Source organism: Streptomyces sp. NPDC048436, assembly GCF_043200355.1.
In the GTDB taxonomy this organism is placed as follows: domain Bacteria; phylum Actinomycetota; class Actinomycetes; order Streptomycetales; family Streptomycetaceae; genus Streptomyces.
Genome location: NZ_JBICXP010000001.1, coordinates 581,669 through 636,143, shown reverse-complemented (window position 1 = coordinate 636,143; position 54,475 = coordinate 581,669). Strand labels below are relative to the sequence as shown.

Genomic DNA, 54,475 nt, shown 5'->3' with positions numbered 1-54,475 from the left:
CAGGCCTTTCAGCCCGCTGCCGGGCGTGCCCGAGCCTACGCCGCGGCCGTCGTCGGTGATCAGCAGCCGAGTCCGTTCGGCGGTGCCCGTCACCTCGATCTCGCAGCGGGTCGCCTCGGAGTGGCGTACGACGTTCGTGGCGGACTCCCTGACCACCCAGCCCAGGAGCGCCGCCGTCTGCGGGGCGAGCGGCGGCCCCGACTGACGTACGGCGGATTCGATGCCCGCCGCGTCCAGGAGATCGCGGGCCCGGTCGAGTTCGGTGGCGAGGCTGCCCTCGCGGTAGCCGGTGACCGCCTCGCGGATCTCGGTCAGGGCCTGGCGGCCGACGGACTCGATGTCGGCGACCTGGCCGAGCGCCGCGTCGAGGTCGCGCGGGGCCAGGCGGCGCGTCGCCTCCGCCTTGACGACGATCACCGAGAGGGTGTGGCCGAGCAGGTCGTGCAGGTCGCGGGAGAAGCGCAGGCGTTCCTTCTCGACGGCGCCGCGGGCCAGCTCCTCGCGGGTGGCGCGCAGTTCCCTGACTGTCTCGGACAGGGCGAGGATCGCCGCCGTCACCATGACGGAGATGAACGTGCCGTACGCGATGCCCACTGCGTCCCAGCCGTCCCGCACCCCGGCGACCACCGCCGCGGCGCTGCTCAGGGCGATCCCCGCGGGAGCGAGCCGCTTGCCCCGCAGGACGGCGCCGGTGGCGAGGCCGAGCAGCGGGAAGAACATCAGCCAGCTGCCGCCGTAGCCGATGGCGAGGGCGAAGGTGACCGCGGCCAGCACGAGCAGCAGCCACCTCGTGGAAGCCGCCTCCCGCGCCTTCTTGTCGAAGGCGCGGAACACCACGGAGATATAGAGGGAGTTGAAGGTCAGCAGGCCGAGGCCGCCGATCCAGGGGTTCTCGGTCTTGCCCTGGAGGATGTTGGAGAAGGAGCCCATGCCCATCAGGAGCCAGGGCAGCATCGCGAAGCCGCCCGGCGGACCCAGGTCCTCGGATTTGCTCCGCGTACAGGCCGGCCGGCGCGCGGCCCTCGCCCAGAAGTTCTTCACCGACATCGTCTCTCCTGTCACACCGCGGCGGGTGGCGGTTGGCTTTGACGGTACGGATTCACGACGGCCGTGCGGCAGAGGTGGTTGTACCGACCCGGCCGGTACAAATGTCACCGTCGTGATCGCCCGCAGGGCCGCTTCCCGTATCTGACGTGACGTCAGGAGCCTTCACAACTACCGGACGCTCGGCTATACATGGGTGCGCCGGACTGGAACGCGTTCTAGAACGGGCTCCACCGGCCCTGTTGCGACCTCGGTGCGACCGACGGTGCGGACGGCCGCACCGAGGTCTTCAGACCGGCCAAGGAGCTGCAAGCCCATGCCCATCGATGCCGCGAAGGCCGTAGCCGCGGAGCCCAGGTCAGTTGAGATCACCTGGGATCACAAGGACATCCAGCTCTACCACCTGGGCCTGGGCGCGGGCATCCCCGCCACCGACCCCGACGAGCTGCGCTACACCCTGGAGTCCAGGCTGCACGTCCTGCCCAGCTTCGCGACCGTCGCAGGCGCGGGCATGGGCGTCGTCGGCGGGCTCTCTGCCCCTGGCATCGAGGTGAACCTGGCGTCGGTCCTGCACGGCGGCCAGACCATCACGCTGCACCGCCCCATCCCGGTCAAGGGCGAAGCGGTCACGACCTCCAAGGTCGCCGCGGTGTACGACAAGGGCAAGGCCGCGATCCTCGTCCTGCGCTCCGAAGTGGCCGACGAAGACGGCCCGTTGTGGACCAGTGACTCCCAGATCTTCGTCCGCGGCGAAGGCGGCTTCGGCGGCGACCGCGGCCCCTCCACCCGCCTCCCGGCCCCCGAGGGTGAGCCCGACCGGACCGTCGAGCGCCCGGTCCGCGAGGAGCAGGCGCTGCTCTACCGCCTCTCCGGGGACTGGAACCCGCTGCACGCCGACCCCGAGTTCGCCAAGCTCGCGGGCTTCGAACGGCCGATCCTGCACGGCCTGTGCACGTACGGGATGACCCTGAAGGCCGTGGTCGACACAGTGCTCGGCGGCGACGTGTCGCGGGTGCGGAGCTACAGCACACGCTTCACCGGCGTCGTCTTCCCCGGGGAGACCCTGCGGATCCGGATGTGGCAATCCGACGACCGCGTCCAGGTGGCGGTGACGGCGGCCGAACGGGACGACGCGCCGGTCCTCGCCGACACGATCGTCGAACACGTCTGAGGGGCGGGCACGCCTGAAGCGCCGTACACGCCTGAATTTCGTACGAGAGGAGCCGCACCATGCGCGCAGCCGTACTGCACGAGATAGGCCAGGACAAGCTCGAAGTCCTCGACGACGTCGAGGCGGTGGGCTTCGGCCCCGGCAAGGTGAAGATCCGGGTGCGGGCCACCGGCCTGTGCCACTCCGACATCTCCGCGATGAACGGCGTACTGCCCCAGCCCGCGCCGTTCATCCCCGGCCACGAGGGCGCGGGCGAGATCATCGACGTCGGTGACGGCGTGAACGGGCTCAGCCAGGGCGACCGTGTCCTGGTGTGCTGGCTGCCCGCCTGCGGCGAGTGTCCGGCGTGCAAGCGCGGCCAGAGCCAGCTGTGCCTCGCCGGTTTCATGAACGCGGGCACCCCCAACTTCAAGCGCCCCGGCGGCGATGTCTTCGGCTTCGCGGGTACGGGGACCTTCACCGAGGAGGTCGTGGTCGACGCGGGCTGCGCCGTGCCGATCCCGGACGACGTGCCGTTCGACATCGCGGCGCTGATCGGCTGCGGCGTGACGACCGGGCTCGGCGCCGCCATCAACACCGCGGACGTACGCGCCGGTTCATCGGTCGCCGTGATCGGCTGCGGGGGAGTCGGCATCTCCGCGATCCAGGGCGCCCGGCTCAAGGGCGCCGCCCAGATCGTCGCCGTCGACCCGGTCGCGTCGCGGCGCGAGGCGGCGCTGAGGTTCGGGGCGACGGAGGCGGTCGCCCCCGACGAACTCGCCGACGCCAAGCAGCGGATCACCGCGGGCGAGGGCTTCGACTACGTCTTCGAGGTCGTCGGAAAGTCCGCCACCGCCCGCACCGCGTACGAGACGACACGACGCGGCGGCACGCTGGTCGTGGTCGGCGCGGGCGCGATGGACGACTTCCTGCAGCTCAACATGTTCGAGTTGTTCTTCGACGAGAAGAAGATCCTGCCGTCCATGTACGGCGGCGGCGACGTGCTCCAGTCCTACGAGCGGGCCATCGCGCTGTGGCGCGCGGGCCGCATCGACCTGGAGAGCCTGATCACCCACCGGGTGCCGCTCGCCGAGATCAACGAAGCGGTCGACCAGATGCGTACGGGCGTCGCGCTGCGTACGTGCATCGAGATCTGAGAGGACTTCGATCCCTGATGGCACAGCCATTGCCACGGCCACTGGAGGGTTTGGCCGCGATCGTGACAGGAGCGGGCCGCGGCCTCGGGCGAGCGGAGGCCCTCGAACTCGCCCGGCTCGGCGCGAGCGTCGTCGTCAACGACTTCGGGCAGCCGGGCCGCGACGGCTCGGGCGAGGCGTCGGCGACGCCCGCCGAGGAGGTCGCCGCCGAGATCCGGGCGGCGGGCGGGCAGGCGGTCGCGCACCTCGGCGATGTCGCGGACCACGAACAGGCGCGCGGGCTCGTCCAGTTGGCCGTCGACACGTACGGCAAGCTGGACATCCTGGTCAACAACGCGGGGATCCTGCGGGACCGGATGATCTTCTCGATGAGCGAGGGCGAATGGGACTCGGTCATCCACGTCCACCTCAAGGGCCACTTCAACACGACGCACTTCGCGTCGGTGCACTGGCGTGAGCGGTCCAAGGCGGCGGGCGCGCCGGTCTACGGCCGGATCGTCAATACCTCGTCCGAGGCGTTCCTCGCGGGCTCGGCGGGCCAGCCGAACTACGCGGCGGCCAAGGGCGGCATCGTCGGCCTGACGACATCGAGCGCGCTGGCCCTCGGCAAGTACGGCGTGACGGCGAACGTCATCTGCCCCCGGGCGCGGACACGGATGACGGAGGACGTCTTCGCCGGATACCAGGAGCCCGGGGCCGGGGAGCTGGACGCGCTCGCTCCCGAGCATGTGGCGCCGCTGGTCGGCTACTTGGCCTCGCCCGCGGCGGCCGGGGTCAACGGGCAGCTGCTCGTGGTCCACGGCGGCATGGTCGCGGTGGTGGAGCGGCCCAAGGTGGCGGCGAAGTTCGACACGGCGAAGGAGGTCTTCTCGTACGAGGAGCTGGACGAGGTCCTGTCGCCTTATTACGCGGGGCGACCGGATGGGGAGACGTTCGCGGCGGCGGAGGTTCTGGGTCTCAAGCGGGGTTGAATCTCGTCTGACGCAAACGCCGGACGGGCTGATTTTCAGCCTGTCCGGCGTTTGAGGACGAACTCGGCGGAGCCGGTGATTGACGCCGCCCAGGGCCAGGGGGCCCTACTCGTTGCCTCGCCGGCGATGCCGCCCCCGCGGCGCCCCGCCCTCGTCACGCTCGGCCACAGGCCCCCGGTGCCTCCCGGCACCGGAAGTACCCGCCGCCTCCCGCGGCTCGGGATTCCGCTCGGTTTCCGTATTGATCTCGGTCCTCATCAACACACTCACCCCGTAAGACGGTAAAGATCGTTCGGTACAGCCGGGCGAGTCTAACCAACGCCCCCGCGCCCCGTGAGAGGCGCCTGCTGCAACGGAACTGGCCGCGCGGCGCCCGCCGCGGGCGCCGCCTTTGGAGCCGGCAGTTCCGCCTCCGCGATCCCGCACGGCACCGCCCCCGTCACGTACGGAAGACGCAGTACACCCTCCCGCGTCCACCACCCTGCCCCGGCCAACCACCCCTCGGGAGCCGCCAGTTGGTGCAGGCGGCGCTCGGCGGGGCGCCACAGGCCGAGCCAGCTCCCCGCGTCCCCGTCGATCCGCAGCGCCACCGCGCAGCTCTCCGGCATCAGCGTCTGCCCGGGCTGGATGGCGAACGGCGTCGCCGTGCGGCCGGGCAGGCGCAGACACTCGGGGAAGCGCACCGGACGCGTACCGCCGAGGACCCCCCAGCCGATGCGTGGGTGGCCCGGCGCGTCCGAGCTGATCAGGAGCAGCCCGCTGTCGGCGTCCGCGAGCAGCACCCGGTCGTCGCTCTCGTCGGCGATCTGCAGAAGGGGCGACACCTCGCCGCGCCGCTCCAGGTCCACCGCCACCGACTTGACCCGGCCGTCCAACTCCCGGTCCAGGGCCAGCATCCGGCCCTCCCCGTCCAGCCAGACACCGCCCGAACACCGCCCGGGGATCTCGGCGACGTGCTCGGGCCCGAAGGCGCCGCCCGCCACCAGCCACAGGTCGGTGGAGTCCGCGCCCACCGCGATGGCGTACGCGTGGTGGAGGGCCGGTGACGGCGGAAGCAGGGTCAGCCGGGAGCCGCCGCACTCCACGGCGCCGAGCGGCACCTCGCCGGTATCCGGCCCCGTCGGGTACAGGAGCGCGAACGCGTGCCGCCGGTCGACGAGGCGGTGGATCAGGACGCGCCCGTCGGCCATCGGCAGCACCTCCGTGCCGGGCTCCTCCGGCTGGCTGCCGGGCAGCGGAACCGCGTACGGCTCGGGGGAGTCGAGGGTCCAGCGCTCGGGGAACCAGGAAGCGCCGTCGCAGGCGAGGCGGGCGGCGTACGCACCGTCGGCGGTGATCACCGGGGGTGAACCGGACGCCCCTGGAGACGTCGGCGCGGTCGCTGGAGACGTCGGCGCGGTCATGGGTTCGGGCTCAATCGTGGGCGCTGTCATCTAGGGGTACCTCCGGGCCACGAAGCTAGTTTTCGCACGCACTGCCGTGGCACCTGTGGCCGCCCACTTCACACAGAAGGGTGGCGATGTATCGATTTTCCTGAGGGGGTGGGGGTGCTTGTGCTGGGTGGGGAGGGCGCGCTTAAAGTAAGGCGAACCTAAGTAGTTGCGGGCCTGCGGAAGCGGCAGCCACGGCACGCCCCCTGGAGCATGGAGCACCGATGTCCCTGTCCGTACGACCCCGCCGCCACCGAGCCACCGCCGCGGTCGCCATCGCCCTGGCCGGCACGCTCTCCCTCACGGCCTGCGGGTCCGGCGGCGACGGCTCCGGCAAGGCGGATGACGGCAGCGGCAGCAAGGCCGTGGCCCAGGGCGGCGACGACTTCGCCAAGGCCGCCGAGCAGACCGCGAAGATGGGCACCAAGGCCGAGCCGGGCGAGTTCCCGCGCACCATCACGCACGCCCGCGGCACGACGGAGCTCAAGGCGCGGCCCAAGCGGGTCGTGGTCCTGGACGTCGGCGAACTCGACAACGTCGTCTCGCTCGGCGTCAAGCCCGTCGGCTACGCCCCCACCGAGGGCGACGACGGCGTACCCGGCTATCTGAAGAAGGACGCGGGCGACCCCAAGAACGTGGGCACGATCAACGCCCTCAACCTGGAAGCGATCGCGAACCTCAAGCCGGACCTGATCCTCGGCAGCGAACTGCGCGCCGCCAAGCTCTACCCGCAGCTCTCCAAGATCGCCCCGACCGTCTTCTCCATCCGCCCCGGCTTCACGTGGAAGGAGAACTACCTCCTGAACGCCGCCGCGCTCGACAGGACCGCGAAGGCGAAGACGGAACTCGCCGCGTACGAGGAGAAAGCGAGGTCCCTGGGCCGCGACCTCGGCGGCGACAAGCCGACGATCACGATGCTCCGCTACATGCCCGACCGCGTACGCCTCTACGCGAAGGCGTCCTTCATCGGCACGATCCTCGACGACGCAGGCCTGCCCCGCCCAAAGAACCAGCAGGTCAACGACCTCGCCACGGAGATCAGCACCGAGAAGATCGACGAGGCCGACGCCGACTGGATCTTCACCGGCGTCTACGGGGACGCGAAGAAGACGGGCCGCACCGAGGCCGAGAAGAACCCCCTGTGGAAGAAGCTCGACGCGGTCGAGGACGGCCGGGCCAAGGACGTCCCGGACGAGACCTGGTACCTGGGGCTCGGCGTGACGGCGGCCGACTCGGTCCTGGACGACCTCAAGGGCTTCCTCGTCAAGTGACCGGGCGGCAGTAGCGGTCCAGTAGCAGTACGTAAGCCAGGGCCGGTGGGGCACAGCGGGCAGGTAGCCTTTCCCCTGTGCCCCGTCTGTCTGAAGTCATCGCCGCCCTCGACGCCCTGTGGCCCGCCGAACTGGCCGAGAGCTGGGACGCGGTCGGCACGGTCTGCGGCGACCCCGAAGCGGAGGTCTCCCGCGTCCTCGTCGCCGTCGACCCCGTCCAGGACATCGTCGACGAAGCGGTCAAGCTCGGCGCCCAGCTCCTCCTCACGCACCACCCGCTCTACCTGCGCGGCACGACGACGGTCGCCGCGTCCACCTTCAAGGGCCGCGTCGTCCACGACCTCATCAAGAACGACGTCGCGCTGCACGTCGCGCACACCAACGCCGACCGCGCCGACCCCGGCGTGTCCGACGCCCTCGCGGGCGCGCTCGATCTCCGGATCGTCCGCCCCCTCGTACCGGACCCGGCCGACGCGCACGGCCGCCGCGGCCTCGGCCGGATCTGCGAACTCGAACACCCTCTGACGCTCACCGAACTCGCCGCCCGCGCGGCCGAGCGGCTGCCCGCCACCGCGCAGGGCATCCGGGTCGCGGGCGACCCCGACCAGCTGATCCGTACGATCGCGGTCAGCGGCGGCTCGGGCGACAGCCTCTTCGACGACGTACGCGCCTCGGGCGTCGACGCCTTCCTCACCGCCGACCTGCGCCACCACCCGGTGTCGGAGGCCCGCGCACAGACTCCGCTCGCGCTGCTCGACGCCGCGCACTGGGCCACCGAGTGGCCGTGGTGCGAGCTGGCCGCGGCGCAGCTCGATCAGATCTCCGACCGTCACGGATGGGGACTCCGCGTCCACGTCTCCAAGACGGTCACCGACCCCTGGACCGCCCACGCGGCCTCGCATACCGACTCAACAGGAGCCCCCAACTGAACGCCGCGCCCGCCGACCAGATCCGACTCCTCGACATCCAGGCATTCGACGTACGCCTCCAGCAGCTGGCGCACAAGAAGAACTCCCTGCCCGAGCACGCCGAGATCGAGTCGCTGAACAAGGACCTCACGCAGCTGCGCGACCTGCTCGTCGCCTCGACGACCGAGGAGAGCGACTGCGCCCGCGAGCAGACCAAGGCGGAGCAGGACGTCGACCAGGTGCGCCAGCGCGCCTCCCGCGACCAGCAGCGCCTCGACTCGGGCGCCGCCACGTCCCCCAAGGACCTGGAGAACCTCCAGCACGAGATCGCGTCCCTCGCCAAGCGCCAGGGCGACCTGGAGGACGTCGTCCTCGAAGTCATGGAGCGCCGCGAGTCCGCCCAGGAGCGGATCACGGAGCTGACGGAACGTGTCTCCTCCGTCCAGTCGAAGATCGACGACGCGACGGCCCGCCGTGACGCGGCCTTCGAGGAGCTCGACCGCGAGGGTGCCACGGCCACCAAGGAGCGCGAGGTCGTGGCGGGTTCGGTCCCGGCCGACCTGCTCAAGCTCTACACCAAGCTGCGCGACCAGCAGGGCGGCGTCGGCGCGGCCAAGCTCTACCAGCGGCGCTGCGAGGGCTGCCGCCTGGAGCTGAACATCACCGAGGTCAACGAGGTGAAGGCGGCGTCCCCGGACACGGTCCTGCGGTGCGAGAACTGCCGCCGCATCCTGGTCCGCACGTCCGAGTCCGGCCTCTAGGAGCCTTGCCCGTGCGGGAGTTCATCGTCGAGGCCGACGGCGGGTCGCGGGGCAACCCGGGGCCCGCGGGCTACGGCTCGGTCGTCATCGACGCGGCCACGGGGGAGACGCTGCGGGAGGCCGCCGAGTACATCGGCGTCGCGACGAACAACGTCGCCGAGTACAAGGGCCTGGTCGCCGGTCTGAAGGCCGCGTACGAACTGGACCCTGCCGCGTCCGTCCACGTCCGCATGGACTCCAAGCTCGTCGTCGAGCAGATGTCGGGCCGCTGGAAGATCAAGCATCCGGGCATGAAGCCGCTCGCCGCCGAGGCCGCGCGGGTCTTCCCGGCCACCCAGGTGACGTACGAGTGGATCCCCCGCGAGAAGAACAAGCACGCGGACCGGCTTGCCAACGAGGCGATGGACGCGGGTAAGCGGGGCGAGCGGTGGTCGCCGTCGGATTCGACGGCGGAGCTGGACGCGGGGGCCGCGCGGTCGGCTTCCTCGGAGCCCCCGGGGGACGCCGCCGCGGGCGCGGCCAAGGCGCGGGCCGCGCTGGCCGAGCGCTTGGCGCCGGAACCCGTTCCCGAGGCCGGGGCGGACGTGCGCGCCGCGGGCAACGTGGCAGCGCAGACCCCGCCCGTCGGCTGGGCGGCCCCCGCCGACCTCGGCGCTCCGGCGACCTTCGTGCTGCTGCGGCACGGCGAGACCGCGCTGACTCCCCAGAAGCGTTTCTCGGGCAGCGGCGGCACGGACCCGTCCCTCTCCGCCGTGGGCCGTGACCAGGCCGAGCGCGCGGCGGCTGCATTCGCGGCGCGGGGCACGATCCAGGCGATCGTCTCCTCGCCGCTGAAGCGCTGCCAGGAGACGGCGCAGGCGGTTGCCGCCCGCCTCGGCCTCGGCGTTCGGGTCGAGGAAGGGCTGCGCGAGACGGACTTCGGGGCCTGGGAGGGCCTCACCTTCGGCGAGGTGCGGGAGCGGCAGCCGCAGGAGCTGAACGCGTGGCTCGCCTCTCCGGACGCGGCGCCACCGGGCGGCGAGTCCTTCGCCGCGGTGGCTGACCGGGTATCGGCGGCGCGGGATCTGCTGGCCGCGGAGTACGCGGGCCGTACGGTCCTGCTCGTCACGCATGTCACGCCGATCAAGACGCTGGTGCGGCTGGCGCTTGGGGCTCCGCCGGAGTCACTGTTCCGGATGGAGCTGGCCGCGGCGTCGGTGTCGGCGGTGGCGTATTACGGGGACGGCAACGCGTCGGTGCGGCTGCTGAACGATACGTCGCACCTGCGGTAGGGCTTTGCCGGTTGAGCGGCGCGGTCCATCTGCGGGCGCTTCGTGGCTGGTCGCGCAGTTCCCCGCGCCCCTTCGGGCGCGGCGGTTTCAGCGGAGGGACGCCGCCTCGCGGGCCAGAGCCTCGATGCGGCCCCAGTCCTTCGCCGCGATCGCGTCCGCGGGAAGCATCCAACTGCCGCCCACGCAGCCGACGTTCTTCAGGGCGAGATACGACGGCGCGGACGCGAGGCCGATGCCGCCGGTCGGGCAGAAGCGGGCCTGCGGCAGGGGGGCGCCGAGCGACTTGAGGTAGGCGGTGCCGCCGGCGGCCTCCGCCGGGAAGAACTTCATCTCGTGCACCCCGCGTTCCAGGAGCGCCACGACCTCGGACGTCGTCGAGACACCCGGCAGGAACGGCACCCCGGACGCCTTCATGGCAGCGAGCAGCGTGTCGGTCCACCCCGGGCTGACCAGGAAGCGCGCCCCGGCATCGACGGATTCCGCGACCCCCTGGGCCGAGATGACCGTGCCCGCGCCGACCACGGCGTCCGGCACCTCCGCGGCGATGGCCCGGATCGCGTCGAGCGCGACGGGCGTACGCAGCGTCACCTCGATCGCGGGCAGCCCGCCCGCGACCAGGGCGCGCGCCAGCGGCACGGCGTCGGCGAGGTCCTCCACGACGACCACGGGGACGACAGGGGCGAGATCGAGCACGGAGGCGGAGGCCGCGGCGGAGGGGGAAGTCATGGATGCATCCTGCCCCGGCGTACGCAGCATGCGCAAAGGGCATTGCGCATGCTGCAACGCGAGGTCGGGTCGGTCAGTGGATCTCGCGCACGATCACGTCAAGGGCCCACGCCTTGCCCGCCTTCGCGGGAGCCTGTGCCTCCACCACGTGCCCGAGGTCCCGCAGGGCCTCGACGAGTGCTGCCGGATCCTTCGGCTGGGCACCGGTCTCCAGCAGGGACCGCACGATCCGCCCCTTCGTCGCCTTGTTGAAGTGCGAGACGACGGAGCGCTTCTCGACCCCGTCGACCAGCTGCGCGTGCAGCACCCGCACGGTGGCCGTCCGGTCCGCGACTTCGCCCTTGGGCTTCCACGCGGCTGCGTACGCCGATGACCGCAGGTCCAGTACGAGGCCGTCGCCCGCCGCTTCGGGCATCGCGGAGGCCATGGGCGTGCGCCAGTAGGCGCCGAGAGCGCCGAGGCCGGGCAGCTTCACGCCCATCGAGCAGCGGTAGGAGGGGATGCGGTCGGTGATGCCGACGGCGCCCCACAGCCCGGAGAAGACAAGGAGCGAGCGGGCCGCGCGGCGCTTGGCTGCGGCGTCCAGGGAGGCGAGGTCAAGGGCGTCGTACAGGACACCGGTGTAAATCTCCCCGGCGGGCCGCGCCCCGGCGGTACGGAGCTCGGTGTTCTTCGCGACCTCGCCCCGCAGACCCTCGCTGAGCCCGAGCACGTCACGGGCCTTCTCCTCGTCCGCCGCGCAGAGATCGACCAGCTCATCGAGAACGGCCTGCCGCGCGTCCGCGAGGGCAGGCAGGGAGAGCGACTCAGGCTTGAGGGGGGCGCCGCGGCCGGAGGGGGCCTTGCCTTCGGAGGGCGGCAGCAGCACGAGCATGGTTCTCCTTCAGAGGCAACGAAAAAGGGGGGATGCGGCCCTCCGCCAGGGTAATCGCCCAGGCGGCCGACCCCCGCCCACAGGAACACCGCCTCCGCCTCCGCCGCCCCTCAGCGGAAGCCGCCCCTCCCGCCCCCGCCCCGGTACCAAAGCGCTCTCCCGCCGTGCCGCCCCGTCCCCCGCGCCCTACGCTCGACCCATGCCCCGCCGCCATCTCCGCGTGACCGGCGCAGCCGAAGCTCCGTTGTGGGGCGTGCTGCGTGAGCTGCGTATGAAGTTGGATGTTCCCGAGGGGTTTCCCGGGGACGTTCTCGCCGATGCCGAGCGGGCCATCGCCGCTCCACGGCTTCCCGCGTATGACGCGACCGGCATCCCCTTCTTCACCATCGATCCGCCCACCTCCGTCGACCTCGACCAGGCCATGCATCTGTCACGGCGGGACGGCGGCGGCTACCGGGTGCGGTACGCCATCGCGGATGTCGCCGCGTACGTCACGCCGGGCGCACCGCTCGACACCGAGGCTCATCGACGCGTCACCACCCTCTACTTCCCGGACGAGAAGGTGCCCCTGCATCCCACCTCGCTCAGCGAGGGCGCGGCCAGCCTGCTGCCGGGGCAGGACTGCCCGGCCGTGCTCTGGACGATCGACCTCGACGCGGACGGGGGCTCCGTCTCCACCGACGTACGCCGTGCCCTCGTACGCAGCCGCGCGAAGCTCGACTACGACGGCGTGCAGCAGGCCATCGACGGCGGCACAGCCGAGGAGGCGCTCGCGCTGCTCGGCGACATCGGGCGGCTGCGCGAACAACTGGAGGTGGAGCGCGGCGGGATCTCGCTCAACGTGCCCGAGCAGGAGATCGTCGAACGGGACGGCGCGTACGTACTCGACTTCCGCGCCCCGCTGCCCGCCGACGGCTGGAACGCCCAGATCTCCCTGCTCACCGGGATGGCCGCCGCCGAGCTGATGATCCAGTCGGGGACGGGGATCCTGCGGACGCTGCCCAGCGCACCGGACGGCGCCGTAGGCCGCCTGCGCCGCACCGCGAAGGCCCTCAAGGTCGACTGGCCGCACCACGTCCCGTACGCGGAGCTCATCCGCTCCCTCGACCCGCACAAGCCGCACCACGCCGCGTTCCTCCAGGAGTGCACCACGCTCCTGCGGGGCGCGGGCTACACCGCGTTCAGCGGCGGCGAGGTCCCCGAACTCACCACGCACGCCGCCGTCGCCGCCCCCTACGCCCACTGCACGGCCCCGCTCCGCCGCCTCGTCGACCGTCACGCCTCCGAGCTGTGCCTGGCCGCGGCCGCCGGCACCGAGCCCCCGGAGTGGGTGCTCGCCGCGCTGCCGGAGCTGCCCAAGGAGATGGCGGACGGGACGCGGCGCGGCAACACCGTGGAGCGCGAGTGCGTGGACATCGTCGAGGCGGCGCTGCTCAAGGAGCGGGTCGGCGAGGTCTTCGACGCGGTGGTGGTGGATGTGCAAGAACGTGAACCGGCCGTCGGTACCGTCCAGTTGACCGACCCCGCGGTCGTCGCCCGCATCGATGGCGGCGAGACGAAGCTGCCGCTGGGGGAGCGGATGCGGGTGCGGCTCACCCAGGCGGACCCGGGGACGGCGAAGGTGCGGTTCGCGCCTGCGTGAGGGCGCCGTTCGGGCGTTCACACACGGCCGTTCACACACGGCATGGAAGCGGGGCGCGCGGGTGTTGCAGTCCTGACAGGGGCACCGGCAGCGAGGGGGCAGGTCATGGACGGCGATACGCAGGGCGGCCACCACGGCATACCGCACGGCAACCACCACCACGGAACGCCGCACGGCGGACGTGAGCACGCGGTCTGGACCCGCGCCCGTATGGGGCCGTGCGCCCCGCCCCTCGACCTCCTCACCGCCCGCTTCGACCAGCACCGGTACGCCCCGCACTACCACGAGGAATTCACCGTCGGGGTCTGCGTCGGCGGCTCCGAGGTCATCGACTACCGCGGTGGCCGCCTCGACGTGGGGCCAGGCACCATCGTCGTCCTCGCCCCGGGCGAGGTGCACACCGGCGGCCCCGGCCCACACGGCGGCTACGCCTACCGGGCCATGTACCCCGCCCCGTCCCTCCTCGCCGAGGGCACCGTGACCGCGCCGAACTTCCGCGACGCGGTGATGGACGACCCCGAGCTCGCCGCCGCCCTGCGGCTCGCGCACACCGAACTCAGCGCGGGCGCCGATCCGTTGGAGGCCGAGTCGCGTGTCCCCTGGCTGCTCACCGCCCTCGCCCGCAGACACGGCACCGCCCGGCTCCTGTGCGACACGGTCCCCGGCGCCGACCACATCGCCCGCGCCGTGCGCGAGCGCCTCGCCGACGAACTCCTCGCCCCGCCCTCCCTCGCCGAACTTGCCGCACCGCTCGGCCTGTCCCGCTACCAACTCCTGCGCGCTTTCCGTACGTCGACGGGGATGCCGCCCTACGCCTGGCTCGCCCAGCACCGCGTGAAGCGGGCCCGCGCGCTCCTGGAGGCGGGGCTGCGGCCGGCCGAGGCGGCGTCCCTCGTGGGCTTCGCCGACCAGGCGCACCTGACGCGGTGGTTCCGCCGGATTCTCGGGGTGACCCCGGCGGCGTACCGCAACAGCGTTCAAGCGGCGTACCGCAACAGCGTTCAAGACGTCACGCGTTGAACGAACCGACACTGCCCGCATGACTGCACGCGGCTGGTTCCTCTTCTCCCTCATGGGCGTCCTGTGGGGCATCCCCTATCTGATGATCAAGGTGGCGGTCGAAGACCTCTCGCCGACGATGGTGGTCTTCACCCGCTGCGCGCTCGGCGCCGCGCTGCTCCTGCCCTTCGCGATACGGCAAGGGGGAATGATCCGGGTCGTACGCGCCCACTGGAAGCCGATGCTCGCCTTCGCCTGCATCGAGATCCTGGGCCCGTGGTGGACCCTGACGGACGCCGAGCGCCGCCTCTCCAGCTCCACGGCGGGCCTGCTGATCGCCGCCGTACCGATCATCGGCGCCGTCCTGGCCCGCTTCTTCGGCGACACGGAGCGGCTCGGCGCGCGCCGCCTGACGGGGCTCGGGCTCGGCCTCGGGGGAGTGGCGGTCCTCACCGTCCCGCACCTCACCGGCGGCGACGCCTGGTCCCTGACGGAGGTACTGCTCACGGCACTCGGCTACGCGACCGCCCCGCTGATCGTGGCCCGCCACCTCAAGGCGGTCCCCACGCTCCAACTGATCGCCCCCTGCCTGACGCTCGCTGCCGCGGTCTACGCCGTACCGGCCGCGATGACCTGGCCCTCCGCCGTCCCGGACGCCCAGACGCTGGCGTCCCTGGCGGGCCTCGGCGTGATCTGCACGGCCCTGGCCTTCGTCGTCTTCCTGGAACTCATCCGGGAGGCGGGTCCGACCCGGGCGGTCGTCTTCACCTACGTGAACCCGGCGGTGGCGGTGGCGGCAGGCGTCGCCTTCCTCTCCGAACCTCTCACCGCGGGCATAGTGGCGGCCTTCACGCTCATCCTGGCGGGCTCGTTCCTGGCGACGGCGGGGTCCGCGGGGAAAGCGGCGGGCTCACGGCGGGTAGCATGGTCGACACGGCAGACGAGCCGGGCGGACGGCCGCGTGAAGCTCCCCTCACCAGGGGCTCTTCCCGAGGAACGTCCGGGCTCCACAGGGCAAGGTGGTGGCTAACGGCCACCCGGGGTGACCCGCGGGACAGTGCCACAGAAAACAGACCGCCGGGGGCTTCGGCCTTCGGTAAGGGTGAAACGGTGGTGTAAGAGACCACCAGCGCCTGAGGTGACTCAGGCGGCTAGGTAAACCCCACCTGGAGCAAGGTCAAGAGGGGTCCTGGAGACAGGACCCTGCGCGGACGACCGAGGGCTGCCCGCCCGAGTCCGCGGGTAGACCGCACGAGGCACGCAGCAATGCGGGCCCTAGATGGATGGCCGTCTCCCCGGCCGCCGCGAGGCGACCGGGCGACAGAACCCGGCGTACAGCCCGACTCGTCTGCCTTTACGGCCCTGACCTGGGGGTTTCCCTTGGTCAGGGCCGCAACGTGTTTCGGGGGGCAGTCTCGCGTGACCTGGGAGTTCCGGGGCTCTTCGGTCATCTCCGACGCGAGTGCACCGCGTACGCGGAGAGGACCACCACGAGGCTGCCCAGGCTCATCAGGAGCTGTGGCCGGGCGGACTCCAGGAAGAGCATCGAGACCAGGACCGCCAGGAGGGCGGCGATCGTCGCGTACGTCAGAAAGGGGAAACCCCACATCGTGAAGGTCAGCCTCGCGGGCTCCGTACGTGTGCGCAGACGCAGCTGCGAGACGGCGATGGTGAGGTACATGAACACCAGGACCGCGCCGGTGGAGTTCAGCAGGAAGCCGAAGACCTGCTCGGGCCACAGGGCCTGGGCGGCCACGGACAGGCATCCCATGCTGGTACCCAGGAGCACTGCGCGCACCGGTACCCCGCGCTGGTTCGTCCGGACCAGACGGCGCGGTGCGTCACCGTGGGCGCACAGGGCGAAGAGCATCCGGGACGAGGCGTAGAGGGTGGAGTTCAGGACCGAAAGGAGTGCGGTGAGGATGATGACGGTCATCACCGTGCCCGCGTACGGAATGCCCATCACCTCCATAGCGCCGACGTACGGGCTGTGTGCGGGGCGTACCTCCCGCCAGGGCACGATCGCCACCACCAGGAACACCGAGCAGAGGAAGAACAGGGCGATGCGCCAGACGACCTGGCGGGTCGCACGGGCCACCGCCCTGGCGGGGTCAGCGCTTTCGGCCGCGGCGATGGTGACGATCTCGGTGCCGCCGAAGGCGAACACCACCGCGACGGTGCCGGTGAGCACCGCGCCCGCGCCGTGCGGCAGGAAGTCCCCGGTGACCGCGGACAGATCGGCGCCGTCGCCACCGGGCCACCAGCCGAGTACGTAGGCGCCGCCCAGGGCCAGGAAGGTCAGGATGGCGCCCACCTTGACCACGGACAACCACAGCTCGGCATTGCCGAAGGAGCGGACGGAGACCAGATTGACCGTGGCCATCACCGCCAGGACGAGCAGGCTCAGGGTCCAGGCGGGTGCGGCGGGCAGCCAGCCGTGCAGGATGCGGCCGCCGGCGATCGCCTCGATGGCGACGATCGCCACGAAGGCGTACCAGTAGAGCCAGCCGATGGTGAATCCGGCCCAGTCGCCGAGGGCGAGGCGGGCGTAGTCGGCGAACGAGCCCGCCAGGGGACGGGCCACGACCATCTCGCCGAGCATCCGCATCACCATGAGGACAAGCAGTCCGGCCAGGGCGTAGGACAGGAGGGCGCCGGGACCGGCCGCCCGGATGGTCTCGGCGCTGCCGACGAACAGGCCGGTGCCGACGGCGCCGCCCATGGCCATCATGGTGAGGTGACGCTGCGTCAAGGCTGGTGGTGCGACGGGTGGTTCGGGTTGGGAGAGCGCCATCCCCGGTGTCCCCGGCGCGGGGTCACGCAGTGGCGTCGGCACGCGGCGCGTCCTCCTTCTGTCGGCCCGGGTGCAGCGTGCGGACCGGCGGGCGGCGGAAGTTCTGGGCCACGAGGATCATCAGGGCGATGCCCGCCGCGGCGGCGAACACCGCGGTGCGCAGGCCGTCGCTCAGCGCTTCACGGGCGGCGGTGCCCGTCTCGTCGCCGCTTCCTGTGGTCGCGTTGGCGAGGGCGACCAGGACGGCGAGGCCGACCGCGCTGCCGATCTGTTCGCCGGTGCTTGCGACTCCGGAGGCGATGCCCTGGTCCTGCTCGGCGACGCCGGTGGTGGCAGCCGCGTACATCGCCGTGTAGACGACGCCCTGGGCCACGCTGAGCACGGCGAGGCCGGGCACGATCGCGGCGAACGTCGCGTCGGGAGCCAGTGCCAGGGCGAACGCCGCGGTGCCGGCGGCGCCCACTGCGAGGGCCAGGGTGAGGGTCCCGCGCATCCCGAACCGGGTGACCAGACGACCGCCGAGCGCGGTGCCCACGAGCACCCCGGCGCAGGGCACGACGAACGCGAAGCCGGTGCGCAGCGCACTGAAGCCGTGCACGTCCTGCAGGTAGAGGGTGAGGAAATAGGCGAGCACGCCGAAGGTCGCCATGAACAGGAAGGTGGTGGCCGTGCCGGTGCTCAGATTGCGGTTGCCGAACAGGCGCAGCGGCATCAGCGGGTCACGGCCCCGGGCCTGGGTGAGGGCGAACACCACGAGCAGGAGCAGTCCGGCGCCCCCGCCCGCCCAGACCTCGGTGGCACCCCAGCCCGATTCCGGTCCCTGGACCAGCGCGAACACGAACAGGGTTGACCCGGCGGTCGCGGTGACCGCACCGACGATGTCGAACCGCCCCCGGACGGCCCGCACTTGATCGGCCGGGATCAGCGGGAAGGCGAGCAGGATCCCGCCGACGGCCAGCGGCACATTGACGTAGAAGACGGCCTCCCAGCCGAACCACTCGGTCAGTACGCCGCCGAGCAGCGAGCCGAGCACCATCCCGCAGCCCGCGGCACCGCCCCACACCGACAGGGCACGGTTGCGCTCGGGCCCCTCCGCGAAGGAGGTGGTGACGAGGGAGAGGGTGGCCGGGGTGAGGAAGGCGCCGCCGAGCCCTTGCCCGGCGCGGGCCGCTACCAGGACTTCGGGCGCGGTCGCCAGACCGCCGAGCAGCGAGGAGCCGGCGTACAGGACCAGACCGAGCACGAACATCCGACGGCGGCCGAACAGGTCAGAGGCCCGCCCGCCGAGCAGCAGGAAGCCGCCGAATGCCACCGTGTATCCGCTCACCACCCACTGCAGGGTGCCGGCGGAGAATCCCACCTCGGCGGCGATCTCGGGGAGCGCCACGAACACGATGTTGTAGTCGAGCCCGATGATGAGGTGGGCGAACGCCAACAGGGCGAGCCTGGGGCCCAGTCCAGTGGGTGGTGAGGAAGACATCAGGGTGAGGTTCCTTGCAGATTCAGGCGGCGGTGGGCCAGGCGGAGAAGCGGCGCATTCCGTACAGCAGCGGCGCGGTGTGTTCCGGGGACTGCTGCTCGACGCGGAAGATCTCACCGAAGATCACTTGGTGGTCGCCCATGGAAAGGGTCCGACTGACCCGGCAATCCGCGATGGAATGGGCGTCGTTGACGAGATGGGGACCGGCAAACGTGGTGGCGTTCTCCCATTCCACCCGGTCGAAACGATCCCGCTCTCCAGAGGCGAAGAGTTTCGCCGCACCCTGCCCGCCTTCATGCAGCAGATTGACGGCGAATGTACCGTTCGCCAGTACTTCGGAGAGCGTCCGGCTCTTGTTGTTGAGGCAGACCAGGAGAGTCGGCGGGTCCAGGGAAACGCTGCTGACCGAGGAGACCGTGAGACCCGAGGGTTCACCCTCGAATGCGCCGGTGGTCACGATGGCCACACCGGTCGGGAAAGTGGACATGAGGGAACGGAATTGTTCGGGTTCGACGGTGAGCGTCGAGATGCTGGTCATGGTGCGGCTTTCCGTGTGTGCGGTACGAGGGGCATACGAGGGGCAGGGGAAGCGCCGGTCACCACAGCAGCGTCTTCTGCGGAATGCGCCCGCCGAGCAGCAGCTCCCCGGCCGCCTTGAGGTTCTGCTCGCCCGCGTCGACATGGCGGCACATGGTGGTGACGTCACGCAGCCAGCGGTCCATGGGCGAGCGCTTGCGGTAGATCGCGGCCCCGCCGACCAGCGCGTAAAGGCGGGTGACGATGGCGTGGGCGGTGTGGAACGCCTTGTAGCGGGCGAGTGCCGTGGCGACGCGCTCGTCGGGGGTGGCCTCGCGGCCCGACTCCAGGCGGGCCCACTGCTGATCGAGGCCGGTGTAGACGAAGGCGCGGGCGGCGGCCAGGTCCGCCTCGCAGTCGGCGAGGGTGCCGGTCACCCGCTCCAGCTGGGACCAGGGGGTGCCGGAGGCCCGGTCGACACGGCCTGCTGCCAGGCCACGCACATGGTCGAGGGCGGCGCGGGCGAGGCCGAGCGGGACGCCGGGCATATTGCGCAGGATGGTGTCGGGAGCGGCGTGCAGCAGGCCGGGGCGGCGCGGCGTGTCGAAGCTGAACGAGTGCTCATCGGGCACGAACAGATCGGTCGTCGCGTAGTCGCGGCTCGCGGTGCCTGCGAGTCCGGTGGTGTACCAGGTGTCGTGGATCTCGAAGTCCTCGGGCCGCGCGATCATCACGCGCCACTGCACGGGGTCGCCGTCCGCGTCGGCCTCCGGTTCGCCGTCGCGATACACGCGGCAGCCGGCGAGCAGCAGGTCGCAGTGGCTGCTGCCGCTGCCGAACACCCAGTTGCCGCTGACGCGATAGCCGCCGGGCACGCGCTCGGCGCGGCCGGTCGGGTTCATGAATCCGGCGGTGATGGTGTCCAGGGACGGGAAGAGCTCGCGGGCCACGGCGTCGTCCAGATAGCCCGCGAAGATCCCGGAATCGGCGCCGATCATCGCGCACCAGGCGGCGGAGGCGTCGCCCGTCGCGAGAGCTTCGATGACCTCGGTCTGCTGGGCGGAGGTGAGTTCGGGGCCGCCCCAGGAGGCGGGCATGGTCATACGGAACACGCCGGTGCCGCGCAGGAGTTCCACCACGTCGGCGGGCAACTGGCGGGCTTCCTCGATATCTTCGGCACGCTCCCGCAGGACCGGTGCGGCGGCGCGGGCCCGGGTGAGGATTTCGTCGGCCGTGAGGTGTTTGCCGGCAGCGAGGTCGTTGTCGGTCGTGCGGTTGCTGTCGACAGTCATGAATGTCATGCCGAAAAAGCTATTCGGCACTGCGGTGCGCCAACATCCGGCCAGTGGTGACAATTCCTTGTACGCCACCGGTGGATTTTCCGCGACGGCTCAAGTATCCCGTGGGAGACATCGATTCAACCTGGGGATACATTAATATCCGGGCCGCGCGACCTGTGGTTACGATGCCCGGCATGCACCCATACCCACTTGAACCCACTGCCGCGGAAATGCACTCGATGGGGCAGGCCACGCTCGCCCTGGTCGAGGAATTCATCAACGGCTTGCCGGAATCCCCCGCAGCCGATCTCGAAGGCGCGGTCGAACTCGCCGACCGGCTCCGGGAAAGTGCTCCGGAAGCGGGGGCTCCCTTCTCTCAACTGCTCGACACCGTTGCCCTCGCCTCACAGAAAGCCATCAACAATTCGGGGCCCGGCTTCCTCGCGTACATACCCGGCGGCGGCCTCTACACCTCGGCCCTTGCGGATCTGCTCGCGGCCGGGTTCAACCGCTATGTGAATCTGGCCGGAATGGCCCCGGCGATCGCACAGATCGAGGCGACCGCGGTGCGCTGGCTCTGCGATCTCTTCGACTATCCGGCGGACGCCCGAGGGGTGTTGACGTCGGGTGGTTCGATGGCCAACTTCTCGGCGGTGGTGGCAGCGCGCAAGGCGAAGCTGGGCGAGGACTTCTCGCGTGGCGTCCTCTATACGTCGCAGCAGTCGCACGCCTCGTGCGCGAAGGCCGGATATCTGGCCGGGTTCCCGAAGGCGCGGGTGCGCCTGGTGCCGACGGACGACTCGCTGCGTATGGATGAGGCAGCGTTTGCCGCGATGGTCGCGGCCGACCGGGCGGCGGGGCTGCGGCCGTTCATGGTCACCGCGTCGGCGGGCACCACCAACACCGGGTCGGTCGATCCGATCGCCGCCATCGGGGAACTGGCCCGGGCCAACGACATGTGGCTGCACGTGGACGCGGCCTACGGCGGGCCGTTCCGGATGACGGAGTACGGCCGAAAGCTCTTCGCGGGGATCGAGCTCGCCGACTCCATCACCCTCGATCCGCACAAGGCGCTCTTCATCCCTTACGGGACCGGCGCGTTGATCGTGCGTGAGGGAGCACGGCTGCGCGACGCGCACCATGTCGCGGCCGACTATCTGCAGGACATGGAGGGCTTGGAGGAGCGCATCCCCAGCTTCTCGGAGTACTCGATGGAGCTGTCGCGGGACTTCCGCGGGCTGCGTCTGTGGCTGCCGATCAAGCTGCACGGCATGGCCGCGTTCCGGGACGCCCTGGAGGAGAAGCTGGAGCTGGCCCGCTATCTCCACGACGAGCTGCGGGCCATGCCCGGCTTCGAGGTGCCGCTCGAGCCCGACCTCACGGCCGTCGCCTTCCGCTACGTACCGGACGGCGGAGACGCCGACGCCTTCAACCAGCGGCTGCTGCAGCGCATCAACGACTCCAAGCGGGTTTTCCTGTCCAGCACCAACCTGGGCGAGCACTTCGTGATCCGGGCCTGTGTCGTCTCGCATCGCACCCATCGCGACCGCATCGAGGAAGCAGTACGGATCATCAGGGACGCAGCACGCGACCTGGCAGCGCACGGCTGACAGGTCCCGCGGGTGTGCGGCCCCGCGGTCGGCCGACCGGGGTGCGCGCGAGGCCCGACCCGATGGCGCTGATGGCGAGTTGGACCCGGTCGCGGGCGCCGAGCTTGGCCATGATGCGGCTGACGTAGGTCTTCGCGGTCAGTGGGCTGAGGCTGAGCCGCTCGGCTATCTCCTGATTGGTGAGCCCGTGCCCGACGAGCGCGAAGACCTCGCGCTCACGGTTGCTGAGCTCATCGAGCGCGGGGTCGGGGGCGCCGACCGACGGCTGCGCGGGCCGGACGCCCGGCTGGTTGCGGGCGAGATGGCTGTCGACGAGGCGCCGGGTGTGGCGCGGGTTGAGCCAGGACTGCCCGTCGGCGGTCGCACGGATCGCCTTCAGCAGGTCCTCGGGTTCGGTGTCGATGGGCAGGAATCCGCTGGCGCCCGCGGCGAGCGAGCGGAAGAGGTGCTCGTCGTCGTCATGGATGGTGAGCACCAGGACCCGCACCCCGGCAAGCCGCTGGTCGCCGGTGATCCGCGCGGTCGCCTCGACCCCGTCGATCCCCCGCAGATGGGTGTCCATCAGCACCACATCGGGCCGCGTCCGCAGAGCCGCCTCCACCACGCCGGTGCCGTCGGCGGCCGCGCCCACCACTGTCATGTCGGGGGCGGAGCCGACCAGCAGGCTGAAGCCCGCACGGGCTGCGGCATGGGCATCGGCGACCAGGACACGGACCACTATCGGTTCCCCCCCGACGGGTTGAATGTGTGCGGCTGCGGCTGAGCGCAGCCGCGATAGTACCCACATTCTGTCAAGGATTGTTAACTCATGAACCGATAGAACCAGATATTTGGCTACTCTCTACCGCGTTACACCTTGGATTCCTCGGGGAGCGCCGGAACGCCTCACACCGTGGGCTCCTCCGGGAGCAACTGCCGCAGCATGGCCTCGAACTCCCCGGCCGTGGGCGGCCGCTCCGCGAGGAGCCCCTGCAACAGCAGACCGTCATAGGCGTTGGCGAAGACCTTGATACGCAGCGGATCGCCGGTGAAGAGCCGGGCGAAGTCGCTCAGCACCTCGCTCCAGCGGCGGGTAGGCCCGCGCAGCTCCGGCCGACGCGAGGCGAGCAGACACAGTTCGAACTCGGCGAGCAGCCGCCCGCGGCCCGCCACCGTCTCGGCCATCAGGGCGGCGAGGGCGGCATGCTTGCCGCTGCCGCGACCGGGGGCCTCGGTCAGCTCGCGCAGCCGCTCGGCGTCCTCGTCCATGCACGTCGTCAGCGCCGCCGTCAGCAGGGCGTCGATGCTCTCGAAGTAGTACGTACTCGCGGTGGACGGCAGCTCCGCCTCGCGGGCCACGGTGCGATGGGTGACGCCGGAGGCACCGTCCCGCTCGATCACGCGCAAGGTGGCCTCGATCAGTGCGCGCCGCCGGCGTTCACCCTTGGCGCGGCGGCCGTCGGCGATCGGCTCGGTCGGCTGGTGCGGCTGGTGCGGCTCGGGCGGCTCGGGCGGCTGATTCAGGGTCCTTCTCCTGGCCTGGTCGCGGCGGTGGCTGCGGCTCCGGTCGTGGTCACCGCGACGATACCCGGCCGGTGGCGCCCCCTGTCGGGGCGGCAGGAGGCACCACCGGGAAGGTCAGCCGCCGACGGCGAGCTTCACCTCCTCGTCGCGTACGGCCGCCCGCTCGGTCTCCGCGCGCAGATGCCGGTAGGCGAGCAGCGTCGTCAGGAGGGCCAGAGCGCCCACCACCAGCGCCACGGTGAACCCCGCGCGCGTACCGAAGGAGTCGACCACTTGCCCGGAGGCGGCGGCGCCGAGCGCCACACCCACCTGCAGGCCCGCGATCATCCAGGTCATTCCCTCGGTGAGCTGGGCGGCGGGGGTGACCTTCTCGACGATGCCCATGATGGTGACCATGGTCGGTGCGAAGAAGACGCCCGCGAAGAACACGGCCACGGAGAGCGTCGCGATGCTGTTCACGACGAGGAACGGCAGCGTCGTCAGAGCCGTGCCGGTCACGCCGAGCACCAAGAGCCTGGGCAGTGGTGTGCTCAACTTCAGTGCGCCGAAAGTGAGTCCGGAGATCGCGGACCCGACGGCGTACACCGTGAACACGATGCCGGCGGCCTCCTTCTGCCCCTGGTCCTGCGCGAAGGCAAGCCCCATGGTGTCGATGGTGCCCGCGATGGCGCCGCCGAACATCAGGGTGAGGGCCAGCAGCGCGACGGCGCGGGCGCGGATCACGGACCGGCCGGTGGCGTCGGCCGCCGACTGCACGGGCGGTTCCGTGCGCTTCTGCGGGACGAAGAGCAGCACGCCCACGGTGAGCAGCACCATCGCCACCAGCGGCCCCGCTTCGGGGAAGAGTGTGGTGCCGAGCATCACGGCGATGGCGGGCCCGATGATGTACGTCAGCTCGTCGACGACCGATTCCAGGGAGTACGCGGCGTTCAGGCGCGGCGAGCCGCGGTACAGCTGGGTCCAGCGGGCCCTGACCATGGCGCCCATGCTCGGCATGAATCCGGCGAGCAGCGCGAAGACGAACAGGGTCCAGGCCGGAGCGTCGTAGTAGGCGCACAGGAGCAGCCCGCCGAGCGCGGCGACGCTGACGCCCGTGGCGGGCAGCAGCACCCGCCCCTGACCCAACCGGTCGACCACGCGCGAGATCTGAGGGCCTATCAGCGCCATGGAGAGGGTGAAGGTTCCGGCGACGGCTCCCGCGAGCGCGTACTCGCCGCGCAGTTCCGAGAGCATCGTGAGGATGCCCATGTGGGTCATGGGCAGCGGCAGCCGGGCGAGCAGGCCCGCGAGGGAGAAGCCCTTGGCGCCGGGAGCGGAGAAGAGTTCGCGGTAGGGGTTAGCCATGGACTGCCCCTAGGTCGTTTTCAGGCAGCGGGCAGTGGTGCATGAGAGCCTCCGCGGCACATCACGAGAAACTTGAACGATTGACCCACTTTCTATCACGGGTGCGCCGCCGGGCGCGACGGCGGGATATGGCCATCCCCTGTCCCAGGGGTGGGTACGCATGGGACAGGGGCGAACCGACCCGGGGTGAATTGGCCAGGGATGAACGGGACGGCGAGCGCAACTACGCACCGGATCCAGAGAGTTGACCGGTGAGCTAATCCGGCGTGCGCGTCACGGCGGGTGAAGCCGCCGGGGTTACGGACCAGTCAGCGGCGCGCGTCGTCACTGTCTGGCGGCCGGGTTGAACACGAGGTGCCCTGTGCGTCGTGAGACCCGACGCGAAATCGTCCGATGCCTCAAACGCTACGCGGCCCGAGAGGTCTTCCACCTGGTCAGACCCGTCCAACCAGGACCTCGGTCAAGAGATCATCCCTCGATACCGAGTCATGATCTGGTTCGGATCCCTGCAAGCACTGAGCTCCATGGAAGCCTCCGGGGTGCGTCGCACGGACATGGAGAGCCTCCAGGGCAGACAACTGGTCGAGGAGCAGCGGCGGCGTGGCAAGGCCGCGCCACTGAAGACCGAGGCCAGCAATGCACTGCTCGCAGTAGGGAGCTTCCTCCGCGAGGAGTACGAGGCACACCTTGCGCGGTGGCGCGCTCCGCTTTCGAGCGCCGCACTCCGCAAACGGGAACGCCGGGGTCTTCAGCCGATGCCTGAACAGTTCGGTGATCTGGTCACCGTGACCCGGTTCTGGACCCCGGTGTGTGTGACCACTCTGTGCCGGGAGTTCGACCTGGCTAAGCGGCGGGCCCGAGCGCGGGGTGTCATGGTCCCCGAGAACGCGACGTTCCGGGACCTGCGCCACTTCGCCGACGCCGTGCTGGTGGCTTCCGGTCTTGAGCCCCGCAAGGTGCAGGCCCGGATGCGGCACGCCCGGATCGCCGAGACGCTGGACACTGCCGGACGCCGCCCTGACGCCGTGTGCCGAACGGAAACGCGCGGTTGTCGACATCGACCGTGCAGGTCACGGGCGGTTTCAGTCGAGACCTCCAGCGTTCCCGGCGTACAGCCCGACTCGTCTGCCGCTCCCGCTCTGTCAGCGGGTGGCGCTGCCGTGCGGGGCGACGTGGTGCATGCGCTTGGGTGTCCGGTCGGGCCGGTCAGGCACCAGGCCTAGGGGTTTCTTGCTGGTGCGCTGCGCCGTCTTGCGCGCGAGTTCGCCGAATATGTGGGCCGCGGGCTGGATCTCCTCGCGTGGGGTGCTGTGCTGCTGCGTCGCCGGTACGCGCGGGGGCTCGGCGAACGCCGCGATGGTCGGCATCGACGTCGCGGCCAGCGCACCGAGGACGATGAGCAGGGCTCGCAGACGAACGTGCGAGGGCATGACGTGAGGGGCCTTTCAAGCCAGAGGTGGACGGCGCCCCTCACCGCTCTCCCAAGCGGTGAGGGGCAGTTGGCGGTACGCGGAGGCTGCCCCCGGAGGTCATTCGGCGGGGGCCAGTACGACCTTCCCGGGGTCGGTGCCGGGACCCACGGGCGGCGTCACGCCGGCCCGGTCCTTGGCGGCGTCCTGGTGCTGCCCGGTGGACGGCGACGGCTGGTCGGCGGCCGGGTTGTTGTCGTCCGGGTCAGGGGCCGGAGCCGGGGTGGGGCCGGGGTCCGGGGTCGGGTCCGGGGTCGGCGTGGGGTCCGGCGCGGGCTCCGGGGTGGGGGCCTCGTCCATCCAGGACTTCAGGGAGCCGTCGGGGTTCAGGATGACGTGCAGCCCGTTGTTCTCGCCGGAGGCGGAGCGGCCGTTGGCGTCGAGGGAGCCGAGCTTGGCACCGGCGCCGGAGAAGACCGCCCGCCAGTGGCTCGCCGACAGCCTGTAGATCTTCGCGGCGGAGCCGTCGGGGAGGGTGTCGATGCGGACCAGCTGCTTGCCGGGGCTGGGCTTCGGCTTCGGCTTCGGCTTGGGGGCGGGCTTGGCGCGGTCCACCCACGACGTGACGGTGCCCTTCGGCGTGAGCTTGACGTGCAGGCCGTTCAGGTTCGCGGTGCCCGTCCTGCCGAAGGCGTTCAGCACGGCGAACTTCTTGCCCTTGTAGAGGACGTCCGCCTGGTACTTGCCCTTGGCCAGCTTGTAGACCCTCGCGGTGTGGCCCTTCTCGGCGAGCTTGACGGTCTTGACGAAGTGACGCTTCTTGGCGTGCGACACCTTCCCCACGGAGGCGCAGGCGGAGGCGGTGGTGGGGGTGTGCTGCGTGGCGGCCATGGCACCGGAGGCGGCCCCGAGGCTGATGGCGGCGGTCGCGGTGGCGGCGACGATGCTGGTGCGCAGGTAGCGGCGGTTCATACGCATGGCGAAAGAGGCCCTCTCGGGTCGTTTCAGCTGGTGGGGGGTGTGTGACCGCGCCGTCGCGGTGACATCTACGAAGTTACGCACCTCACATCAAAGACGTGCGTAGGTGATGTAACAGCCATCACGCGTAAATGCCGCAAATGGTTCACCGTGCGAGTCGTTCAACCGTCAATCTTCCGGCCGCCGAGCCGAAGAAAGGGCCCCCCCCGTCTGCGCGGGGGCGGGCCCTTTCCTATCGCTGTACCAGCGGCTGCCTGGTCCTACTTGTTGGCGCAGGCGTTGTTGGACGCCGGGTTGAGCAGACCGATGATGTCGATGCTGTCGCCGCAGACGTTGACCGGGACGTGGATGGGGACCTGGATGACGTCGCCGGACAGGACGCCGGGGCTGTTGCTGGTCTGGCCGAACGGCCCTTCATCGGCCAGGGCCTGGCCGGCGCCACCCAGAACTGTCAGTCCCGAGAGCAGGACGGCAGCGGTGAGAATACGGGCGCGACGCATGGATGCCTCCGAGGTTCGGGGAATGTGTGCCACTCCAACCCACCGCAGTCCGAGCCGTCCCGCGACTGCTGGGCGCCCATACGAACGAGGGGGGCAGCGAGAGGAGCTCTGAGTGGAGCTTTGGGTGGAGGTCCGGGTGGAGGTCCGGGTGGAGGTCAGAACACCGAGAGGCCGGTCAGTGTCGTGAACCGGTCGAGCGCCGCGACCCCCGACACCGAGTTGCCCCGCTCGTCCAGGCCGGGACTCCACACGCAGAGTGTGCAGTGGCCGGGGACGACCGCGATGATGCCGCCGCCGACGCCGCTCTTGCCGGGCAGGCCGACGCGGTAGGCGAAGTCGCCCGCCGCGTCGTACGTGCCGCAGGTGAGCATGATCGCGTTGACCTGTTTGGCCTGGCTGCCGCTGAGCAGCCGGGTGCCGTCGGCGCGGATGCCATGGCGGGCGAGGAAGCCGGTGGCGAGGGCGAGGTCGGCGCAGGAGGCCTCGACGGAGCACTGGCGGAAGTACTGGCCGAGGAGGACGGGGACGGGGTTCCCGATGTTCCCGTACGACGCCATGAAGTGGCCGAGCGCGGCGTTGCGGTCACCGTGGGCGGCCTCGGAGGCGGCGACGCTTTCGTTGATGGTGAGCTGGTCGTTGCCGCTCTCCGCGCGCAGGAAGCCGAGCAGGGCGCCCGCGGCGTCGCCGGTCTGCGTCTGGAGGCGGTCGGTGACGACGAGGGCGCCCGCGTTGATGAAGGGATTGCGGGGGATGCCGTTCTCGTACTCCAGTTGCACGAGCGAGTTGAAGGGGTTGCCGGAGGGCTCACGGCCCACGTGCTCCCACAGGGCGTCGCCCTCGCGCGCCAGGTCGAGCGCGAGGGTGAAGACCTTGGTGATGGACTGCGCGGAGAACGGCTGCCGCCAGTCACCCACCCCGTACACCGTGCCGTCCGGCTCCGCGACGGCCATGCCGAACCGGCCCGGGTCGCACGCGGCGAGCGCCGGAATGTAGTCGGCGGGCCGCCCGCGCCTCGGTGTCTCCTGGATCTCGGCCGCGATGCGGTCCAGGACCGGCTGGTAGGTCAGGGGCGAGGTCATGATCGCCATTCTGCACCGGGGGCTGGCGTGGCGCGTGGGCGGCGGGAATCGGCGGTGGTGGGTCGAGGGGCATGGGTGCGTGCCCCGCCACTTCATAGGCCCCGTGTTTCGACGGAGGCGGCCGACCAGTGACGCTGACTACACGTCACCTCCCGTCCCGTCAGGCGCACTTGGCCCCGCCCTCTCAGCTCTCCTCACCCGCCAGCGGGCGCCAGTACTGGTCCTTGCCCTCGTCCCGTACGACATAGCCCAGCCCCTGCATCGTCTCGCCGAGGTCCCGTACGTCCTCCCCGGCCTTCCTCTTCAGCGCCGCCTTCCGTGCCGCGAGGACCGCGTGGGCCTCGGCGGGCAGACCGGGGGCGCCGGGGATCCAGCGGCTGAACAGTGACGCGTGCGGGTCGGCGTCCCGCCACGGGTAGCCGTGCGCGCGAAACGCCCTGGCCAGGGTCGCCGCCGACGCCTTGTGGGTGCCCCGCGTGACCTGACGTGACGTCTCGTCCAGTACGACCAGCTCCTTGCCGTCCAGGAACACCGCCGAGACCCGGGCGCGTTCGACGGTCCGCGTCCCCTCGTGCTGCTCGGCCTTCAACTCGGCGTCGGTCAGGCGCAGTTTCAGCGTCTCGTCGATGTCCGTGAACGCGAGCAGGAGACCCGCCACCAGGCCGACGCCCACCGCGACCCCCGTCTGCCACGGCCTGCCCAGCGAGCCGACGAACGTGATGCCGTCCCGCCATGGCAGCACCGGCGACTTGCTCAGCCACCGGGCAAGGGGCGGCAGAGCGAGGCCGAGCACCAGGCCGAGGAGCGGGGTGCCGATGAGGATGGTCAGCAGGTCGCCGCGCGGATATCCGAGCACCGTCGTCCGGTCCTTGCCGAGGGGGACGGGGGCGGGGCCTGGGCTCTTGTCGCTGGTCATGCGGTCGACGCTAGGCGGGCGGGGGCCCGTGGGGGAGCGGCCGAAAGTCGATGGGCGGCAGACTTCGGTCGACGCCGGGATGCCGGGAGGCCGGGATGCCGGGATGTCGGGTCGGGATGCCGGGTCGATGCTGTGCGGCCCATCAATTCCGTTGCCCGCGCCCGCCCCGCCCCCTACCGTGCCGATCATGCTGCCCACCGTGGACAACGACGAGCAATGGGACGTCGTCGTCCCCGATGAGGCCGTCATGCGGCCCGGAGTCGAGGATCTCTGCGGCAGGCTCGGCCTGGCGGGGGCGTCGCTCGAACGGTTCACGGAGGGGACGCAGCCCGTCTACGCCGTCGGGGACGGACTCGTCCTCAAGCTCTTCCCCGGCGCCGCCGCCGCCGACGCGCTCGTCGAGGCACGGGTGTTGGGTCATCTCGAAGGGCGGCTCCCCGTGCCCACGCCACGGGTGCACGCGTCCGGAGCGTACGAGAACGGCTGGCGCTACGTGCTCATGTCCCGGCTGCCCGGCGAAGACCTCGCCGTCGCCTGGCCGCGCCTCCCGCGCGCCGACCGGGAGCGCCTCGTCACCGAGGCCGGTGAGACGCTCGCCGCGCTGCACGCCCTGGACCCCGGGCCGCTCGCCGATGTGCTCGGGCCCGGCGACTGGGGCGCCTTCCTGGCAGGACAGCGCGCAGGTGTCGTACGACGGCAGCGCGAGCGCGGGCTGTCAGAGGGCTGGGTGGAGCAGATCCCCGGCTTCCTGGACACGGTGCTGCTCAGCGAGGATCCGCAACGTGTCCTCCTGCACACCGAGTTCATGCGCCAGCATCTGCTCGTCGGCCGGAACTCCGCCCCCGCCCCAGCTGGTGCCGGGGGCAGGCTCACGCTCACCGGGCTCTTCGACTTCGAGCCCGCCATGATCGGGGACAGGGCGTACGACTTCGTGGGCGTCGGCCTCTTCGTCACACGCGGGGAGCCGGGGTTGCTCGGCCGCTTCATGGACGCGTACGGCCGCACCTTCGAACCGCGTGAACTCCTCGCCCACACCTTGCTGCACGTCTACAGCAACCTTCCCTGGTACCTGCGGGAACTGCCCGTCCCGACAGAGCCGACGCTGGACGCGCTGGCTGAGGCGTGGTTCGACTCCGGCCGCTGAGCCGAAGCAGTCAGACGCGTTCCAGCGGGCGGTGCGGGCCGATCGGCAGCTCCACCTCGATCGCGTCGCCGGGGCGCACCTCGCCGCCCTCCCTGACCACGCTCATGATCCCCGCCTTGCGGACGATCTCACCGGTCGCCTCGTCACGGCCGACGACCTGCTTCAGGAGGCCTTTCTGGAAGGCGTCGATCTGCGGGCACGGATTGCGCAGGCCCGTGACTTCGACGACCGCGGTACCGCCGAGGCGCAGCAGCGTGCCGACGGGCAGCGCGAGGAGGTCGATGCCGGTGGTGGTGACGTTCTCGCCGAGGTCGCCCGGCGCCACTTCGAAGCCCTGTGCCGCGAGCTCGTCGAAGAGCTCCGCGTGGATCAAGTGCACTTGGCGGAGGTTCGGTTGGGTCGGGTCCTGCGCGACGCGTGAGCGGTGCTTCACCGTCACCCCGGCGTGCACGTCTCCCTCGACGCCGAGTCCGGCGAGCAGCGTGATGCCCGGGCGGTTCGGCTTGGTGAAGGAGTACGTTCCGTTGCTGCTGACCGCCGTGACGCTCGCGCCCATGGTGTGAGTTCCTCTCTCCCGGCCTTCCGGCACCCTAGTGGCCGCCCTCAGTCCACCGGCATCAAGGTCGGACAGGCAAGACCGGGCACCCCCCGGTAACCCCGCAGCCAGGTGTTCCGCTGCCGGTCCACCTTCTCGCGGGTCTCGGCGGCCGGCGGATGGCCGGGGTGCGTGGCGCAGCCGGACCGCCGAGCGGAGCCAGTAGCCGAGGAGTCAAGCGATGCCGTCACAAGCCGAGCCCGCAGCTCAGCCGTCAGAATTCCTCCGCCGCGCTCTCCTGGTCCCGTACCTTCTTCGTCCGGCAGCCCACCGACACAAGCACCCCGACCGCCGTGCCGGCGAGCGCCGCCGGGACCATCCAGTTGCGGTTGAACGTGTGGCCGAGGGCGGAGTCGACGGAGAAGGCGCCGGGGCCCGCGACGGCGAGGGCCGCGGAGACCATGCCGAGGAACGCCGGGTACTCGTAGCCGCCGCCCTGGCTGAAGAAGCCGTTGGGTGCGTGCACCGCGGCCGCCCCCGCCATCGCGCCCGCCGCTGCGGAACCCGCCGCCGGGGTCGCGAGGCCGAGGGCAAGGAGCGTGCCGCCGCCCGCCTCGGCGACCCCGGCGACGACGGCGTTGGCCTTGCCGGGCGCGTAGCCGATGGACTCCATGAAGGCGCCGGTGCCTTCGATGCCGTGGCCGCCGAACCAGCCGAAGAGCTTCTGGGCACCGTGAGCGGCGAGGACTCCGCCGGTTCCGACGCGGAGCAGGAGTAGGCCCAGGTCGCGGCGGTCGAAGCAGGAACGGGTCCGGGTCATGGCGGGGTCTCCTGGGGTGGGGTGGGGTGAGGGGAGGGGGAGGACATCGGTGTCTTCGGTGCTGCGTCTTTGTCCACCGTCCGTCAGACCGTCCCCCGGCACCTCGCTCAGTCGGCCGTACGGGTGACCCCGTCCGGCGGCCGGTGGCGTGGCCCGGCGGCCGGTGTGACGGTGGGGCCATGAGCATTCAGGTAAACCGGCTCAGCGACCCCACGGTCCGGGCCTTCGTCTGCGCGGTGAACGCCCACGACCAGGACGCTTTCCAGGCCCTGCTCACGCCCGACGCGACCATGTCCGACGACGGTTCCGACCGGGACATCGCCGACTGGACGGACCGCGAGATCTTCTCCACGCACGGCCATATGGACGTGGAGAACGAGTCGGACGGCGGGCACGCGCTGCTCGTCACGTTCCGCAACGACACATGGGGCGAGATGCGGACCAAGTGGCGTTTCGACGTGACCGGCGAGAAGGTGTCCCGGTTCGAGACCGGGCAGGCCTGAGGTCTGAAGCCTCCCGGAACGTTGCGTCCTCCGATACCGCCCCGCGCAGGGGCTTGTCTTCGTGTGCGCTTCAACTCCTAGCGTCCGTAGGCATGGACGCAGACATGGACGCAGACATGGACATGGACTTGGGCACGCACGTGACACGCAGGACCCTGGGGCGACGCACCGGAATCGAGGTCAGCGCGCTCGGTCTCGGGTGCTGGGCCATCGGCGGTGAGTGGTCGGGGCCGGACGGGCAGCCGTACGGCTGGGGCGCGGTCGACGACGAGGAGTCGGTGCGGGCGATCCGGCGGGGCCTCGACCTCGGCGTCAACTTCTTCGACACCGCGGACAATTACGGAACCGGGCACAGCGAGCGCGTCCTGGGGCGGGCCATCGGCGCCCGGCGGGACGACGTCGTCATCGCCACGAAGTGGGGGAACGTCTTCGACGAGGAGACGCGCAGCGCGACGGGGAACCCCGATGACTCGGTGGCGTACGCCCGCCGCGCACTGACCGCTTCCTTGAAGCGGCTCGGCACGGAGTACGTCGACCTCTACCAGCTGCACATCGGCGACGCCGACCCGGAGCGCGCCGCCCAACTGAGGGACGCCTGCGAGGAGTTCGTACGGGAGGGGTTCATCCGGGCCTACGGGTGGAGCACGGATGACCCGGCCCGCGCTGCGGTCTTCGCCGAGGGGCCGCACTGCGCGGCGGTGCAGCATCGCTGCAATGTGCTGCAGGACGCCCCGGAGATGCTGGCGGCCGGCGCCGAGCTCGGCCTCGCGAGCGTGGTGCGAAGCCCGTTGGCGATGGGGCTGCTGACCGGGAAGTTCGGCGGCGGGCGCGTACCGGCGGCAGGCGACATCCGCAGCGCGCCGCCCTCCTGGCTCCCAGGCTTCGGGGACGGCGGCGGCGCGGACCCGCAGTGGCTCGCGAGGGTGGACGCGGTGCGGTCCGTGCTGACCGGGGGCGGCCGGACCCTCGCCCAGGGCGCGCTCGCCTGGCTCTGGGCGCGCAGTCCGCTGACCGTGCCCATCCCGGGGTTCCGGACCGTGGCACAGGTCGAGGAGAACGCGGGGGCGCTGGAGTACGGGCCGTTGAGCGCGGAGGAGTTGGCCGAGGTCGAGCGGATCCTGGGTGAGGGGGCCCTGGGCGAGGAAGCCCTGGATGAGGGGGCCCTGGGCGAGGAAGCCCTGGGCGAGGAAGCCCTGGGTGAGGGGGCCCTGGGTGAGCAAGCCCTGTCCTAGCTCCCGCCAGGGATCCGTACCGCCGCCCCGCTCACCCGCACCCGCGGGTCCCCCTCGCGCGACGTCACCGTCAGGACGCCGGGGCGGCCCATGTCGTGGCCCTGGTGCACGGTGAGCTCCGACTCGGCGGGGACGAGGCCGAGTTCACGTGCGTACGCACCGAAGGCTGCCGCCGCCGCGCCCGTGGCGGGGTCCTCCACGACCCCGCCCACCGGGAACGGATCGCGCGCGTGGAAGGTGAACTCGGCCTCGCGCCAGATCAGTTGGACCGTGGTCAGATCCAGGCGGCGCATCAGGGCGGCGAGGCGTTCGAAGTCGTACGACAGGTCTGCGAGGCGCGTGCGGGTGGCGGCGGCCAGGATCAGATGGCGGGCTCCCGCGTAGGCGATGCGGGGCGGGAGCTCCGGGTCGAGGTCGGCCGCCGGCCAGTCGAGCGCGGCCAGGGCCTCGGCCAGGTCGGCCGCCGTGACCTCCTCGATGTGCGGCTCGACACTGGTGAGCGTCGCCCGCAGGGTGCCGTCCGCGTCGGTGACCGTCACCGGGACGATGCCCACCTGGGTCGAGAAGGCGAAGTCGCCCGCGCCCAGGCCCTGTTCGGCCAGCGCGACCGCCGCCGCCACTGTCGCGTGCCCGCAGAAGGAGACCTCGGCCCGCGGGCTGAAGTACCGCACGTCGTACGAACGAACGCCCTCCCCGGAGCCGGAGCCCGATCCCGAGCCGGAGGTCGATCCCGAGCCCCGGATGAGGAACGCCGATTCGCTGTACCCCACCTCCGCCGCGATCCCCAGCATCGCCGCCTCGTCGAGCCCGGAGGCGTCGAGCACGATCCCGGCGGGGTTGCCGCCCGCCGGGTCGGTCGCGAACGCGGTGTATCGCAGCACGTCAGGAGAGGTCGTACTGGCTGAGTTCGTCGTCATGTCGCAGGGCAACCGTTCCGCGGCCCCGGTCATTCCCGCGGCACCCCGGCACGGCCCCCACCGCGGCCGGCGCGGAGCGGCTGCCCTGCACCCTCCCCCTCACAGTGGCATGCGGGGTGTCAGTGGCAGCTCTTGTAGCCGGGGTCGCTGTTCGTCCAGGAGCAGGAGTCCTTGAGCGAACCGCTCGGCTTGATCAGGCGGGCCTTGTCGCTGGTGTTGTTCCAGACGTACGAGCCGCGGCCCCAGTAGCGCACGCCCGAGGCGTTGGTGCCCTTGCCCGTGCGGACCTTGACGGTCTTGCCGGAGCCGATCTTGTAGCTGCCGAAGGTGTACGTGTAGCCGGTGTTGTCCTTCAGCTTGTAGCCCTTGAGCTGGACCGCCGAGCCGGAGTTGTTGTGGATGTTCACCCACTCCGCGTTCAGCGACGAGTTGGAGCGGTTGTCGCTGCCCGGACTGTCGAACTGGATGTACCCGAGGTGCAGTCCGCCCTGGTGCGCGGCCGCGGACGCGGGAGACGCGACGAGCAGGGAGGCCGAGAGGGCGGCGGTCGCCAGGACGGCCGGGACTGCGGAACGTATGCGCAAGGTGTGCTCCGAGTGTGCTCTGAATGTGGAGTTCTCGTGGAGGGCACGCCGAGCATACGGTGCGTGATGCGCGTAATTGGCGTGGAGTGTTCCATTCCGCTTGTGCAGATGTCGGCCGACCGTGAGGGTGAGGTCACGGTCGGCCACAGAGTGCGCGGGGGAGAGGCCCGACCGCCTAACCCCGCCCGACGAACGGCATGTTCGTCGCGAGCACCGTCGCGAACTGCACGTTCGCCTCCAGCGGCAGCTCCGCCATGTGCCGCACCGTCCGCGCCACATCCGCCACGTCCATCACCGGCTCGGGCGCGAGCTCCCCGTTGGCCTGGAGAATTCCGGCCTGCATCCGCTCGGTCATGTCGGTCGCCGCGTTGCCGATGTCGATCTGGCCGCAGGCGATCCGGTAGGGGCGGCCGTCGAGGGAGAGGGACTTCGTCAGGCCGGTCAGCGCGTGCTTCGTCGCCGTGTACGCGATGGAGTGCGGGCGCGGGACGTGCGCCGAGATGGAACCGTTGTTGATGATCCGGCCGCCCTGCGGGTCCTGCTCCTTCATCTGCCGGAAGGCCGCCTGCGCGCACAGGAAGGCGCCGTTGAGGTTCGTGTCGACGACGTGCCGCCACGCGTCGTACTCCAGTTCGTCGACCGGGACGCCGCCGGGGCCGAACGTGCCCGCGTTGTTGAAGAGGAGGCCGAGACGGCCGAAGCGGTCGCGTACGGCCGAGAAGAGCGCGGCCACGTCCTCGGGCCGCGAGACGTCGGTACGGACGCAGAGGGCGTCGGTCTCGGCCGGAGCCGCCGGCTCGGCGCCCGTCTCGGCCTGCGGCAGCGGCCGCACCGCCGCGCCCTCCGACGCGCCCGCGGCGATCGCCGCCGTCTCCTCCAAGGTCTCCAGGCGCCGTCCGGCCAGCGCCACGGACCACCCGGCACGCAGCAGTTCCACCGCCACGGACCTGCCGATCCCGGAGCCCGCGCCGGTCACTACGGCGGTCCTTGTGTGTCCGGTCGGATGCCCCGTCGGATACCCGGTCGGATGCCCAGTTAGCTCAGCGTTCATGGCCACGAAGCGTACGGGAGGCCTGTCCACGCGGACATCATCCGCCCGCCATTCGGGTGTTGTGTACGCGACAGGCCCACGACGTCCCCCACTACTTCCATGCCCCTGACACCAATCGTCAGGGGAGGGCCACACATGACACCCGTAGGCCAGCAGTACGCACCTGAACTACGAGCCGCCGCCGGCCACCTGGGCCGCCGCCGGTTCCTCACCGTCACCGGCGCCGCCGCCGCGCTCGCCTTCGCCACCAACCTGCCCGCGGCCGGCGCCGCGAGCGCCGCCGAGCTGGACGCGCGGAAGATCTCCGTCGATCCCTTCACCCTCGGCGTGGCATCCGGCGACCCGCAGCCCGACTCCGTCCTGCTCTGGACCCGGCTCGCCCCGGCCCCGTACGAACCGGGCAACGGCCTGCCGGACCAGCGCGTCATCGTCCAGTGGGAGGTCGCCCACGACGCCCGCTTCCGGCGCGTCGCCAGACGCGGCGTGGCCATCGCGCACCCCGAGTTCAACCACACCGTGCACGTCGACGCAGACAACCTCGACGCCGGGCGGACCTACTACTTCCGATTCAAGACCGGCACGTGGATCAGCGAGACGGGCCGCACCCGCACCGCTCCGGCGGCCGGCAGCAAGGTGAGCGCCCTCAACCTCGCCGCGGTGTCCTGCCAGGCGTACCACGACGGCTACTTCACCGCGTACAAACACCTGGCCGAGGACGACGTGGACGTCGTCCTCCACCTGGGCGACTACCTCTACGAGTACGCGGTGAGCGCGGTCGGCGGCGCCCGCAACTACACCGACCGCACGCTGCCCGCCCTCTTCAACCGCGAGACCCAGACCCTGGAGGACTACCGCCTGCGGTACGCCCTCTACAAGACCGACCCGGATCTGCGGGCCGCGCACGCCATGCACCCCTTCGTCGTCACCTGGGACGACCACGAGGTCGAGAACAACTACGCGGGTGACGTCGACGAGCACGGCGACCCGCCCGCCGAGTTCCTCATCCGCCGCGCCGCCGCCTACCGCGCCTACTGGGAGAACCTGCCGCTGCGCCGCCCCCAGCAGCCCCAGGGCTCCGACCTCCAGCTCTACCGCCGCCTGCGGTGGGGCCGGCTCGCGCAGTTCGACATCCTGGACACCCGGCAGTACCGCTCCGACCAGGCCTACGGCGACGGCTCGGACATTCCGGGACCGGAGTCGACCGACCCGAAGCGCACCATCACCGGGGCCACCCAGGAGCGCTGGCTCATCGACGGCTGGCGCCGCTCGGCGGCCGTGTGGAACGTCGTGCCGCAGCAGGTCAACTTCTCCCAGCGCAAGCTGGACCTGAACCCGGTGGCGAAGGTCAGCATGGACGCCTGGGACGGCTACCCGGCATCACGCGACCGCGTCCTGGCGGGAGCGGCATCGGCCGGGATCGACAACCTGATGGTGCTCACCGGCGACGTACACGTCGGGTACGCCTACGACATCAAGGCCGACTTCGACAACCAGGCGTCCAAGACGGTCGGTACGGAGATCGTCGCCACGTCGATCGCCAGCGGCAAGGACGGCGCCGAGAAGCCCGCGAACTGGGAGACGTACACCAAGGCCAACCCGCACATGAAGTTCTACAACGGGCGGCGCGGGTACGTGCGGGTCGGCCTGGGCCAGGAGTCCGCGCGCGCCGACTTCAAGACGGTGTCCGCGGTGACGACGCCCGGGGCGGCGATCACGACAGCCGCGTCCTTCGTGACGGAGGCGGGCAACCCGGGACTGAAGCCCGCCTAGCCCGCCGAGCTCACTCGCCCGGGTAGCGCACCCCGATCAGTTCCCGCACCGCGTCCAGGGTCCGCATCACCGCGAGGGTGCCTTCGAGGGGGACGAGGGGGGACTCGGTGTCGCCCGCGCGCAGGCGGTGCATGACCTCGGCGGCCTCGTGCCGGAGGCTGTCGCGGGGGCCGTCCTCGGGGGCGGCCGTGAACTCCTCGGGGTCGCGGCCGTCGCGGTGCAGCACGAAGGTCTCCGGGAAGAAGAAGCCGTTCGGGATGTCGATGCGCCCGCGTGAACCGGTGACGGACGCGATGACGGGCGTGCCCGCGTTGATGGAGCAGTGCAACAAACCAAGAGCACCGCTCTCCCACGAGAGCAGCATTCCCGTCTGGAGATCAACGCCCTCATCCGAGAGCACCGCTCTCGCGCTCATCCCCGAAGGCTCCCCGAGCAGCAGCTGCGCGAACGACACCGGGTACACCCCGAGATCAAGAAGCGCGCCACCGCCCTGCGCCGGGTCGCGGAGGCGGTGCGCGGGAGGGAAGGGGCCCGCGAGCCCGAAGTCGGCCTGCACGGTCCGCACCTCGCCGATCGCCCCGTCGTCGACCAGCGCCTTCAGCCGCCTGATCAGGGGATGGCAGTACATCCACATGGCCTCCATCAGGAAGACGCCGCGCTGCCGGGCCAGCGTCACCAGCTCCCCCGCCTCGCGCGAGTTCAGCGCGAACGCCTTCTCGCAGAGCACCGCGCGCCCCGCCTCCAGGCAGAGCCCCGCCGCCACCCGGTGCGCCGCGTGCGGCGTGGCGACGTACACCACGTCGATGGAGTCGTCCTCGGCGAGCGCGCTCCACTCGCCGTAGGCGCGGGGTATCCCGAACCGCTCGGCGAACGCCTTCGCCGACACGTCGGACCGGGACGCCACCGCGACGACCTCCGCGTCCGGCATGTCGAGCAGGTTCGCCGTGAACGACGCGGCGATCCCACCCGTCGCGAGGATGCCCCAGCGCACGGGTTCACGGTTGTCTTCCACCACTTGGGCCCCTGTTCGTACCGCGGAGTACCGCGGAAATGGTCTCGACCAGCACAGCCGAGCTGAGAGCATAGGTAATCGCACGCCTCATCGGGAAGGAATCCGCATGCCGGAGCACGGCGGCCGCACGACGCGTGGGCCCGAGGACCCCCTCATACGGCAGTCCCAGACGGCAGAGGCGGACTCCGCCCCGCAATTGGGCCTCACCCCCGGCGTCCCGGCGGACACGCCGGCCCTCACCGCCCGGCGCCGCACCGGCCTCCTCGTCACCCTCGTCCTCGGCGGCCTCACCGCCGTCCCGCCGCTCTCCATGGACATGTACCTCCCGGCGCTCCCGGAGGTCACCCGCTCGCTGCACACCTCCGCCGCGACCGCGCAGCTGACCCTCACCGCCTGCCTCACCGGCATGGCGCTCGGGCAGCTCGTCGTCGGGCCGATGAGCGACAAGTGGGGGCGGCGCAGGCCGCTGCTCATCGGGCTCCTCGTCTACATCTTCGCCACCGCGATCTGCGCCTTCGCGCCCACCGTCGAACTCCTCGTCGGCTTCCGCCTGTTGCAGGGCCTGGCGGGCGCCGCGGGCATCGTCATCGCCCGTGCCGTCGTACGCGACCTCTACGACGGCGTGGAGATGGCCCGCTTCTTCTCCACCCTGATGCTGATCTCCGGGGTCGCCCCGGTCGTCGCGCCCCTCATCGGCGGCCAGGTCCTGCGGTTCACCGACTGGCGCGGCATCTTCGTCGTCCTCACCGCGATCGGCGTCGCCCTGACCCTGCTGGTCTGGCGGCGCCTGCCCGAGACGCTCGCTCCCGAGAGGCGGCACAGCGGCGGCACCGCCGAGGCGCTGCGCACCATGCGGTCGCTGCTCGCCGACCGCGTCTTCGCCGGGTACATGATCGCGGGCGGCTTCGCGTTCGCCGCGCTGTTCGCGTACATCTCCGCGTCGCCGTTCGTCATCCAGGAGATCTACGGCGCGTCCCCGCAGACCTTCAGCCTGCTCTTCGGCGTGAACTCCGTCGGCCTGATCGTCGTCGGCCAGATCAACGGCAAGCTCCTCGTCGGCCGGGTCAGCCTCGACAAGGCGCTCGCCTTCGGCCTGACGGTCATCGTCCTCGCCGCCACCGCGCTGCTCCTCATGACGACGGGCGTCTTCGGCGACGTCGGCCTGTTCCCGGTCGCCGCCGGGCTCTTCGTCCTGATGTCGGCGATGGGCCTCGCGATGCCCAACACCAACGCCCTCGCCCTGATGCGCACCCCGCACGCCGCGGGCTCCGCATCGGCACTGCTCGGCACGTCCTCCTTCCTCATCGGCGCCATCGCCTCCCCGCTGGTGGGCATCGCCGGCGAGGCCACGGCCGTGCCGATGGCCCTCGTGCAGCTCGTCTGCGGCCTTGCGGCCATCGGCTGCTTCTTGGGACTGTGCCGCCCCTGGCAGTACTCGGCCAGGCCGAACCGGGAGGGGAAGGACCACTGACCGCGCCACGCCTGCTGCGCGCCGGAACGCCGGACCGTGCGGGGCTCGACACAGCCGAGATGGGCCATCTCGTACGCGAGGTGCGCGAGCTGACGCGGGGCGAGCGGCCCTGGTGCGCGGGTGCCGTCGTCCTCGCGGGGCGCGGCCCGGTGATCGCCGTCGAGGAGGCGGTGGGCCGGGCGGTGCGCTACGCGGCGTACGACCCCGAGACGGACGCGGGCGTCGAACTGCCGCCCGAGGAGCAGGTGTTGATGCGCACCGACACCCCCTTCGACCTCGCCTCGCTCACGAAACTGTTCACGACGGTCGCGGCGATGCAGCAGCTGGAGCGCGGAACGCTCGGCATCGACGCGCTCATCTCGGCGTACGTTCCCGAGTTCAGGGCCGCTGCGGAGCACCGCGTCACCGTGCGCCAGCTGCTCACGCACACCTCTGGTCTGCGGCCCGAACTCCCGCTCTACGACTGCCCGGACGACGCGGCGCGGCTCGCCGCCCTGTGCGCGGAGGCCCCGTCGAGTCCGCCGGGCGACTACCTCTACTCCGACCTGAACATGCTGCTCCTCCAGCGTGTCCTGGAGCGCCTCACCCGCCGCCCGCTCGACGTCCTCGTACGCGAGGGGATCACCCGCCCGCTGGGCATGGCGGCCACCGGCTTCGGGCCGCGGCACGGCGCTGCCGCCACCGAGGACCAGCGCAGGCCCTGGGCGAAGGCCGACCGGGGGATGCTGCGGGGCGAGGTGCACGACGAGAACGCCTGGGCGCTCGGCGGCGTCGCGGGCCACGCCGGGCTCTTCTCCACCGCCCGGGACCTCGCGATCTTCTGCCGCGCGCTGCTGTGCGGCGGCTCGTACGGCACGGCGCGCATCCTCGGCCCGGACTTCGTTGAGCTGATGCTGACGCCTCCGGGGTTCGGGTTCGGCCTCGACCAGGCGTGGTTCATGGGGGGTCTCGCGGGGCGCGGTGCGGCGGGGCATACGGGGTTCACCGGGACGTCGCTTGTCATCGACCCCGCCACGGATACGTTTCTGATCCTCCTCGCGAACACGGTCCACCCGCGCCGCGGGTCCGCCGACAGCGGGCCTCGGGCTCGGGCCGCGACCCGGCTGGCCCGCGCGGCCCGCTGAGGCTCCGCTGGTGCGGTGTTTGCCCTGCGGCCCGGTGGGGGCTTGTCGCGCAGTTCCCCGCGCCCCTTACGGGGCCCGGTGCGCGGTTCTCCCCGCGCCTACCAGCCCCCGTAGAATCACCGGGTGAACGCCCCCCTCCCCCCAGCCGCCTCCCAGGCCGAGACCCTGCGTGCCGCCCTCGCGGGGCTTCTTGACGGGCTGCCGCCCAAGCAGGCCGTGCAAGCCGTCGAGCGGCTGATCGCCAGCTACCGGGGGCTCACCCCTACCGACGCCCCCATCCTGCGTGACCGCGCCGACGTCGCCGCGTACGCCGCCTACCGCATGCCCGCGACCTTCGAGGCGGTACGTTCCGCGCTCGGCGCCCTCGCGGACGCCGTGCCCGAGGGGTGGGCGCCCGGCAGTCATGTGGATGTCGGCGGCGGGACCGGCGCGGCGACCTGGGCGGTGAGCGCGACCTGGGACGGTGAGCGGCCCGTCACGGTCCTGGACTGGGCCGAGCCCGCCCTCGCCCTGGGGCGCGAACTGGCCGCGGCGAACCCGCGGTTGAAGGGGGTTCAGTGGCAGCGCTCTCGTATCGGATCGGCGCTCACCATCGAGAGCACTGATCTCGTCACGGTGTCGTACGTCCTCAAGGAGCTGACGGAGGACGACCGCCGCTCGCTCGTGGACGCGGCGGCGTCTGCGGCCACCCAGGCCGTCGTCGTCGTCGAGCCGGGCACCCCCGACGGCTACACGCGCGTCATCGAGGCCCGGGACCAGCTGATCGCCGCCGGTTTCCGCGTCGCCGCGCCCTGCCCGCACAGCTCCGCCTGCCCCATCGTGCCCGGCGAGGACTGGTGTCACTTCTCCGCCCGCGTCAGCCGCTCGTCCCTGCACCGGCAGGTCAAGGGCGGCTCATTGGCGTACGAGGACGAGAAGTTCAGCTATGTGGCGGCCGTCCGCTTCGACGCCGTACCGGCGGCCGAGCGCGTCGTGCGCAGGCCGCAGATCCGCAAGGGCCAGGTCCTGCTCGACCTGTGCGCGCCGGACGAGAGACTCCACCGGGAGACGGTGACCAAGCGCCACGGCCCGCTGTACCGCGCGGCCCGCGACGCGGAGTGGGGCGACCCCTGGCCGCCCCACGAGGAGAGCTAGCGGGAGCTAACCGCGCAGCTCCTGTGTGCAGCACTTCACGCTGCCGCCGCCCTTGAGCAGTTCGCTCAGATCCATGACGACGGGTTCGTAGCCGCGCTCCCGCAGCGGCGCGAAGAGGCCGACCGCGGCCTGCGGGAGCAGCACGTGCAGGCCGTCCGAGACCGCGTTGAGCCCGAGGGCCACCGCGTCCGCCTCCTCGGCGATCAGCGCGTCGGGGAAGAGGCGCCGCAGCACCGCCTGGCTGCCCGGCGAGAACGCGGGCGGGTAGTACATGACGTCGTCCGCCCTGTCGTCGAGCACCGCGAGTGCCGTGTCCAGGTGGTAGTAGCGGGGGTCGACGAGATCGAGTCCGAGCACCGGGCGGCCGAAGAACTCCTGCGCCTCCCCGTGCGACAGGGGGCTGGCACGGAAGCCGCGCCCGGCAAGGACGTAGGAGGACGTGACCGCGAAGTCGCCCTCGCCTTCGTTGACGTGGGTGGGCTCATGGAGGTCGGTGAAGCCGTGCTCGCGGAACCACTCCAGATGGGCGAGGGCCTCGGGGCCGCGTTCCGGGTGGGCGAACCGCGCGCCGAGCACACGGCCCCCGATGACGGTCGCGCCGTTCGCGGCGAAGACCATGTCCGGCAGGCCGGGACGCGGGGTGAGCTCCTCGACGGTGTGGCCGAGCGAGCGGTAGCGGTCGCGGAGGTCCTCCCACTGGGCGACGGCCAGCGGGACGTCGACCGGTTTCGAGGGGTCCATCCAGGGGTTGATGGAGTACGTGACCTTGAAGTGTGCGGGTGAGCACATCAGATAGCGCCGGGGTGTGGCGCGACGAGGAAAACGACTCAACGAGGGCTCCTCACGTACCGCGGTGGTCAGTTGCTGCCCTGAGTGGGGCAGTTGCTGCCATGGTGCGGTGTGAGAAGCCCTCGCGCTGTGATCTGAACGGGTGGTTCACCAAGTGGTCCACCCGGGTCCGTGGACGGTCAAGACGCCGTCCACGCCCCGGTCTCATGAATCGCCGCGCGCCGAGCGGCCTTCCTGGAGCTTGCGCAGCAGCTCGCGCTTCTGCGCCTGCGGGCTGAGCCCGCCGCCGATCTGTCCGCCGCGGCGACCGCCGCGCAGCGCCTTGCGGGAGAGATTGGTGCGTGTACCGCCCACACCGAGCATGTTTCCTGCTCCGCCTCGCGACATGTCGTACCTCCGGGATCAGGGTTGGAGAACTCTTCAGGCGAGACGTTGCGTCTCGCTTCCCCGTCCACTTTGGACGAGACGTAGCGTCTTGTCAACGCTTAAAGAGACGGCACGTCTCGCCTCGCCCGCTGCTACATTCGACGGCATGACCACGAAATCCGCCCCTGACTCCAAGCGCCGCAGCGAACGCTCGCGCCACGCGATCTATGACGCCGCCATCGAACTGGTCTCAGAGGTCGGCTACGGCAAGCTCACGATCGAGGCGATCGCCGCTCGCGCGGGTGTGGGAAAGCAGACGATCTACCGCTGGTGGCCGTCGAAGGGCGCCGTCCTCCTCGACGCCTTCCTCGACCTCGGCAAGCAGGCGAGCCTGGAGGCGAGCGACGAAGCGGGCCGCGCGCCCGAGTACGAGATCCCGGACACCGGCGACCTCGAGGCCGACCTCAAGTACGTCGTGCGGGCCAGCATCGACGAGTTCAAGAACCCCAAGTACGACGCCCCCTACCGTGCCCTTGCCGCCGAGGGCATGCTCAACGACGAGATCGGCGCCGAGTACGTGGAAAAGCTCCTCGAACCCTCGCTCCAGCTCTACGTACGGCGGCTGCGGATCGCCCAGGAAGCCGGCCAGGTCAGGCCCGATGTGGACCCCCGCGTCGCCCTTGAACTGTGGACGGGCCCGCTCGCGCAGCGCTGGCTGCAGCGCACGGGCCCGCTCACGCACGAGTACGGCGACCAGCTCGTCGAGTACGCCCTCTACGGCATCGCACCCCGCTGAACACGCCCCGCTGAGCGTTTCACCGGCGTCCGCGCGAGGAGACCCGGCGCGTCCGTGATCACGCCGTTGCAGCCGAGCCGCAGCGCCCGGTCGCGCTGGCGCGCGGTGGTCACCGTGTGCGCCCACACCCGGGGGACCCCGGAGGCGACCGCACGCAGGAGATCGAGGTCACGTGCCTGGTGATCCACGTCCAGGACGTCCACGAACCCGGCCCAGCGCTCGGGCCGGTCCGTGCGCATCTGCGCCCTGGAGCGCCACAGCTGCGCCATCAGGCCCATCCGGTGCGCGCGCCATGCCACGCCGGGGTCGTTGGAGTTCACGAACACCGAGCGCGTCAGGCCCCGCGCGCTGATCAGCGCGCCGAGCTTCCGCAGGCTTCGCGGGTCCTTCGCCTCCAGCATCAGCACGATCCGCCCGCCGAAGCGGTCGAGGACCTCGGCGACCGTCGGCGGCCGCTCCTCCCGCCAGCCGCCGGGCAGTCTGCCGCCCGGGTGCAGCCTGACGTGCTGCCACTGGTGCAGGGTGAGCGAGCGCACCGGGCCCCGGGACGTCGTCGTACGGTCCAGGGTCGCGTCGTGCATGGCCACCAGCGTGCCGTCGCGCAGTATCCGCGTATCGACGTCGATGACCTGGGCCGTTCCCCGGGCGTACGCCGCGACCAGGCCCGACATGCTGTTCTCCGGCACCTCAAGGGCGCCGCCGCGGTGCGCGGTGTAGGTGACGCGGGGCAGGGCCTGCACCGTCAGGGGGCCGCCGCCCCATTCGAGCGGGGTGCGGGTCCCGGCGGGCGCCGCGAGGGCCAGTGTGGCGAGGCTCATGAACCCCGAGAGTCCCGTGAGCGCAGTCCTGGTGACCATGGCGAACACGGTAGGCGGAAATATCACCAGTTAGTATGCAATGACGCGCAATGTCACCCACAGGCTGGCTTCACCCCAGCTACCCCGGATGTGGGCTCTGGCCCCCCGAAGCGCAGGATGGTGCGACCATGGGAGATGCTTCTCGGCACATATGCGAGGTGAGGGGATAGATGGGCGCGGAGTTCGGCCGCCGTCTCGGCGGGCAGAGCAGGTTTTCCCAGTGGCTTCGCAGGCGTCCCCCGCAGGACACGGCGGGTGAGGAAGCGGGCCGCGAGGCGCTCCTTGTCGCCGCCGGGGCGGCGGGCTTCCCGCTCTCACCGGCCGCGCACCCCTCCGCGTACCGATGTTCCTGCGACCGCATCGGCTGTCCCACCCCCGCAAGGCACCCCATCTCCTTCGCCTGGCAGACGCAGTCCACCACCGACCGCGGGCAGATCGAGCGCTGGGCCAGGCACCAGCCGCAGGCCAACTTCATCACCGCGACCGGCATGGTCCACGACGTCCTGGACGTGCCGGTGGCCGCCGGGCGCGAGGCCCTGGAGAGGCTGCTCGCCGACGGCATCGACGTCGGCCCCGTCGCCGAGTCCGAAGGGGCCATGGACGAGGGGCGGATGCTCTTCTTCACGCTCACCCGCGGCACCCCCGAGGACGAGGACGAGTGGTGGCCCTGCGAGCTGGACTGCCACCCCGAGACCACGAACGAACACCCCGGCTTCCGCTGGCACTGCCGCGGTTCCTACGTCCTGGTGCCGCCCGCGCGGCTGCCCGGTGATCTGGCCGTCCGCTGGATCCGCGGCCCCGAGCACGCGCTCCCGGACCCGCTGACGCTCCTCGAGACACTCACCGACGAATGCGCCCGCGTCGCGGGTGAGCCCCAGCACGACGTCGCCGCCTGGCCGCTGAGAGGCTGACGGGCTGAGCGGCTGGGGGCTACTCGCCCTTCGCGCCCGTCAGGCCCTGGATGCGGCTCAGGAACGTCACCTTGCCGGACCCCGCCGGGTCGACGACGAGCTGGTTGGAGACGCGCTCCAGCATCACCGACTGCTTGACCTCGCCCTTCAGCAGGGGCTTCACCTCGGGATCGATCGTGAGGTTCACGCCCTTCGCGGCGGTCTGCTTCTCGTAGTGGTGCGTCGAGAAGAAGACCATCGCCCCGCCGTCCGCGGTGCGCAGCCCCACCGGCGCGAACGTGCCGCCGTTCTGCGGCTCGTCGATGTACTGGATGGCGAGGCCACGGCGCTTGGTGTTCTTGTCGCGGAACGCCTTCCACCCCGACGTGTGGTCGCCCGGCGCGAACGTGTCGCCGCCCGACTTCAGATACGTCGTGTACTCGTTGCCGAGATCCTTCGGCGCCACCGCGAGAGCCGAGGAGTTCGACGCGACCGGCTCGGCGAAGCCGTCCTTGTCCTTCTTCAGCTCGGGCATCTTGTCCGGCGCCACCAGATTCAGGTACGACGCCTCCCACAGCTGGTCCGCGCCGCCCTTCGTGAAGACGAGGACCCAGCGCAGATCGCCCCTGCGGTTGGACTTCGTGTCCGCGACGAACCACCGGGGCCAGCCGGCCTTCTTGGGGATCGAGAACTTGGCGTCCGTCAGCTCCAGCGGCACCTGCTCGGGATTGCCCTCCGGATTCCGCGCGCCGCGCGACTTCAGTCCCGCCTGGTTGATGGCGCTCAGCGGACCGGTGACCCGGGCGGCGTCCAAAGCCGGGTCGTACTCCTTCTCCGCCTTGTTGTACGCGGTGAGGAAGTCCTTCAGCGCACGGTCGGCCTCAGCCTTCGTCGCCGACGGGACGACCTCCCGCTCCCCGTGCACCGTCACGCACCCGCTCGCCGTCACCGCCAGTACGGTCACCGTCGACGCCGCCATCGCGTACCGGACCGGCCGCTGCGACCGGACCCTTGGCGTCGGAGCCATCGGAGTGCGCTGCCTTGGAAGCCTGCTCATGCGTTGCGTTCACCTTCCCCTTCCCGGGCCCGAACCCTACCGGGGCGAAGAAGAACGCGAGCGTCGGGATCAGGTACAGCAGCCACACCGTGACCTGGACAACCGTCGGATCGGGCTGGAAGTTGAACACGCCCTTCAGGAGCGTGCCGTACCAGCTGTCCGGCGGGATCGTCGCGCTGATGTCGAACGCCTTGTTCCGCAGCCCGCCGAGGAACTCCGCCTCCTGCAAGTCGTGCACGCCGTACGCGAGAACGCCCGCCGCCACCACCACGAGCATGGCGCCGGTCCAGGTGAAGAACTTCGACAGGTTGATGCGGACCGTGCCCTTGTAGAACAGCCAGCCCAGCGCGATCGCCGTGACAAGACCCAGGAGCACGCCGATCAGCGGCCCTGGCGTCCCGTCGCCCGACGCGCGCACCGACGCCCACACGAACAGCGCGGTCTCAAGTCCCTCCCGCCCCACGGCGAGGAACGCCGTGGCGACCAGCGCGCCCGTGCCCATCTGGAGCGCCGCGTCCAGCTTGCCGTGCAGCTCCGCCTTGAGATGACGGGCCGTACGCCGCATCCAGAAGACCATCCACGTCACGAGCGCCACGGCGACGATCGACAGCGAACCGCCCAGCGCCTCCTGCGCCTTGAACGTCAGCTCCTGCGAACCGAAGGTCAGCGCACAGCCGAAGCCGAGCGCGATCCCGCACGCGACGCCGATGCCGATCCAGATGGGCCGCAGCGCGTCGCGCCGCTCCGTCTTCACCAGATAGGCGATGAGGATGCAGACGACCAGGCTGGCCTCGAGGCCTTCGCGCAGGCCGATCAGGTAGTTGCCGAACATGTCTGTCAGATCTCCTCAGGCGAACAGCGCACGGCCCCACCAGTCGTCCTTGTCGCGGACGCCCGGCGGGATCGCGAAGACCGCGGAACTCACGTGCTGGATGTACTCGTTGAGCGCGTCGGAGCGCGCCAGGTTGCGCTGCACCGGGATGAAACCCGTACGGACGTCACGCTGGTACGCGAGGAAGAACAGGCCCGCGTCGAGCCGGCCCAGGCCGTCCGTGCCGTCCGTGAAGGAGTAGCCGCGGCGCAGGATCGTCGCACCGTGGTTGGAGTCCGGGTGCGCCAGCCGGACGTGCGAGTCCGGCTTCATCGCCTTCAGGAACGGCGCGTCGTGCTCCTTGGCCTTGCCGACCGGGGCGCCCTCGCCCTTGTCGCGGCCGAAGATGTCCTCCTGCTCGCCGAGCGGAGTCCGGTCCCAGGTCTCGACGTTCATCCGGATGCGGCGCGCGACGAGGTACGAGCCGCCGGCCATCCAGTCAGGACCGTCCTTGCCCTCGACCCACACATGTTTGGCGAGCGCTGAGGTGTCATCGCCCGAGACGTTGCGGGTGCCGTCCTTGAAGCCGAAGAGGTTGCGCGGCGTCTGCGCACCCGGAGTCGTCGAGGACGTCTTGCCGAAGCCGAGCTGCGACCAGCGCACCGCGACCTTGCCGAAGCCGATGCGGGCGAGGTTGCGGATGGCGTGCACGGCGACCTGCGGGTCGTCCGCGCAGGCCTGCACGCACAGGTCGCCGCCGCCGCGGGACGCGTCGAGGTTGTCGCCGGGGAACTTGGGCAGGTCGACGAGGGCTTCGGGACGGCGGTCGCCGAGCCCGAACTTCTCGAAGAGGCCGGGCCCGAAGCCGATGGTGAGCGTCAGCCGGGACGGCTTGAGGCCGAGCGCCTCACCGGTGTCGTCCGGCGGCGCCTCGGAGAGACCACCGAAGGCGCCCTCGCCGATCTCGTGCCCCGCCGTCATCCGCGCGGCGGCCTTCGTCCAGTCCTTCAGGAGCTGCACGAACTGCTCGCGGTCGTCCGTCTTCACGTCGAACGCGGCGAAGTGCAGCCGGTCCTGTACGGCCGTCGCGATGCCCGCCTGGTGCTTGCCGTGGAAGGCGACCGCACCGCCCGCCGAGGCCGCGGGCACGGTCTCGTCGCCTGACTGCGCCACGGCCACCGCGCCGCCCGTGACGGCGGCGCCGAGCGCGAGGCCCGCGCCGCCCCAGCCCAGGAGTGCACGCCGGGAAGGGGAGGAGGAGTTGCCGGAGCCGCCGGAGCCGACTTCATCCGGCGCGGTCTCGGTGTCGTGCGTGATCTCAGCCATGGTGCGACCCCCCTGCTGCTACTTGGTCTTGACGACAGCCGCGGCCAGCTTCGACAGCGGCTCCGCGAGCGCGTTGACGCCGTCCGACAGTTCCTTGCGGTCCGCCTTGGCGACCTTGTCGTACGACGTGTACGCGTACGAGTCCTTGCCGCCGCCCTCGCGGTACTTGTCGAGCAGCTTGTCCAGCGCCCCGAACTGCTTGTCGAGCTCCTTGGTGAGCGCCGGGTCGTTCTCGGAGGCGACGTCCTTCAGCAGCCCGTACGCCTTCTCCGCGCCCTCGACGTTGGCCTTGAAGTCGACGAGGTCGGTGTGCGAGTAGCGCTCCTCCTCGCCGGTGACCTTGCCGGTGGCGACCTCGTCGAGGAGTTCCTTGGCGCCGTTGGCCATCGAGGTCGGGGTGATCTCGGCCTTGCCGACGCGCTTCTGCCAGTCGGTGAGGTCCTTGTCGAGCCGGCCCGCGAGCTCCTTCTCACGCTTGCCGATCTTCTTGTCCTTCCACAGGGCCCGCTCCAGACGGTGCCAGCCCGTCCAGTCCTTCTCCGGGTCCTGGCCGTCCTCAAGGCCGTCCTCGCGGACGTCGACCTTCGGGTCGATGTCACCGAAGGACTCGGCGACCGGCTCGGTGCGCTCCCAGCCGATGCGGGAGTTGGCGTACGCCTTCTTGGCGGCCTCGATGTCGCCGTCGCGGACGGCGTCGGTGAAGGTCTTGGTCTTCGGCAGCGTCGCGTCGGCCTGCTCCTGCGCGTACTCGCGGTACGCGGCGACGGCCTTGTCGAGGCGCGGGTCGCGCTTGACGGCCTTGCCACCGCTGACGGTGACCTTCTGGCGGATGCCGTCGCCCTTCATGCCGGGCTTGCAGGCGACCTGGTACGAGCCGGACTTCACCTCGGCGGTGAGCTTCTGCTTGGTGCCGGGGCCGATGTTCTCGCGCTCGCTGACGATGCGGTCGTCGGGGAAGAGGAGGTAGACCTCGGTGACCTTGGAGCCCTTGTTCTCGATGGCCAGCTCGACGTGCCCGGCGTCGAGCTTCGTCTTGGAGAGCTCGCACTTGTCGTCGGTGGCGGTCACCTCGACGGTGTTGCCGCTGCTGCTCTTGGAGTCGCTCTTCTCGGTGCAGCCCGTGACGGCGGTGAGTGCTGCCACTGCGGCGATGGCGGTGGCAGCAGAGAGGCGGGCGGGACGCATAGGGGCTCCAAGACGGTTCACGGACGGTTCCGGCCATGCCGGTGAGGCTGACCTAACTTAACTGAGCCTTACCTGGTCGATACCCAGCCACCCAGTGATTCACCTCTCACTGGGGAAGGGGTGCTTACGGAGGTGTCACGGTGGAGTTTTGGAGGATTCAAGGGCAGGTCAAGGGCGGGTCAAGTGCCGGTTCGAGTGGCCCGGCGTCGCGCTTCCCGGGAATGTTTGAATGCCCGGATGACAGAGCTACTTGACGGCGTGGACGTCGTGCGGGTCTTCTGCGGGCCCGACGGCCGGCACGGCAACGAACTGGGTGTCGTGCGTGACGGGGCCCGCTTCCCGGGGCGGGAGGAGCGACAAGGGTTCGCCGCGAAACTCGGCTTCAGCGAAACGGTGTTCGTCGATGACCCCGAGCGCGGGGTCATCGACATCTACACCCCTTCCGTACGGCTGCCGTTCGCGGGGCACCCCTGCGTCGGGACGTCCTGGCTCCTCGACGTGCCCGAACTGATCACTCCCGTGGGCGTGGTGGAGGCCCGCCAGGACGGGGAGTTCAGCTGGATCGCCGGGCGGCCCGAGTGGACGCCGGGGCGGACGCTGCGGCCCTACGGGAGCGTGGCGGAGGTGGACGCGCTCGAGGTGCCGCCGCCCGGGGAGTGGATCTACGCCTGGGCATGGCAGGACGAGGCGGCGGGACGGGTCAGGGCGCGGGCCTTCCCCGGCCGGAACGACGGTGTCCAGGAGGACGAGGCCACGGGGGCGGCGGCGCTGCTGCTCAGCCATGAGCTGGGCCGGGCGCTGAACATCACGCAGGCCCGGGGATCGCAGATCCTTACGGCGCCGGGGCCTGGCGGGGTGGTCGAGGTGGGCGGCCGGGTGCGACTGACCGGGGGCTCCGCCCCCAGATTCCCGCTGCTCTGACGCCCGGAGATCCCAGCCTGTCCGGCGTTTGAGGACGAGCTCGGCGCAGCCGGCGATTTCCGGTGCGCCAAGCCGGCGGCACCGCCTACGCGGAGAGCGGGAATTCATCCCCCAGCTCACGGAACACCCGCGTATTCAAAGCGAAAGCGCCCCTGCACTCGTCCACGATCCGCTGCCGCTCAAGATCATCGGGCACGACCTCCCCGAGACCGTCGAGGAGTTCGCGGTAACCCCGCTTGAACGCGGCGGGGTTGGCTATCTGCTCGAACACGTAGAACCGCACCCCGTCGCCCTTCCGGGCGAACCCCCAGGTCTGCTCCGCCTTGCCGCGGATGATCTGGCCGCCGGAGAGATCGCCGAGGTAGCGGGTGTAGTGGTGGGCCACGTAACCCCCCGGCCACTCCCGCGCGCAGTGCGCGACCCGCGTCGCGTACGCCGACGTGGCGGGCAGCGGCCTGGCGGAAGACTGCCAGCCCGCGCCCCGCAGATGCGTGAGGTCCCGCTCCAGTTCCGCGACGCGCATCAGCTCCGGCCGTATGAACGGGCCCGCCACCGGATCGTCCCTAAGGGCCGCCGCGCCCTCTTCCAGGGCGCGGTACACGAACCACAGCTGCTCGGTGTAGCGCGCGTACGCCTCGACGCCCAGCCTGCCGCCGAGCAGGTCGCCCATGAACGTCGAGGTCTCCGCCTCGGTGTGCTGCTCGTGCGAGGCGGTGCGGATGACCGTGGAGAAGGGTTCCATGGGCGGGACCTCCGAACTGTTTCCCGACGTCCTGTCGGTAAAAACGCTACCCCGTTCAGAGGTCAGGGAAGCGTAAGGATCTCCGCCCCGCTGTCCGTCACCACGAGCGTGTGTTCGAACTGGGCGGTGCGCTTGCGGTCCTTGGTCACGACCGTCCAGCCGTCCTCCCACATGTCGTACTCATGCGTGCCGAGGGTCAGCATCGGCTCGATGGTGAACGTCATGCCGGGCTGGATCGTCGTCGTGGCGTGCGGGCTGTCGTAGTGCGGGACGATGAGGCCGGAGTGGAAGGACGTGTTGATGCCGTGGCCGGTGAAGTCGCGGACGACGCCGTAGCCGAAGCGCTTGGCGTACGACTCGATGACACGGCCGATGATGTTGATCTGGCGGCCGGGCTTGACCGCCTTGATGGCGCGGTTGAGGGACTCGCGGGTGCGCTCCACGAGGAGCGTGGACTCCTCGTCGACGTCCCCGACCAGATACGTCGCGTTGTTGTCGCCGTGCACACCGCCGATGTACGCGGTCACGTCGAGGTTGATGATGTCGCCGTCCCTGAGGACGGTGGAGTCCGGGATGCCGTGGCAGATGACCTCGTTGACCGAGGTGCACAGCGACTTCTGGAAGCCGCGGTAGCCGAGCGTGGAGGGGTAGGCGCCGTGGTCGCACATATACGTGTGGGCGACGCGGTCCAGCTCATCGGTGGTCACGCCGGGGGCGATGTGCTTGGCGGCCTCGGCCATCGCGCGCGCGGCGATACGGCCCGCGGTGCGCATCAGCTCGATGGTCTCGGGGGTCTGCACCTCTGGCCCCGTGTAAGGGGTGGGCGCGGGTTTCCCCACGTACTCCGGGCGCCTGATGTTTCCCGGAACGGGGCGGATGGGGGAGAGCTCCCCTGGGACGAGCAGTGACTGGCCAGACATGCCAGCGAGTCTAACCAGCGGTCGTGGGGCAGCATGGCGACAGAGAGCGGACCCAGTGGGACTGAGAGGAGCGGGCCATGGCGCTGTTCAAGAAGCGGACCGTCGGCAAACCGGGCGAGTGGTACTACTGCCTGGAGCACAAGAAGGTCGAGGAGGGCCCCGACTGCCCCGGCAAGGACCGCTTCGGACCCTACGGCTCCCGCGAGGAGGCCCAGCGGGCGATGGAGACGGCCGCCGAGCGGAACCTGGAGTGGGAGACCGACCCGAAGTGGCATGACAAGGACGCCGGGGACGACGAGGTCAAGGGCTGACCCCCTCGGCCCGTCCCAGGGCCGGTCACCCGGCGCTCACCACCGTGCCGGGGGCGGCGCCGTCAGCTGGTCTGCCAGGCGGGACAAGCGGTCGCGGAAGCGGCGGTGGCCCCGGGCCGTCGGGAGTGCGTTCTCGCCCGTCGACGCGCTCACCAAATGCTGGACCGTGTCGAGGTCCAGGTCGGGGGACGGGGGCACCGTGAGGGACTCGTGGGCCAGGGCCTGGAGGTCGTGGTCGCCGGCGTCCAGGGCGAGGACCGTCGCCCCCGCCGACCGCGCGTCGTGCACCCGCTCCAGGAGGCCATCGCCCGGCGGGTCCGGGGCCACCACAAGCAGCGTCTCGCCGCGCCGCGCCGCCTCGATGCGGCCGAGCCCGGTCGACAGATGCGCGGGGTCGCCCGCCCGCACCCGGTGGCGTACGAGCGTCGGCGTCAGTTCCGGCGTACCGGACCACGCCGCCTCGTCCACGAGGTGCGCGGCCAGGTGCCACGGTTCGTACTCCTCCGTGCCCACCAGGAGGAGCCCGCCCCCGTGCGGCACCACGGAGGACCGCAGCGTTCCCGCGAAGCGCCGCGTCGCGCGCGGCCACTCCGT

Annotated in this window: 53 protein-coding genes, 1 other RNA gene and 1 pseudogene (2 of these 55 cut by a window edge); 23 read left to right on the top strand and 32 right to left on the bottom strand. The window is 70.9% G+C overall.

The genetic code is table 11. The features are described 5' to 3' along the window. On the bottom strand, positions 1–1,047 hold the 5' portion of the coding sequence (locus ACGFX9_RS02960; RefSeq protein WP_393463642.1) for a sensor histidine kinase. 150 nt of this gene lie to the left of the window's left edge; 1,047 of the gene's 1,197 nt are visible here — the first part of the coding sequence; it begins with the start codon at positions 1,045–1,047; the stop codon falls past the left edge of the window. Between the two features lie 313 nt (positions 1,048–1,360). Between ACGFX9_RS02960 and ACGFX9_RS02955 the strand changes: the two genes are divergently transcribed. The 3 genes from ACGFX9_RS02955 to ACGFX9_RS02945 are packed head-to-tail and all read left to right on the top strand — an operon-like array spanning position 1,361 to position 4,322. Continuing rightward, positions 1,361–2,215: a MaoC/PaaZ C-terminal domain-containing protein gene (locus tag ACGFX9_RS02955; RefSeq protein ID WP_393463640.1), complete on the top strand. Its 855-nt coding sequence runs from the start codon at positions 1,361–1,363 to the stop codon at positions 2,213–2,215. A 59-nt stretch (positions 2,216–2,274) separates the two neighbouring features. Beyond that, positions 2,275–3,351, top strand: coding sequence for a Zn-dependent alcohol dehydrogenase (locus ACGFX9_RS02950; RefSeq protein WP_393463638.1), 1,077 nt, complete (start codon positions 2,275–2,277; stop codon positions 3,349–3,351). A 17-nt stretch (positions 3,352–3,368) separates the two neighbouring features. Further along, positions 3,369–4,322 (top strand): 3-oxoacyl-ACP reductase, encoded by a 954-nt coding sequence (locus ACGFX9_RS02945; RefSeq protein ID WP_393463637.1) that lies wholly within the window; start codon positions 3,369–3,371, stop codon positions 4,320–4,322. 311 nt (positions 4,323–4,633) lie between these two features. Here ACGFX9_RS02945 and ACGFX9_RS02940 read toward each other — a convergent pair whose 3' ends face one another. Continuing rightward, positions 4,634–5,725, bottom strand: a complete 1,092-nt coding sequence (locus ACGFX9_RS02940) for a hypothetical protein (protein ID WP_393463635.1) — start codon at positions 5,723–5,725, stop codon at positions 4,634–4,636. 251 nt (positions 5,726–5,976) lie between these two features. On the opposite strand from ACGFX9_RS02940, the gene ACGFX9_RS02935 reads away from it, so the two are divergent. The 4 genes from ACGFX9_RS02935 (at position 5,977) to ACGFX9_RS02920 (ending at position 9,963) form a co-directional block, all read left to right on the top strand. After that, positions 5,977–7,023, top strand: a complete 1,047-nt coding sequence (locus tag ACGFX9_RS02935; protein WP_393463634.1) for an ABC transporter substrate-binding protein — start codon at positions 5,977–5,979, stop codon at positions 7,021–7,023. 77 nt (positions 7,024–7,100) lie between these two features. Then, entirely contained in the window at positions 7,101–7,952 is an 852-nt protein-coding gene (locus ACGFX9_RS02930; RefSeq protein WP_393463633.1) for a Nif3-like dinuclear metal center hexameric protein, read from the top strand. Further along, positions 7,949–8,692: a zinc ribbon domain-containing protein gene (locus ACGFX9_RS02925; protein WP_393465580.1), complete on the top strand. Its 744-nt coding sequence runs from the start codon at positions 7,949–7,951 to the stop codon at positions 8,690–8,692. The genes ACGFX9_RS02930 and ACGFX9_RS02925 overlap by 4 nt, the downstream gene beginning before the upstream one ends. 11 nt (positions 8,693–8,703) lie before the next feature. Continuing rightward, positions 8,704–9,963, top strand: a complete 1,260-nt coding sequence (locus ACGFX9_RS02920) for a bifunctional RNase H/acid phosphatase (protein WP_393463631.1) — start codon at positions 8,704–8,706, stop codon at positions 9,961–9,963. A gap of 87 nt (positions 9,964–10,050) precedes the next feature. Here the strand turns inward: ACGFX9_RS02920 and eda are convergent, their stop codons facing one another. Both eda and yaaA read right to left on the bottom strand, forming a co-directional pair. Further along, positions 10,051–10,689 carry a bifunctional 4-hydroxy-2-oxoglutarate aldolase/2-dehydro-3-deoxy-phosphogluconate aldolase gene (gene eda, locus ACGFX9_RS02915; protein WP_393463629.1) on the bottom strand — a complete coding sequence of 213 codons (639 nt, stop codon included), beginning with the start codon at positions 10,687–10,689 and terminating at the stop codon, positions 10,051–10,053. A gap of 73 nt (positions 10,690–10,762) precedes the next feature. Further along, positions 10,763–11,563 (bottom strand): peroxide stress protein YaaA, encoded by an 801-nt coding sequence (gene yaaA, locus ACGFX9_RS02910; protein WP_393463627.1) that lies wholly within the window; start codon positions 11,561–11,563, stop codon positions 10,763–10,765. 199 nt (positions 11,564–11,762) lie between these two features. Here yaaA and ACGFX9_RS02905 point away from each other — a divergent pair, with 199 nt between their 5' ends. The 4 genes and pseudogenes from ACGFX9_RS02905 to rnpB all read left to right on the top strand — a co-directional run bounded on the left by ACGFX9_RS02905 (position 11,763) and on the right by rnpB (position 15,555). Next, complete coding sequence (locus tag ACGFX9_RS02905) at positions 11,763–13,205, top strand: RNB domain-containing ribonuclease (protein WP_393463625.1); 1,443 nt, start codon at positions 11,763–11,765, stop codon at positions 13,203–13,205. 210 nt (positions 13,206–13,415) lie between these two features. Next, positions 13,416–14,225 carry a helix-turn-helix domain-containing protein gene (locus ACGFX9_RS02900; RefSeq protein ID WP_393465577.1) on the top strand — a complete coding sequence of 270 codons (810 nt, stop codon included), beginning with the start codon at positions 13,416–13,418 and terminating at the stop codon, positions 14,223–14,225. Between the two features lie 19 nt (positions 14,226–14,244). Continuing rightward, positions 14,245–15,024, top strand: a pseudogene (locus ACGFX9_RS02895) (DMT family transporter); the annotation flags it as partial. A gap of 121 nt (positions 15,025–15,145) precedes the next feature. Next, an RNA gene (rnpB, locus tag ACGFX9_RS02890) (RNase P RNA component class A) lies at positions 15,146–15,555 on the top strand. A 96-nt stretch (positions 15,556–15,651) separates the two neighbouring features. Here rnpB and ACGFX9_RS02885 read toward each other — a convergent pair. From ACGFX9_RS02885 to ACGFX9_RS02870, 4 genes are read right to left on the bottom strand one after another with little or no spacing between them, the layout of a single operon-like run. Then, positions 15,652–17,040, bottom strand: coding sequence for an amino acid permease (locus ACGFX9_RS02885; RefSeq protein WP_393463623.1), 1,389 nt, complete (start codon positions 17,038–17,040; stop codon positions 15,652–15,654). Beyond that, positions 17,021–18,478, bottom strand: a complete 1,458-nt coding sequence (locus ACGFX9_RS02880) for an MFS transporter (RefSeq protein ID WP_393463621.1) — start codon at positions 18,476–18,478, stop codon at positions 17,021–17,023. Before ACGFX9_RS02880 ends, ACGFX9_RS02885 begins: the two co-directional genes overlap by 20 nt. A gap of 22 nt (positions 18,479–18,500) precedes the next feature. Then, on the bottom strand, positions 18,501–19,016 hold the full coding sequence (locus ACGFX9_RS02875; RefSeq protein WP_393463619.1) for a flavin reductase family protein: 516 nt from the start codon (positions 19,014–19,016) through the stop codon (positions 18,501–18,503). A gap of 58 nt (positions 19,017–19,074) precedes the next feature. Continuing rightward, positions 19,075–20,295 (bottom strand): acyl-CoA dehydrogenase family protein, encoded by a 1,221-nt coding sequence (locus tag ACGFX9_RS02870; RefSeq protein ID WP_393463617.1) that lies wholly within the window; start codon positions 20,293–20,295, stop codon positions 19,075–19,077. Positions 20,296–20,468: 173 nt separating this feature from the next. Here ACGFX9_RS02870 and ACGFX9_RS02865 point away from each other — a divergent pair, with 173 nt between their 5' ends. Beyond that, positions 20,469–21,884: a pyridoxal phosphate-dependent decarboxylase family protein gene (locus tag ACGFX9_RS02865; RefSeq protein ID WP_393463616.1), complete on the top strand. Its 1,416-nt coding sequence runs from the start codon at positions 20,469–20,471 to the stop codon at positions 21,882–21,884. Here the strand turns inward: ACGFX9_RS02865 and ACGFX9_RS02860 are convergent. From ACGFX9_RS02860 to ACGFX9_RS02825, 8 genes are all read right to left on the bottom strand, one after another. Next, positions 21,847–22,602, bottom strand: coding sequence for a response regulator (locus ACGFX9_RS02860; RefSeq protein ID WP_393463614.1), 756 nt, complete (start codon positions 22,600–22,602; stop codon positions 21,847–21,849). The genes ACGFX9_RS02865 and ACGFX9_RS02860 overlap by 38 nt on opposite strands. A 167-nt stretch (positions 22,603–22,769) precedes the next feature. Continuing rightward, positions 22,770–23,264, bottom strand: a complete 495-nt coding sequence (locus ACGFX9_RS02855; RefSeq protein ID WP_393465574.1) for a TetR/AcrR family transcriptional regulator — start codon at positions 23,262–23,264, stop codon at positions 22,770–22,772. 237 nt (positions 23,265–23,501) lie between these two features. After that, positions 23,502–24,731 (bottom strand): MFS transporter, encoded by a 1,230-nt coding sequence (locus tag ACGFX9_RS02850; RefSeq protein WP_393463612.1) that lies wholly within the window; start codon positions 24,729–24,731, stop codon positions 23,502–23,504. A gap of 1,142 nt (positions 24,732–25,873) precedes the next feature. Further along, positions 25,874–26,161, bottom strand: coding sequence for a hypothetical protein (locus tag ACGFX9_RS02845; RefSeq protein ID WP_393463610.1), 288 nt, complete (start codon positions 26,159–26,161; stop codon positions 25,874–25,876). A gap of 99 nt (positions 26,162–26,260) precedes the next feature. Beyond that, positions 26,261–27,118 carry a hypothetical protein gene (locus ACGFX9_RS02840; RefSeq protein ID WP_393463609.1) on the bottom strand — a complete coding sequence of 286 codons (858 nt, stop codon included), beginning with the start codon at positions 27,116–27,118 and terminating at the stop codon, positions 26,261–26,263. 260 nt (positions 27,119–27,378) lie between these two features. Further along, on the bottom strand, positions 27,379–27,618 hold the full coding sequence (locus ACGFX9_RS02835) for a chaplin (protein WP_393463607.1): 240 nt from the start codon (positions 27,616–27,618) through the stop codon (positions 27,379–27,381). Positions 27,619–27,773: 155 nt separating this feature from the next. Beyond that, positions 27,774–28,706 carry a glutaminase gene (locus ACGFX9_RS02830; RefSeq protein ID WP_393463606.1) on the bottom strand — a complete coding sequence of 311 codons (933 nt, stop codon included), beginning with the start codon at positions 28,704–28,706 and terminating at the stop codon, positions 27,774–27,776. 175 nt (positions 28,707–28,881) lie between these two features. After that, positions 28,882–29,613 carry a hypothetical protein gene (locus ACGFX9_RS02825; protein WP_393463604.1) on the bottom strand — a complete coding sequence of 244 codons (732 nt, stop codon included), beginning with the start codon at positions 29,611–29,613 and terminating at the stop codon, positions 28,882–28,884. A 187-nt stretch (positions 29,614–29,800) separates the two neighbouring features. Here ACGFX9_RS02825 and ACGFX9_RS02820 point away from each other — a divergent pair, with 187 nt between their 5' ends. Beyond that, complete coding sequence (locus tag ACGFX9_RS02820) at positions 29,801–30,757, top strand: phosphotransferase family protein (RefSeq protein ID WP_393463602.1); 957 nt, start codon at positions 29,801–29,803, stop codon at positions 30,755–30,757. Between the two features lie 10 nt (positions 30,758–30,767). Here the strand turns inward: ACGFX9_RS02820 and ACGFX9_RS02815 are convergent, their stop codons facing one another. Both ACGFX9_RS02815 and ACGFX9_RS02810 read right to left on the bottom strand, forming a co-directional pair. Continuing rightward, a complete protein-coding gene (locus tag ACGFX9_RS02815; RefSeq protein ID WP_393463600.1) occupies positions 30,768–31,313 on the bottom strand; it encodes an MOSC domain-containing protein in 546 nt (181 codons plus the stop codon). 253 nt (positions 31,314–31,566) lie between these two features. Next, on the bottom strand, positions 31,567–32,112 hold the full coding sequence (locus ACGFX9_RS02810) for a DoxX family protein (RefSeq protein WP_393463598.1): 546 nt from the start codon (positions 32,110–32,112) through the stop codon (positions 31,567–31,569). A gap of 179 nt (positions 32,113–32,291) precedes the next feature. Between ACGFX9_RS02810 and ACGFX9_RS02805 the strand changes: the two genes are divergently transcribed. Together ACGFX9_RS02805 and ACGFX9_RS02800 are read left to right on the top strand one after the other, a co-directional pair. Then, the gene (locus tag ACGFX9_RS02805; RefSeq protein ID WP_393463597.1) at positions 32,292–32,615 is read left to right on the top strand and encodes a nuclear transport factor 2 family protein; all 324 of its coding nucleotides are present in this window, start codon (positions 32,292–32,294) and stop codon (positions 32,613–32,615) included. Between the two features lie 92 nt (positions 32,616–32,707). Beyond that, a complete protein-coding gene (locus tag ACGFX9_RS02800) occupies positions 32,708–33,847 on the top strand; it encodes an aldo/keto reductase (protein ID WP_393463595.1) in 1,140 nt (379 codons plus the stop codon). On the opposite strand, the gene ACGFX9_RS02795 is transcribed toward ACGFX9_RS02800, so the two are convergent. The 3 genes from ACGFX9_RS02795 to ACGFX9_RS02785 all read right to left on the bottom strand — a co-directional run bounded on the left by ACGFX9_RS02795 (position 33,844) and on the right by ACGFX9_RS02785 (position 36,399). Then, positions 33,844–34,764: a PhzF family phenazine biosynthesis protein gene (locus tag ACGFX9_RS02795; protein ID WP_393463594.1), complete on the bottom strand. Its 921-nt coding sequence runs from the start codon at positions 34,762–34,764 to the stop codon at positions 33,844–33,846. The two genes, ACGFX9_RS02800 and ACGFX9_RS02795, sit on opposite strands and share 4 nt — an antisense overlap. 119 nt (positions 34,765–34,883) lie before the next feature. Further along, positions 34,884–35,348, bottom strand: a complete 465-nt coding sequence (locus ACGFX9_RS02790) for a lamin tail domain-containing protein (RefSeq protein ID WP_393463593.1) — start codon at positions 35,346–35,348, stop codon at positions 34,884–34,886. A 175-nt stretch (positions 35,349–35,523) separates the two neighbouring features. Beyond that, positions 35,524–36,399, bottom strand: a complete 876-nt coding sequence (locus tag ACGFX9_RS02785; protein WP_393463591.1) for an SDR family oxidoreductase — start codon at positions 36,397–36,399, stop codon at positions 35,524–35,526. A gap of 135 nt (positions 36,400–36,534) precedes the next feature. Here ACGFX9_RS02785 and ACGFX9_RS02780 point away from each other — a divergent pair, with 135 nt between their 5' ends. Further along, positions 36,535–38,169 carry an alkaline phosphatase D family protein gene (locus tag ACGFX9_RS02780; RefSeq protein WP_393463589.1) on the top strand — a complete coding sequence of 545 codons (1,635 nt, stop codon included), beginning with the start codon at positions 36,535–36,537 and terminating at the stop codon, positions 38,167–38,169. Positions 38,170–38,179: 10 nt separating this feature from the next. Here ACGFX9_RS02780 and ACGFX9_RS02775 read toward each other — a convergent pair whose 3' ends face one another. Continuing rightward, positions 38,180–39,160, bottom strand: coding sequence for a Gfo/Idh/MocA family protein (locus ACGFX9_RS02775; protein WP_393465572.1), 981 nt, complete (start codon positions 39,158–39,160; stop codon positions 38,180–38,182). A 127-nt stretch (positions 39,161–39,287) separates the two neighbouring features. On the opposite strand from ACGFX9_RS02775, the gene ACGFX9_RS02770 reads away from it, so the two are divergent. The 3 genes from ACGFX9_RS02770 (at position 39,288) to ACGFX9_RS02760 (ending at position 42,910) form a co-directional block, all read left to right on the top strand. Beyond that, the gene (locus tag ACGFX9_RS02770; RefSeq protein WP_393463587.1) at positions 39,288–40,652 is read left to right on the top strand and encodes a Bcr/CflA family multidrug efflux MFS transporter; all 1,365 of its coding nucleotides are present in this window, start codon (positions 39,288–39,290) and stop codon (positions 40,650–40,652) included. A gap of 59 nt (positions 40,653–40,711) precedes the next feature. Beyond that, positions 40,712–41,776: a serine hydrolase domain-containing protein gene (locus ACGFX9_RS02765; RefSeq protein ID WP_393465568.1), complete on the top strand. Its 1,065-nt coding sequence runs from the start codon at positions 40,712–40,714 to the stop codon at positions 41,774–41,776. A 123-nt stretch (positions 41,777–41,899) separates the two neighbouring features. Beyond that, a complete protein-coding gene (locus tag ACGFX9_RS02760; RefSeq protein ID WP_393463585.1) occupies positions 41,900–42,910 on the top strand; it encodes a small ribosomal subunit Rsm22 family protein in 1,011 nt (336 codons plus the stop codon). 6 nt (positions 42,911–42,916) lie between these two features. Here ACGFX9_RS02760 and ddaH read toward each other — a convergent pair whose 3' ends face one another. Together ddaH and ACGFX9_RS02750 are read right to left on the bottom strand one after the other, a co-directional pair. After that, the gene (gene ddaH / locus ACGFX9_RS02755; protein ID WP_393463583.1) at positions 42,917–43,741 is read right to left on the bottom strand and encodes a dimethylargininase; all 825 of its coding nucleotides are present in this window, start codon (positions 43,739–43,741) and stop codon (positions 42,917–42,919) included. Between the two features lie 162 nt (positions 43,742–43,903). Then, the gene (locus ACGFX9_RS02750) at positions 43,904–44,086 is read right to left on the bottom strand and encodes a DUF6243 family protein (protein ID WP_393463581.1); all 183 of its coding nucleotides are present in this window, start codon (positions 44,084–44,086) and stop codon (positions 43,904–43,906) included. A 145-nt stretch (positions 44,087–44,231) separates the two neighbouring features. On the opposite strand from ACGFX9_RS02750, the gene ACGFX9_RS02745 reads away from it, so the two are divergent. Further along, a complete protein-coding gene (locus ACGFX9_RS02745) occupies positions 44,232–44,861 on the top strand; it encodes a TetR/AcrR family transcriptional regulator (protein WP_393463579.1) in 630 nt (209 codons plus the stop codon). Here ACGFX9_RS02745 and ACGFX9_RS02740 read toward each other — a convergent pair. Further along, positions 44,840–45,718, bottom strand: coding sequence for a glycerophosphodiester phosphodiesterase (locus ACGFX9_RS02740; protein ID WP_393463578.1), 879 nt, complete (start codon positions 45,716–45,718; stop codon positions 44,840–44,842). The genes ACGFX9_RS02745 and ACGFX9_RS02740 overlap by 22 nt on opposite strands. Before the next feature lie 170 nt (positions 45,719–45,888). Between ACGFX9_RS02740 and ACGFX9_RS02735 the strand changes: the two genes are divergently transcribed. Continuing rightward, positions 45,889–46,629, top strand: coding sequence for a bifunctional DNA primase/polymerase (locus ACGFX9_RS02735; protein WP_393463576.1), 741 nt, complete (start codon positions 45,889–45,891; stop codon positions 46,627–46,629). Between the two features lie 19 nt (positions 46,630–46,648). Here ACGFX9_RS02735 and ACGFX9_RS02730 read toward each other — a convergent pair whose 3' ends face one another. Genes ACGFX9_RS02730 through efeO form a run of 4 tightly spaced genes read right to left on the bottom strand, consistent with a single transcriptional unit; the run spans position 46,649 to position 50,987 of the window. Beyond that, complete coding sequence (locus tag ACGFX9_RS02730) at positions 46,649–47,587, bottom strand: hypothetical protein (protein ID WP_393465565.1); 939 nt, start codon at positions 47,585–47,587, stop codon at positions 46,649–46,651. Further along, positions 47,490–48,497 carry an iron uptake transporter permease EfeU gene (gene efeU / locus ACGFX9_RS02725; protein ID WP_393463574.1) on the bottom strand — a complete coding sequence of 336 codons (1,008 nt, stop codon included), beginning with the start codon at positions 48,495–48,497 and terminating at the stop codon, positions 47,490–47,492. Before efeU ends, ACGFX9_RS02730 begins: the two co-directional genes overlap by 98 nt. 15 nt (positions 48,498–48,512) lie before the next feature. Then, entirely contained in the window at positions 48,513–49,802 is a 1,290-nt protein-coding gene (efeB, locus tag ACGFX9_RS02720; protein WP_393463572.1) for an iron uptake transporter deferrochelatase/peroxidase subunit, read from the bottom strand. 18 nt (positions 49,803–49,820) lie between these two features. Then, on the bottom strand, positions 49,821–50,987 hold the full coding sequence (gene efeO, locus ACGFX9_RS02715) for an iron uptake system protein EfeO (RefSeq protein ID WP_393463570.1): 1,167 nt from the start codon (positions 50,985–50,987) through the stop codon (positions 49,821–49,823). A 237-nt stretch (positions 50,988–51,224) separates the two neighbouring features. Between efeO and ACGFX9_RS02710 the strand changes: the two genes are divergently transcribed. Beyond that, positions 51,225–51,908: a PhzF family phenazine biosynthesis protein gene (locus ACGFX9_RS02710; protein WP_393463568.1), complete on the top strand. Its 684-nt coding sequence runs from the start codon at positions 51,225–51,227 to the stop codon at positions 51,906–51,908. Positions 51,909–51,993: 85 nt separating this feature from the next. Here ACGFX9_RS02710 and ACGFX9_RS02705 read toward each other — a convergent pair whose 3' ends face one another. After that, entirely contained in the window at positions 51,994–52,650 is a 657-nt protein-coding gene (locus tag ACGFX9_RS02705; protein WP_393463566.1) for a heme oxygenase (biliverdin-producing), read from the bottom strand. Positions 52,651–52,712: 62 nt separating this feature from the next. Further along, complete coding sequence (gene map / locus ACGFX9_RS02700; RefSeq protein ID WP_393463564.1) at positions 52,713–53,570, bottom strand: type I methionyl aminopeptidase; 858 nt, start codon at positions 53,568–53,570, stop codon at positions 52,713–52,715. A 77-nt stretch (positions 53,571–53,647) separates the two neighbouring features. On the opposite strand from map, the gene ACGFX9_RS02695 reads away from it, so the two are divergent. Beyond that, on the top strand, positions 53,648–53,881 hold the full coding sequence (locus ACGFX9_RS02695) for a hypothetical protein (protein ID WP_393463562.1): 234 nt from the start codon (positions 53,648–53,650) through the stop codon (positions 53,879–53,881). A gap of 36 nt (positions 53,882–53,917) precedes the next feature. Here the strand turns inward: ACGFX9_RS02695 and ACGFX9_RS02690 are convergent, their stop codons facing one another. Continuing rightward, a protein-coding gene (locus tag ACGFX9_RS02690; RefSeq protein ID WP_393463560.1) for a hypothetical protein crosses the window boundary here: on the bottom strand, positions 53,918–54,475 show its 3' portion. Its footprint extends 45 nt past the window's final position; the window shows 558 of its 603 coding nt (coding positions 46–603); its start codon lies off the right edge, out of view — the gene reads right to left on this strand; the stop codon is at positions 53,918–53,920.

Bases quoted from the DNA above. Each gene is read 5' to 3' on its own strand.
- ACGFX9_RS02945 (WP_393463637.1), top strand. From the start codon at position 3,369: ATGGCACAGCCATTGCCACGGCCACTGGAGGGTTTGGCCGCGATCGTG.
- ACGFX9_RS02825 (WP_393463604.1), bottom strand. From the start codon at position 29,613: ATGACCAGCGACAAGAGCCCAGGCCCCGCCCCCGTCCCCCTCGGCAAG.
- ACGFX9_RS02740 (WP_393463578.1), bottom strand. From the start codon at position 45,718: ATGGTCACCAGGACTGCGCTCACGGGACTCTCGGGGTTCATGAGCCTC.
- ACGFX9_RS02950 (WP_393463638.1), top strand. From the start codon at position 2,275: ATGCGCGCAGCCGTACTGCACGAGATAGGCCAGGACAAGCTCGAAGTC.
- ACGFX9_RS02940 (WP_393463635.1), bottom strand. From the start codon at position 5,725: ATGACCGCGCCGACGTCTCCAGCGACCGCGCCGACGTCTCCAGGGGCG.
- ACGFX9_RS02695 (WP_393463562.1), top strand. From the start codon at position 53,648: ATGGCGCTGTTCAAGAAGCGGACCGTCGGCAAACCGGGCGAGTGGTAC.
- ACGFX9_RS02785 (WP_393463591.1), bottom strand. From the start codon at position 36,399: ATGAACGCTGAGCTAACTGGGCATCCGACCGGGTATCCGACGGGGCAT.
- ACGFX9_RS02905 (WP_393463625.1), top strand. From the start codon at position 11,763: ATGCCCCGCCGCCATCTCCGCGTGACCGGCGCAGCCGAAGCTCCGTTG.
- yaaA (WP_393463627.1), bottom strand. From the start codon at position 11,563: ATGCTCGTGCTGCTGCCGCCCTCCGAAGGCAAGGCCCCCTCCGGCCGC.
- efeU (WP_393463574.1), bottom strand. From the start codon at position 48,497: ATGTTCGGCAACTACCTGATCGGCCTGCGCGAAGGCCTCGAGGCCAGC.
- ACGFX9_RS02810 (WP_393463598.1), bottom strand. From the start codon at position 32,112: ATGACCCGGACCCGTTCCTGCTTCGACCGCCGCGACCTGGGCCTACTC.
- ACGFX9_RS02765 (WP_393465568.1), top strand. From the start codon at position 40,712: ATGGGCCATCTCGTACGCGAGGTGCGCGAGCTGACGCGGGGCGAGCGG.
- ACGFX9_RS02835 (WP_393463607.1), bottom strand. From the start codon at position 27,618: ATGCGTCGCGCCCGTATTCTCACCGCTGCCGTCCTGCTCTCGGGACTG.
- ACGFX9_RS02770 (WP_393463587.1), top strand. From the start codon at position 39,288: ATGCCGGAGCACGGCGGCCGCACGACGCGTGGGCCCGAGGACCCCCTC.
- ACGFX9_RS02780 (WP_393463589.1), top strand. From the start codon at position 36,535: ATGACACCCGTAGGCCAGCAGTACGCACCTGAACTACGAGCCGCCGCC.
- efeB (WP_393463572.1), bottom strand. From the start codon at position 49,802: ATGGCTGAGATCACGCACGACACCGAGACCGCGCCGGATGAAGTCGGC.
- ACGFX9_RS02730 (WP_393465565.1), bottom strand. From the start codon at position 47,587: ATGGCGGCGTCGACGGTGACCGTACTGGCGGTGACGGCGAGCGGGTGC.
- ACGFX9_RS02880 (WP_393463621.1), bottom strand. From the start codon at position 18,478: ATGTCTTCCTCACCACCCACTGGACTGGGCCCCAGGCTCGCCCTGTTG.
- eda (WP_393463629.1), bottom strand. From the start codon at position 10,689: ATGACTTCCCCCTCCGCCGCGGCCTCCGCCTCCGTGCTCGATCTCGCC.
- ACGFX9_RS02955 (WP_393463640.1), top strand. From the start codon at position 1,361: ATGCCCATCGATGCCGCGAAGGCCGTAGCCGCGGAGCCCAGGTCAGTT.
- map (WP_393463564.1), bottom strand. From the start codon at position 53,570: ATGTCTGGCCAGTCACTGCTCGTCCCAGGGGAGCTCTCCCCCATCCGC.
- ACGFX9_RS02875 (WP_393463619.1), bottom strand. From the start codon at position 19,016: ATGACCAGCATCTCGACGCTCACCGTCGAACCCGAACAATTCCGTTCC.
- ACGFX9_RS02870 (WP_393463617.1), bottom strand. From the start codon at position 20,295: ATGACATTCATGACTGTCGACAGCAACCGCACGACCGACAACGACCTC.
- ACGFX9_RS02710 (WP_393463568.1), top strand. From the start codon at position 51,225: ATGACAGAGCTACTTGACGGCGTGGACGTCGTGCGGGTCTTCTGCGGG.
- ACGFX9_RS02935 (WP_393463634.1), top strand. From the start codon at position 5,977: ATGTCCCTGTCCGTACGACCCCGCCGCCACCGAGCCACCGCCGCGGTC.
- ACGFX9_RS02805 (WP_393463597.1), top strand. From the start codon at position 32,292: ATGAGCATTCAGGTAAACCGGCTCAGCGACCCCACGGTCCGGGCCTTC.
- ACGFX9_RS02845 (WP_393463610.1), bottom strand. From the start codon at position 26,161: ATGCCCTCGCACGTTCGTCTGCGAGCCCTGCTCATCGTCCTCGGTGCG.
- ACGFX9_RS02830 (WP_393463606.1), bottom strand. From the start codon at position 28,706: ATGGCGATCATGACCTCGCCCCTGACCTACCAGCCGGTCCTGGACCGC.
- ACGFX9_RS02745 (WP_393463579.1), top strand. From the start codon at position 44,232: ATGACCACGAAATCCGCCCCTGACTCCAAGCGCCGCAGCGAACGCTCG.
- ACGFX9_RS02735 (WP_393463576.1), top strand. From the start codon at position 45,889: ATGGGCGCGGAGTTCGGCCGCCGTCTCGGCGGGCAGAGCAGGTTTTCC.
- ACGFX9_RS02800 (WP_393463595.1), top strand. From the start codon at position 32,708: ATGGACGCAGACATGGACGCAGACATGGACATGGACTTGGGCACGCAC.
- ACGFX9_RS02840 (WP_393463609.1), bottom strand. From the start codon at position 27,118: ATGCGTATGAACCGCCGCTACCTGCGCACCAGCATCGTCGCCGCCACC.
- ACGFX9_RS02750 (WP_393463581.1), bottom strand. From the start codon at position 44,086: ATGTCGCGAGGCGGAGCAGGAAACATGCTCGGTGTGGGCGGTACACGC.
- ACGFX9_RS02820 (WP_393463602.1), top strand. From the start codon at position 29,801: ATGCTGCCCACCGTGGACAACGACGAGCAATGGGACGTCGTCGTCCCC.
- ACGFX9_RS02815 (WP_393463600.1), bottom strand. From the start codon at position 31,313: ATGGGCGCGAGCGTCACGGCGGTCAGCAGCAACGGAACGTACTCCTTC.
- ACGFX9_RS02705 (WP_393463566.1), bottom strand. From the start codon at position 52,650: ATGGAACCCTTCTCCACGGTCATCCGCACCGCCTCGCACGAGCAGCAC.
- ACGFX9_RS02795 (WP_393463594.1), bottom strand. From the start codon at position 34,764: ATGACGACGAACTCAGCCAGTACGACCTCTCCTGACGTGCTGCGATAC.
- efeO (WP_393463570.1), bottom strand. From the start codon at position 50,987: ATGCGTCCCGCCCGCCTCTCTGCTGCCACCGCCATCGCCGCAGTGGCA.
- ACGFX9_RS02900 (WP_393465577.1), top strand. From the start codon at position 13,416: ATGGGGCCGTGCGCCCCGCCCCTCGACCTCCTCACCGCCCGCTTCGAC.
- ACGFX9_RS02865 (WP_393463616.1), top strand. From the start codon at position 20,469: ATGCACCCATACCCACTTGAACCCACTGCCGCGGAAATGCACTCGATG.
- ACGFX9_RS02850 (WP_393463612.1), bottom strand. From the start codon at position 24,731: ATGGCTAACCCCTACCGCGAACTCTTCTCCGCTCCCGGCGCCAAGGGC.